Genomic DNA, 57,671 nt, shown 5'->3' with positions numbered 1-57,671 from the left:
CGATTGTTCCACCACCACATCTTCTCACGGTAGGTTCCGTGATGAGTTCCTTCAAACTCACCAAGTTGGATGGTATCGATGACCAAACACACGTAGCCATTGCGAGCGAACCATGCACCGTGGTGTTGGTAGTAAACCTTGTTTCCGTAACTGATGCCGTCTTCCACGACGCGTCCGTGACCACACACATACAGGACCGCAGGCAGGGGCTCATCTACTTTCGCCGGCCGATACAAATTCGCGGTCACATACAATCCTGGCATCGACTGGAAGTGCAGCTTTTCGACCACCACGTCGTCCTTGCGAACTTCGCCTGTCACGGTCGTGTGGAGTTCGCCCCGTTCTGGCATCGGGTTCAATCCCAACATGTCCAGCAGTTGCTGGCGGTACATCGCTCGCTTGCTCGTCCAGTCCTCCAAATCCTCGATGTCCGCGAGTGATCGTTCCGCCAACAAACGAGTTTGCTGCTCGAAGTATTCCGGCACCAATTGATCGCCATCGGTCGTGTCCGCCGGCGCGTCATTGGCCCGAGAGCACGTGGAGAGAACCAAAAGCACCACAAACAAAATCGGTGCAATGCCGGGCAGAGGAAGCGGGCGCATGAGTGAACCTCAATCGCGAAGACGGTGGGATGATGGGGCGGGGAAGCGTCCAGTCAATTTCGAAATCAACCGGACGCTCGGCTCCATTGTAGGTGGTTCAGGCCTGCCTGTGCTTCACCAGAACGATCCATCAACTCTTCTTTGATAAGACAACTCGATCGCAACCGATCACGCACGGCGATTATATTGATCAACTTGTTCATTCAGCGTCCACAGGTCGTACAGCCAACCCACGCCAAAAAGCCCACCGGTCAGGAGATAGATAACGCCGGTGATCCACTTTTCGAGATAGAAGCGGTGGATCCCAAAGAGCCCTAAAAATGTCAGCAGAATCCAGGCCATCGTGTAGTCGACTGGGCCGGACGTGAATCGTCTCTGGGCACGTCGATCCATTCCCGGAATCAGGAATAAATCAATCAGCCATCCAATTCCTGCTAGCCCAAGGGTGAAGAACCAGATCGTTCCGGTGATTTGCTTCCCGTAGTAGAAACGGTGTGCTCCGAAGAAACCAAAGATCCAGACGATGTACCCGATCACGATGGAATGCGTTTCGGGCGACGGCACGTCCCCTTGCGCCGGTGGCGCAGAGGGCTGGGGATGGTTTTGAGTCGTTGACATGGCACTTCGCTGCAATCGGATGTTCGCATCGCGAAAAATTTGCGATGACTGAGGCACTTACCCCGTCGGGCACGATTGATGAGTGCATGTGGCGCGCCATTTTACGAGACACACCAAGACCACTGTTTCTTCCGCGATTCAGCGGATGCTCAAGCGTTCTAGGATTCCAACGAGCGACCTTGCCCGGACCGCTCCGCTTTGGCTTCTGCCCGGCTACGTTGTTGCATGTAGAGCTTGATCGGGACTTCGCCGAACGGCAGGTGATCTCGCATCCAACCAATCAGGTATCGCTGGTAGTCGTGGGTCAGAGCTTTGGGATCGCTGCACATCACCACAACCGTTGGTGGCTCGGTCGATACCTGCGTCGCGTAAAAGATCTTTGGCCGACGGCCTTGGTACATCGCAGGTGGATGCTGCTCGATCGCGGCTCGTAGGATGCGGTTCAGTTCGCCCGTCGACACTCGGCTTTGGGCTTGTTTGTAAAGCATCGCCGCGTGGTTCATCACCGCTTTGACGTTGCGTCCGGTTTGCCCGGTGATGAACGCGATCGGTGCGTAGGACAACGTGGTGAATTGGTGACGCAGGTATTTCACCCAGCGTTCGGTTGGAACCTCTTTGTCGACCTTGTCCCATTTGTTGACCACAAAGATCACGGGCTTGTGATGCTCCATGATGTAGCCGACGAGTTGTTTGTCGACCTTGCTGGTCTTTTCCAAGGCGTCAAAGAACATCAGCACGACGTCGGCACGCCGGACGCTACGTTGGGCTCGGTGCGTCCCGTAAAAATCCAAGTCCGTTCGAATCGATTTGCGTTTTCTCAGCCCCGGCGTATCGATCGCCAGGAAAGTCTGCCCGTCGATTTCGAATCGCACGTCCACGCTGTCTCGCGTAGTACCGGCCACTTCGCTGACGATCATCCGATCGGATTCCGCGAGAGTGTTGACGAACGTGCTCTTGCCGACGTTTCGACGCCCAACAATCGCGATTTTCATCGAAGATTCGGGCGCAACCAAATCCTCGTCCTTCTCCGGCAGTCGATCCACAATGACCTGGATCAAGTCATCTCGGTGTCGGTTTTGCGTGGTGCTGACCGTGATCAGGTGACCTCGTCCGAGGCGTCGGAATTCGTCCGCGTGAATGTCCTGGTGCTCTTGGTCAGCCTTATTGGCAACCAGAATCACGGGCCGTTCCACTCCCCGCAGGCGTTCGACGACTTCTTCATCAAGTGGCATCAAACCGGTCTGAACGTCGACGACCAACAAAATCACGTCGGCCGACGCGATGGCCATATCGATTTGCCGGCGCACGTCGTTGGTCAGGTCATCAGCGTCTTCGACCCCCATTCCGCCGGTGTCGACAAGCTCAAAAAACTGGTCATCCGACTCGATCAGGGTGGTCATGCGATCGCGAGTCACACCTTCGAAGTTATCGACGATGGCGAGCCGACGGCGAGCGAGCCAGTTGAACAGGCTGCTCTTGCCGACATTGGGGCGGCCGACGATGGCGACTTGAGGGACAGGCATGACAAAAATCGAACAGAGGGTAAAAGGATCGACGAATCGGTGGTAACCTGCCAATGGTAAGCTGCGTCGAGCATTTCAAGAATCCCTTCCTTGCTCGAACTTCCCCGCAATGACCGTTTTTTTGACGCGAAAACGCCTCCCCAGTTGCCCATGACCTCCCCAGAAAACGACCTCGACCCCGGCGAAACTCACGAAGCCGCGGGAGAACTGCTGGCTCACTTGCAGCGGGTCGGCGTTCGGTTCATCCCCCAACCAAAGGCGGAATCGGTCGAATCATGGAATTCACGCTGGATCCAGGACGCTGCCCCAGCTGACTCTCAACCCGCCGTCGCGGCGACCAGTCCGCAATCACCTCCTCAACCATCCGCCGCTGGTTCTTCGATCGGACCAGAGGTCAAAACGCCACCGCGAGCGCCGGATACCCGACTGCAACCGGTCGAATCATTTTCTGCCAGCGACGATCCGTACCCGGGAACCAGCTTGCCGATTGCGGAACGCGAAAATCAGTTGGCTAATTTGGCGTCGGTTGTCGCTGGATGCACCAAATGCACCTTGCTGGCCAAGTGCCGGACCCAGACCGTTTTTGGCGAAGGCAATCCCGCCGCGAGATTTGCGTTCTTCGGCGAAGCTCCGGGAGCCGACGAGGATCGATTGGGGCGACCATTCATCGGGCGTGCCGGGCAATTGCTCGACAAAATGGTTCAAGCCTGCAAGCTTCAGCGGGAAGACATCTACCTGCTCAACACGGTCAAATGCCGACCGCCTGAAAACCGAAACCCCGATCCCACCGAATTGGCGAATTGCCGCGAATACTTTGAGCAACAGCTTCAGATCCTGCGTCCCGAATACATCGTGTGTCTCGGTGCGGTCAGTGCTCATTCATTGCTGAAGACCAAACTCTCCATCGGTCGTCTTCGGCAACGTTTTCACCAGTACCACGAAAGCAAAGTGTTGGTGATCTATCACCCGGCGTACTTGCTGAGAAATCCTGACGCGAAGAAGGCGGCCTGGGCCGATCTTCAGATGCTGATGCGAGACGCGGGGTTGGCCTGATTCCGCTGCTGAACAGAACCAGTAGCATGAATTCGGCTTCGTTTCGATGCTATCAGGCTGGTGATTTGGTCGTGTACCGAATGACAACAATTAGTCGATGGGCGTTCGCCTCGCTTATCGCTTGGTTGACCGCCGCTAACGCCGTGCGACTCGTGAAATCAACAGCCCGAGATCAACCAACGGCGACGGCATCGTCTTCTGGTGTCGCTTCCATCCAGCTATCGTCTTCTTCCTCTTCAGCTTCGCTGGGCACGTTGGCTCGTAGTTCCAACAATTCCTCGCGGATAGTGTTGAACTGCATCGCCATCGTTGACCAGTGATCATCGTTTCGGAAGGTTATATTTCGACCTTCTTTACCGTCGATCAAGTTCTGCATTTCGCGACGCATACTGAAAATCGGCCCGGCAAATCGGTTGCTGACTTTCAACACGTCGTAAATCATCAAAGGTCCCAATACCAACAGGCCGGGGACCCAGTACATCGCCTCATCCGTCAATGAAAAAAACAGATCCGCGGTATTCACACCGGGATGGATCATCGACTGAGTAAAGAATTGAATGACAACGAAATAAGTTACGCATGCGGTTCCGTAGAGCATTGCGCGCAGGATCAATGCTACTTGGACGTCTTGGTCGATCAACAATTGTTGACGCAACGGACGTGTGGGTCGCTTGGCTTTCACGGGGCAATCCAATTCAGTTAGCGATGGCGTCGGACGAGTTGTTCAAACTGTTGCTCGTCTCAGTGACCAAAATGCTGATACCCACCGACGCGGTCACAATGATCAGTGACAGCATCACGGCGTATTCAACAGCGGTCGGGCCATCTTCTTCGAGCAAAAATCGCTGGATCGATCGCAAGAAGGGTCTTTGGGACATGGAAGTGACTTCATACGGTTGCAATTCTGGGCGGCAGGATCACGCTCCTACTCTGTCAAAAACCTAGCCCGGCATTGCCCAGTGAGCCGGGCATATTGAATGGGTTTGCCTCCGAAGTGGAAATTCATGCCGATCGTTCGGTTTGTGACATTTGCGCCGGTTTAACTAGAGCGAAGAGTGAAAACTGAGCCCCTCGCGCGAGTCATTCATGGGTTTGGACAGTTCGCCAATTGAAAGCTGCCGCGAGAATCACCTCCCTAACCAAATTAAGGCTGCGACGTGGACAAACGGCGTTTCGTGGCGAAGTATCCTGTGAAGCTTCAGTTTGATCCCAGTTTGGTACCTCGCCGCCCTAGGTCTATGAAAGATGCGATTTCGATCGATCCTGCTTTCACGCGTTTTGGCTCCTGCGTTCAGTCTTCGTTTCTCCACTGCAATGGTTTGTTTGGCCGTCGCAATGGCGGGATTGCTGACCGCGGTCGCACCGAGCACCGCGTCCGCACAACCGTTGCCCAACCCAAAACACAGCGACCCAACGGACAAATTTCATCCTCTGGAACCATGGCTGCCGACGCCGAACGTGTACCGAACCGCTTCGGGTGCTCCAGGAGCTCAGTACTGGCAACAACGGGCCGACTACAAAATTGACATCTCACTGAACGATGAGAACCAATCGCTCAGCGGCACCTGCGAGATCACCTATCACAACCAATCTCCTGACACGCTGGACTACCTTTGGGTCCAACTCGATCAAAACCGATTCAAGAACGATTCGGTTGCCATCACCAGCAAGTCAGCTCCCGGGATCGGCTCGCAAGCAACCTTTAAATTCGTCGAAACCATGTTGGCTCAACAAGCCTTCGATGGCGGCTACAAAATCAGCTCGGTAACCGATGGAAAAGGTGGCGAGATCGATCACTTGATCGTCGACACGATGATGCGAGTGGACTTGGCCAAACCATTGCCGCCCGGCAAGTCAACCCAATTGGCGATCGAGTACAGCTACAACATCGTCGACGCGAAGGTGATTCGAGCTCGTGGCGGTTACGAGTTCTTTGAAGACGACAAGAACTACATCTACGAAATCGCTCAGTGGTTCCCACGGATGGCTGCCTACACCGACTACACCGGTTGGCAACATCATCAGTTCCTCGGTTCAGGCGAATTCACACTGGAACTGGGTGACTACGACGTAAGCATCGAAGTCCCCGCGGACATGGTGGTTGCTTCGACGGGAACGCTTAAAAACACCGACGAGGTTCTCAAACCGGAATGGAAGACGCGTTTGGCGAAGATGAAGAAGGGTGAAGATCTTGAATTCATCGTCACGCCAGAAGAAGCCAAAGAGAACGAGAAATCCAAATCCAAAGAACGTGCGACATGGAACTTCACGGCAAAGAACGTTCGTGACTTTGCGTTCGCTGCCAGTCGCAAATTCATCTGGGATGCGATGCCCGTCACAGTTGGCGACAAGACCGTCCTGGCGATGTCTTACTATCCCAACGAAGCCGAACCGTTGTGGAGCCAGTACAGCAGCGAATCCATCGCTCACACGCTGGAAGTCTACGGCCGGTACTCGTTCGAATACCCCTACGAAGTCGCGATCAGCGTTAACGGCCCGGTCTACGGGATGGAATACCCGATGATTTGCTTCAATGGCCCCCGTCCCGAGGACGACGGAACGTACAGCAAAGCGACCAAGTACGGTTTGATCAGCGTCATCATTCACGAAGTCGGCCACAACTTCTTCCCGATGATCGTCAACAGTGACGAACGACAATGGACGTGGATGGACGAGGGTCTCAACACGTTCCTGCAGTACCTGACCGAACAAGAGTGGGAAGACAATTATCCTTCCCGCCGTGGTCCGCCGGAAAAGATTGTTCCCTACATGCGGGGCAGCAATCAACGTCCGATCATGACCAGCAGCGATGAAATCCTGCAGTTCGGAGCCAACGCATACGGAAAACCCGCGACGGCTCTGAACATCCTTCGTGAAACCGTCTTGGGACGAGAACGATTCGACTATGCGTTCTCGCAGTACGCGAATCGTTGGAAATTCAAACGCCCAACGCCGAGCGACTTCTTCCGCACCATGGAGGACGCCTCCGGCACCGATCTGGATTGGTTCTGGCGAGGTTGGTTCTACAGCACCGATCACGTTGACGTCTCGATCGAAGGAATCGAACTGTACTTGATCGACAGCGGCGATCCAGACGAAGCCGCCGAGCGAAAACGCAAGCAGGAAGACGCTCGCGAAGATTCAATCTCTGACGAACGCAACCGCGCTTTGCCACTTCGCCGCCGCATCGAATGGCGCCCCGGCCTGAAGGATTTCTACAACGCGCCGGACTACGACGAAGACAAAGTCGAAGAAAACGACCGCAAGAACTACCAAAAGTTCTTGGACAAACTCGATGACGAACAACGTGCCATGCTTCGCCGGACCACGCGGTTCTACGTGGTGCACTTGGCAAACAAAGGTGGATTGGTGATGCCGGTTCCTTTGCGAATCCACTATGCCGACAACACCTCCGAGGACATCCAATTGCCAGCCGAAATTTGGCGGGTGAACAGCAAGGAAGTGAAGCGGTTGTTCCTGAGCGAAAAAGAAATCGTTCGCTTAGAAATCGATCCAAAGCGAGAAATCGCGGACACCGATGGCGGCAACAACCATTGGCCACCGAAGTTGGAACCAAGCCGCTTCAAGCTTTATCAATCAGGCAAATCCAGCAATCCAATGCGAAAAGCAGCCGAAAAAGAAAAGGCCGCCCAAAAGAAGAAAGAAGAGGAAGAAAAAAAGAAAGCCGCTTCCAAGGACAAAGCCTCTGACGAAGCTTCCAAAAAGTCTGGCGAAGACAAGAAGCCAAAGGACGAAGGCGAAAGAGCGAAGCCGGCTGATACCAAGAAGAAGGTTGAAGCCGGCAAGCCTAAGCCGAAGAAAGCAGCCAACGAAGGCAAGAAAGAAAGCGACGACGACAGCAAATCATCGGAGGCCACCGACGAATGATTGCGTTTGTCACTTCTTGCTGGCTGGTTCTCAGTGGGATGCTACTGCATCCCACTCAGGAAACACTCTGTGAACTGCAGTGGAATCCTGAGTCCGAACGAATCGAAATCGCGTTTCGCTTGTCGCTCGCCGATGAAGAACGCTTGATAAAGGAAGCCAATGCAACGCTTTCGAAATCAGGCAAACGTGAGTCCGAGCCAGCAACCGGCGAGAAGTCGAGCGTTGATCTGAAGCCGCAAGAACTAGCGTTTGGGAGACACATGACGTTTGCAAATGACGACGCGTGCATTCCTGCTCCGAAGCTCGAAAACGCCGCGAAATACCATTGGGTTGGACGCCGAGAAGAAGGCATCCACGTCTGGTGGTTCGCGGAGTACGAGGTTTCAAAACCAAAGGATGGTGAGGTCAAACCGCCCAGCCACGTGCGTTGCGACTTGTTCGTCGACACCGCTCGCAAAACGGTGCATCCTGGTGGCCATGGTCCTCACGACGCGTTTCAAAACACGTTTGTGATCTTAGGCCATCCGGTTCCAGTTTCCGCGGTCATCACGCCGCGGGAACCGGTCGCTGAATTGAAGTGGCCTGACTGACCATCCGGGCCGACGCGAATCCGCCGGCCCAACATGAAAATCGCGAGGTGGCCTCAGGCCGCCATGCGAGCATTCTGAGTCGACACACTGGAAGTCTTTCGAGCGTTGGCGACTTCCTGTGCCAACACTTCTTCCGCGAGCGATTGATAGTCAATCGCTCCATTGCTCTCGCCGGAATAATCGAAGATCGATTGTCCGAAGCTGGGAGCTTCTGCCAAACGAATGTTGCGGCGAATCCGAGTGTCAAAGAACTTGGCACCGGAAAAGAATTCGCGGCCGTCTTTGGATGCGGCAAAGAACTCATCAATGTCGGTGCTGACTTCCGCGGCCAAACGTGTGTTCGCATCGTACATGCACAACACAACTCCGCTGAGGCGAAGCTTGTTGTTCATGCGGCGCGAAACGACTTCGATCGTTCGCAGCAATTTGGACAAACCGTGCAGCGCCAAGAAGTGTGGTTGCAATGGCAAGAACACTTCTTCGACCGCGACCAACGCGTTGAGCGTGAGCACACCCAAGCTTGGCGGGCAATCCAAAACCAAGTAATCGAATTCTTCTTCATCGTCGGCGAGCTTGTCGCTGAGAATCATTTCACGGCCGACTTCACCGGCCAATTCCATTTCAGCGGCAGCCAAGTCCAAGTTGGACGGCACGACGAAGAGGTTTTCACCGACTTGTTGACGAGCTTCCGTCAGCGAAACATCGCTGCAAAGAACTTCGTACATCGAAGGAACGCTTCCGTCGATGGCGGTGATCCCAAGGTGCAACGACGCGTGGGCTTGGGGATCCAAATCCATCACACAGACGCGACGACCGGATCGAGCGAGAGCGGCGGCCAAATTGACGCTGCTGGTCGTTTTGCCCACACCACCTTTTTGGTTGATGACAGCGATTGATCGCATGATGGCAATGCTCCTGAGTTACAAATGGTTAGTGTCGTGCGTGTGGATGGATCCGATCCAAATCTGACAACCAATCAAGCGGTGCGAAGATCGCTACGCAGTTCTTGGTATGCCAGAAGGACTTCATACAAATCTGAGTCGATTCGCACCACATCATCTGCGAAATCCATCAGCCAAGTTCGGTTGCTTTGGGCGGCGTCAATCAACAATCGAGCCACTTGCGAAAGCGGAAGAGAAACGGTTTTGGACGTTCCTAATCCAGCCATTCGGTCCAGTTCCATTTCGCGGCGAGCTTGTTTCAGGTCGGTGGAATCCGTTTTAGATTGGTGACGAGCGGTAAGGGATGTCACAGAGAGTCATTCCATTGACGAGAGTTTCGGTTGGCATGGCCGCGAAGATTGGCAACCCGATGGTCAGGATGTAACAAGCCGAGCGGGTTCGACGCCAGGGCGTCGCGTGAAAGAACTATCGACTGTGCCGATTAGGTAACTTGAGAAAATTTTGCGGGCAAAACGATGAGCTTGAACCCGATCTCAAAAACTCTTGGAAATACCTTCGATTTCAGTCACTAAATTGCTCTGCCGACTGCTCGAACAGTCCAACTAGATCGCTTCGCCAATTCATTTTCCTAGTTGAATGAAGCAGTCGTTAGCGATCATGATGGTGGCTGCCCCCTGAATCCCCCCACGATGGACTTCTGCGATGCCCGCCCAGCCTCAGCCGCCTTCAGAAACGCAGCCATCCGAAACGTCACCGCAGAAAACACTGAGCGAAGCGGACGGATCCAGTCCCATCGCTGGCAACCAATCGAACCAGACCCTTCGTCAATCAATCATGGGTTGGTGTTTCAAGCCAATGCCCGTGATGACATTGGCCGCCGAAGCCAAAAAAATCGGCTACGTCGCATTGGAAGGCGTCGGAGCCGAACACTACCCGGCGATCAAAGAAATGGGACTGGAAATCTCCCTGGTCGGCAGTCATGGCTTTCAGAAAGGCCCGCTCGATCGAGCTAACCACAAAGCCGTCGAAGAATCGCTTCGTAAAGGAATCGATCTGGCGGTGAAATTTGGTGCGCCGTCGGTCATCACGTTCACTGGCATGCGAACGGCCGGAATCACCGAAGAAGCCGCGTTCCAAAATTGCGTGGAATGCTGGAAGCGGGTGATTCCCTACGCTGAGCAACACAATGTCCAAATAGTGCTGGAACATCTCAACAGCGTGGACGATTCCCATCCGATGAAAGGCCACCCTGGATACTGGGGCGATGACATCCACCGGTGCGTGGATTTGATCCGAGCGGTCGATTCACCGGTGATGAAACTGCTTTTCGACATCTACCACGTCCAAATCATGCACGGAGACGTGATACGTCATCTACGCCGCTATCACGAATTTGTGGGGCATTATCACACCGCCGGCAATCCGGGCCGCGGAGAGCTGGATTTTAACCAAGAAATCAACTATCCACCTATCATCAGGGCGATTCGCGAGACCGGTTATACTGGCTACCTCGCCCAAGAATTCATCCCCACTCACCCGGACTCGATCGCCTCTCTCAGCCAAGCCTTCACGTTGTGTAACACCTGATTCTTGGACTCCCGCCGCCGAACGTTCCATGTGATCTTCGGCAAGCATTTTCGCACATGTCCGAAAACACTCCCCCCAACGACCGACCGATCGATGCTTCGATCGACGACGCGATTCCGGATTCGGATCGCGACGCGGCGGAGGGTGACGCATTGACCCGCCCGGGTTTGCCAACGGCGGAATCGGACGATTCAGACGACCACGGGGACGATCGAGCAAGCGATTCGATCTTTGACCAAATCCGTCATTGCCATCCGAATCCGATCGCAGCGACCGATCTTCTAGACGACCTGCATTTCGCGACACTGGGTTTGCGGACGTTTGAAAGTCGGTTGCACATCATCCGTACCGCGACCAAACGCAGCGCCGGTGCTCTCGCGTCGGTCCAAGTCAGCAAACCATCGACGGTCAACGAGTGCCATCTAGCTCGAGTCATCACATCGGCCTACCGAGTGATGGATCCGCGTTATCGAATTGACCGACACCAGCAAGTTCAACTTGGCCGCATCCTTCCGTTCGAAATGGAGAGCGTGTCGCACACATCGTTTTCACAAGAAACGATCTTTGCTTCGACCGACCAAGCATCGCCGATTCAAAACAACGTGTTGATTCCTGGTCTGCCTCCCGCGGCAGGCAACCGGTTGGCTGACGTGGCGATTGAGGCCAGCGATGCACAAACCGTCGCGATCACGGCAGATGAAACATCGCACTGGGTTCAGCCATCCGTCGAGCGTTCGTTGCTGGAAGACTTGCCCCCCCGCAACGAAAACGAATTGGTCCTCGAAGAGATGCGTTCTCATCGTGGCAGATGGAAACGATGGATGTCGGAAGTCCGGACCTTGGTGGGGCTCTCGATTCTTTGCCTGTCCGCCACGTTCTACTTGGCGTACTGGTTAGGGGCTCGGAAAGCCAATCAATCGACACTGGCCACGCAGTACTCAGAACAAACCGGTGCCGTTCCAGTCGAACTTCCGACGACGCCGATGGACGAACCAACCGCTGACGAATCGAACAACGACGACGTGCCGGACGAGATCCCCGATGATGCCGAACCACCGGAGCAAATGATCGCGGTTGCTCCCGCAGTTGAAAGCACTGAGACTCAACCACAACCAGACGCCGCAACGGAGATGGACGAAACCACTCGCGATGACGCGGTTGAATCGATGACGCCCAGCGGTCCTGCGGTTGCTGAACTTGCATCCGAGATGGCTGATGACTCGGATGATGCAGCAGAGCCGGTTGAGGACACACCGGATGTTGCCGAGATGGCAATGGCGGAAACGTCCGACGCCAACAACAAAGATGACATTCCGGACGACGACGGTACTCCCGCGACACCGACACCCGAACCCAAGAAGGCACGATTCACGGAAATCGAGATCAGCGAAGCGACCCAGGAATTGTGGGACGAGACCGAACGGGCGACACGCCGGTTTCGATTGACCGAGGCGGCTGGCTTGATTGATCAGTGGGAATTGATTGCTGAACTCGCGGGCAACGGCTCTCTCGAACACCTCGCGGCGATGCACTTGAGCCTGCGTGCCAGCTGGCTGGTCGAGCCCTTCGAAACAACGCATCTGCGTGCTCAAGATTTGGTCGCCCACACCGCGATCGCAACGACACCGTCGACCGAAACGGTCCCAAAAACACCCCAGGAACCTTGGTCCGATTCGGTTGTGCGTCGGCTCGTCGAAAGTTGGCGGGATTGTCGACAAACCATATCCACCACCGATCACCTCAATCATTTGCTACTTCAAGCGAACACGTTGCTGGATCAATTGATCCTGAACAACGAAAACCAGTGGTGCGCTTCGTTTGGTTTTGACGTTGAGAAGCTGGTGCCATTCGCAACCGACGAGCAATTGCAAAACGAACTGGGCGATTTGCTGGCGTCGATCAAAACGATGCCAACCGAATTGGAACTGGAACGCATGAGACAATCCGAAACGTCAGCCGGCGTTTTGGGACGAACACTTTGCTTGCAGCTACGACGTTGGGAAGACGGTGTCCCATTGATGTGCAAAGCATCGGATTCTCGATTGGCATCGCTGGCGAAAGCCGAGATGCAGTGGCGGGAAGATTCGGATGACCTATCTGACAACGAGGCCGCGGAAGCTCGAGGAAAACTCGGTGTGAGATGGTCTAAAATCGCGAGTCGATACGGTGGTCGCGACGCCGCTTCGATTCGTTTGCACGCCTTGGAATTGCTGGACGGCTTGGAATCGTTTGCGAACGATCGATCGGAAATCAGCGAGTTACTGCCGAGTTATGTGACGGCCAGCCTATCGGAAGCCGCTGCCACTCAAAGCCTGTCCGCGCCGGTTCGACTGTCTCGATTGCGATAGCCGCTCAGCCGCCTTGAAATTCTTCGACGGAGACCGCCATGACCGACGGCATCGAATCACTCTTGCCGCCCGCCGTCGCGATCATCCTGGCCCTGATCACCCGCCGAGTCCTGCTTCCTCTCGCGATTGGAATTTTCGTCAGCACTTGGTTGTTAGCCTCCAACGAAGACGGTGGCGCAGCTTACACTCTCATCCAATCATCGAAGCAGTTCTTTGCCACGATCGATCAATCGATTCGCGATTGGGACCACCTCCATGTCCTAGCCTTCACGTTGCTTCTGGGCGGAATGGTCGGCGTTTTGGAATCAGCGGGAAGCATGGCACGGATGATCTCGGGATGGACTCGCCGTGTGTCAACACGCCGAGGCGGTCAAACATTGATCGGCTTCACAGGACTGTTGATCTTCTTTGACGATTACGCCAACACGCTGCTGGTTGGTGGCACCATGCGGACCACGGCGGAACGCTACGGCATATCGAGAGCCAAACTTGCTTATTTAGTTGACTCAACCGCCGCTCCGGTTGCTGGCCTCACCCTCGTGAGCACCTGGGTCGCGACAGAACTGAGTTACTTGCAGACTGGGCTGACCGACGCGGGGATCGAAGCGACGAACATGACGTTCTCGGTGTTCTTGCATAGCCTTCCCTATCGCTTCTATCCGCTGTTGGCGTTGTGGTTTGTCTTTGTCATCGCCCGATCAGGGAAAGATTTTGGTCCGATGTGGGAGGAAGAAAACGCCGCCTCACGCAAGCCAATTCATCCTTCCCGTTGGACATCATCGACGTCCTGGCGAGACACGGTCGCAGCGGTCATGCCAATCGTGATCTGCTTGATCGTGATCAGCGGAGTGCTCATCTGGACCGGTTTGCAAACTCCTGTCGAAGGCGGGATGTCGACCTGGCAAACCTTCGGTCATGTCATCGGAAACGGCAACTCCTACTTGGCTCTTGTTGCCGGAGGTGCCGCGGGCCTGGTTGTCGCCGGGGCACTGGCAATGCTACTAAGCAAAGTGTCGTGGGAATTGGTCGCGATGGGAACCGTGGAAGGCATGTTCCAAATGCTGCCGGCGATGGCGGTGCTTTGGTTGGCATGGGGACTCTCCTCGCTCACCGGTGCGGACCAACTGAACACTGGCGGCTATCTCGCATCCATCCTGGACACACGCCTTCCCGTGGAATGGCTTCCCACGTGCGTGTTCCTGCTTGCGGCGTTCATTGCCTTTTCCACCGGAACCAGTTGGGGCACGATGGCGATACTGACTCCTCTGTCTGTCGCGTTGTCAATCAATCTGCAACAAGCCGCGCTGGCAGCATCCGACACTGCGGTGTTGGACGGTTTGCAATCGACCACAACGGCTTCACTCGCGATGTCACCGATTTGCCTTGCCACGTTCAGCAGCGTGCTTGCCGGAGCCATCTTCGGCGACCACTGTTCGCCGCTGTCCGACACAACGGTGTTGTCCAGCCGTGCCTGTGACTGCGATCACGTGTTGCACGTGCGAACGCAAATGCCCTACGCGTTGGTGGTTGGCGTCACGTGTATTCTTTTTGGGACACTGCCGGCATCCTGGGGCATTTCGCCTTGGATCAGTCTGCTGGTCGCCGCGACGGTGCTCTGGTTGGTCGTTCGCGTGCTCGGCAAACCTCCCCAAACCGCAGCACCCTAGCCGAGTTTGCTGGTTCTGCCAGATATCCCGATCCTAATTCAGCACGACGCCTCACTCGTCGGCGTTCGGTTGAGCCTGTCCTGTGGATTGCCGATGAAAGATGAGTGGAGTGCTAACTCATACAGTGCTTCCTCTCATTTGCATGGCAGGTTTCTCAGCGAAGTGAATAGTTCGTCGACCATGAGTATTGCTGACGATCGCGGATTGACGAAAGCGGCAATCTTGCTGATGAGCCTTCCCACGAAGGTCGCGGCAAAGGTCCTCGGTCAACTTCCGCCGCGATTGATCGAAACGATCAGCATCAAAATCGCGCAGATCGACTCGGTCGGTGGTGACGAACAAGAAGTCGTGATCGCTGAGTTCCTGACCAGCAAAGCGAGCTCGATCTACGCCAGCCCAGGTGGCCTGGAACGAGCCAAGGAACTGATCAAAGAGGCGTTGGGGCGAGACGCCGGAGAACTGATCGGCAATCTGCAACAAACCATCGAGGCGATGCCGTTCGGCTTTGTCAAAAAGGTCGACACGCAAACACTGCTTCAATTCATCGGCGAAGAACACCCACAAACCATTGCATTGTTGCTGTCTCACGTCCCGTCGTCCTATGCGGCGGAAGTGCTCGCGGGGCTGGATCCCGTGAAACAGCTAGAAGTCATCCGGCGCATCGCATCGATTGGCCGCACCAGCCCAGCAGCGGTTTCTGAACTGGAACGTGGATTGGAACTTCGCCTCAGCAACATGGTCAACCAACAACACAGCAACACGGGTGGGGTCGAAAGTGTCGCTGAGATCCTCAACGTGGTCGAACGCGCGATCGAACGGACCATCATGGAATCTCTGGGCCGCGAAGATCCAGAGTTGTCCGAAGACATTCGACGACTGATGTTCGTCTTCGAAGACATTTCCAAACTGGGCGACCGCGACATCCAAGCATTGCTGAAGAATGTCGAAACGGCTCAGTGGGCGATGGCACTGAAGGGTGCCAGCGAAGCTTTGCAGCAAAAAGTGCTGCGAAACATGAGTTCGCGGGCCGCCGAAAACCTGCAGGAAGAAATGGGCTATCTGGGCAGCGTTCGAATCAGCGAGGTCGAAGCCGTCCAACAAAAGATCGTCGATATCGTCCGGCATCTCGAAGACACCGGCGAAATTTCACGTCCAACCGGCGAAGCCGAAGAAGAGTACGTCACCTAATCATTCTCGCTCAGCCCTGCCTGAAAGCTCGCTCAAAACCGAGTTTTCCTTCGCGCCAACCCATTTTGCCTTGATACAAAACGGTTGCTTTCCCTTGGGATACTGCGCCCCGTCAGAAAAAACGGGTTCACCTCACCAAAACGGCTGAAGCATTTGACCGGTGCGGTCCGATACTCCTTGTACCATGGATTGGGAGGGTGGAACGATCGGTGCCATATCGTTCCAGCAATGATAGGGCCATGGTGAGGCAGGGAGGGCTTCACCATGGCCCTTCCCTTTGCCCCATCAAGTTTCACGCGATTCGTTTCACAACATAGCAGCGTTGCAAACTCGCCTCGAACAACGACCTACAGTCGACGAATTCGAATGTTGCGATACGAAACTTCGTCGTTGTGATCTTGCAAACAGATATGTCCGTTGGTCGGTTCACCGAAACCTTCCCATTTGCCGAACTTTGATTTAGCAACTCGCTCGTTCCAGTCGTCGCTGCCTTTAACGAACTCGCAGTAGAGAACTCCGTTGACCGCGATCTCGCATTTCTCAGGGGTGATCAGCACTCGCAACTGATTCCACTCACCAACCGGTTTCGTGGCATCCGTGTCCGAGGAATACAACTGGTACAACCATCCGCACTTTTGTGGATCGTGGCCACCCTTGTGGTCTTGGATCTGGATTTCAGGTCCGGTGTAGTAAGGCGGCTTCTTTGTCTCGACGACATGAAACATCACGCCGCTGTTGGCCGCAGGAGTGACCTTGAAATCGAGCTCCAATTCGAAGGCGTCAAACTTTTCTTTCGTGATCAAGTTTTCGCCGCGGGCGGCGTCGCCCTGATCCTTGCGTGAAATGCAGGTCAAAGCATCGCCTTCAATCTTCCAACCGGTCGTCACCGAGTCGCGGTTGTATTCACGCCAAGCATCCAAGTTGCTGCCATCAAAAAGTGTTTCCCACTTTCCGGTCTTGGCGGCGTCCTCCGCCATTGCGGCGGGTGAATGGGCAAGAAGTGTCGAAACACACAGTGTGACAGCAGCAAAGAAATACGTTTTCATCAGCAATTCGCAGGTGGGAAAGTGGGGTGGGGACATAGGCGGGAATATCCGCCGAGCTGCCAAACAGAACAGCTGGCGAAGATTTTACTCGCTGACAGCGTCCGATGTGGGTTTCGATTCAGAGTCTGAGGCGGACACACGAAAGAACTGCACTTCGACCGGAGTTTGTTCCGCTTAGGAATCCGATTCATCGCCGTCGTCGACTGCTGGAACATCTAAACGCGTCAGACCCACCGTCAACGTTTGTGCGCCTCCACCTTCGAAATACTCGATGCGGATCGGATGCAAACCGGCCCCGGCACGCACCAATCGGCTGACTGTCATGGGCGGATGGTTGCCGTCGTGGTCCAAAAACAATTTGTCATGCAGGAAAACTCGACTTCCATCGTCGGATGTGATTTGGAATCGATACAAACCCTCCTCCGGCACGCGGAACATCGCGTCGATCCTCAACGCAAAATCGTCGCGCTGATCAGCCTGGATCTCCTCTAAGTTCAGCGAATCCACTTGCCCTGATCTTGCAACTTCCATCTCTTCAAACTCGGGCAACTTTTTGAACTTGCCCAGGTACATTCGATAGTCCAGACCAGGTTCGTGCTCGTCCAGCTCGATGCCTTGCAGCCGAGGCACCGCAACGGTCTGCAGCGAAACCGGAATCGCTGTTCCGCGTCTGCTCGCCAGCAACTCAACCTCTTCCGATTCTCTAAGCACTTGATCCAACACCAGCGTGTATTGAGCCGCATTGCGAACACGGCTACCTGCCACCATCTCAATCACATCACCGGCAAGTCCCCCCGCTGTTGCAGCTGGTGAACCTTCTTCGACTGTGGCGACAACGGCTGCTTCGGCATGCGGATTGAGTGAGATGCCAACCCTTCGATCGTGGCGCAGTTCCGGTTCAACAATTCGAACAAGCAATTTGCGAACACGATCGATTGGAATCGCAAAACCAGCATTTTGCTCTTCCGGGTTCACGCGAGAAACGATCCCGATGATCTTGCCTTCCATATTCACCAACGGGCCGCCCGAATTGCCGCGATTGCTCGCCGCATCGAACCGCAAATAGTCGTCGCGTGCGAGCAAGTTGTAGTTCGTCGCAATCAATGCGTTGGGCATGTCCAAGTAAGTCTTTTTGGAACTGACAATTCCGGACGTGATTGTGATGCCGTGTCCACCAGGGTTGCCCGCCACGACAACCGCCTCGCCATTGTGCACATCGTTGCTCCGTCCCAGCGGAACGGTTGGCAAGCGTCCCTTCACGTGCAATAGGCGAACGATAGCCATGTCCTTTTCGGGCATTCTGCCAACGACCTCAAATTTGCCTGCAACTTTGCCCAGAACCACGTAGCCGCTGTTGCTCGACAACACATGATCGTTGGTCAACACATACCCGGACGATTCAATGATCGTCCCACTGCCCGAATTGAATCCGCCGGTCCCCTCATCCCTTAGAAACAAACCGACTACCGCGGGCTCCACCTTTGCAATGACGTCCACCAGCGGTGACCAGCGAGGAGACCTTGGGTCGAGCCTCTTCGGTTCATCCGCCGAAACCAATGGCGAAAACGTTTGCCAAGTCAAAAATGCACAGAGAACGATCCAAAAAAGTCGCATGAGTTTTCGCGGCGCAGGTCGGTGGAGATTAAAAGCCAACAACCTACCTATATCTCCACTGACTCGCGATCCACCAACACGGATTCCGACTCACTACCGAGTCATGAAAATGAAACGGTAAAATCCCTGAATCGCCGACACAGAAATTTTTAGGTGGATGTTGTCGTCTCAACCACGGGCAAACTGGGTGCCGTCACTGCAACGGGCACCTCTGTGTATTTCAGACCAGCCGGGGACTGGCACTCAGACGGTTCGGTGCTGGATTGGTCCGAACGCATCGCCTTTCCATAGGTCGAAACAAACTTCGAAGGATCATCAATCATCTCGCTTGTCATGCGGTGGTGATGGTAGTGCATCGCACACTTCAGCACGTAGAAGAAATAGATCTCCGGAGTCTTGAACCGCCCGCGGACCGCCGCCAAGATTTGACGCCGGTACGTCCGACGCAACTCGGCATCCGGAACCTTCCACATCAACCGGATGAACATGGCGACGAAACCAACCGTGAAGATGGTGCGTTGTTTGCGACGCTGCCACCGATGCTTTTTGAAATAGTCTGTGTTCAAGGCACGAAACTGAAATCGATCGTTAACAAACAATTGATCCAAGCGATCGAAGTAGACATCAGGTTCGTATGCATTTCGCATTGTTTCTAGGTACCCGCGAAGCAACTCGTCTCGTGTCATGCCTTTTGGAATAACGTTCGTGCCATAGTGATGCTCATCCGCCAGATCCAAACGCCCCTCTTCCAACAACCGAGCATACAGCGGCGTCTTTGGAATCGCGTGCAGCAGACCCACCATCGCATGGGCGATTCGCGAATCCTTCAAGAACTTTTGCTGCGTCGCGAAGATCGCCGACGTGTCGTTGTCAAAACCGACAATCAATCCGCACCAGACTTCCATTCCGAAGTCTTGAATGCGATGAACTTTTTCCAGCATCGTGCCACCGCGACTGCGGACGTTTTGATACTTCTTGGTCTCTTTGAGTGATTCCTCATCAGGACTTTCCAGTCCGATGAACACGGACTGGATATTGGCTTCCGCCATCAATTCCATCAGCTCATCGTCTTCGCACAAATCCAAGGAAGCCTCGGTGCTGAACACGATCGGATATCCGTGCCGCTGTTGCCACGCCGCGACTTCGCGAAGAACGGGTTTGATCGCCTTTTTGTTGCCGATGAGATTGTCGTCCACAATAAAAACGATGTGCATTCCTTGAGCGAGCAAGCTGTCCAGTTCGGCGGTCACCTGTGACGACTGTTTGATGCGAGGGCGACGACCAAAGGTGACGATGATGTCACAAAACTCGCATTGAAACGGGCATCCGCGAGAAATCTGCAAGCTACCAACGAGGTAGTGTTTGCTCTTCAGAAGATCGTGACGCGGCGTGGGGACGGTCGCCATGTCCGTCTTGTCGACCTGTTCATACCGCTGGCTGTGATCACCTTCTTGCCATTCCGCTAAGAAACGCGGCCACGTGACTTCGGCCTCACCTATAAAGACGACGTCCACACGATCGCCGAAGTAGTCCTCTTCGACCGTCACCCATGGGCCACCGATGACAACGAAGCAACCTCGATCTTTCAACTCAGTGACGATCGAATCCATCCGGAAACGCTGAACGCTCATCCCCGTCATCGCGACGATATCGAACGTTTGAAGTTCGTCAAAATCCAGCGACTCGACATTCTCGTCGAACAAAACGACCTCGTGCTCCGGCGGTGTCAGAGCGGCCAGCAACGGGAGGCTGGCGACAGGCATGTTGGCCTTTTTGCCAAACAAAGGCTGCGAATACTCCAGCCCCCAATACGAAACTTCAAAGGCGGGGTTGATGATCGCGATCCGTGACATAGTCGCACCTGTGAGTTTTGCGTGAGTTGCCAACCGAACACCAGCATACCGCAGAACCCACCATCAGGGGGTGCGGATCACTTTCTTGCGAAAATGCTGGTGCGGGGGACTCACTCGCGCCCCGTACGTCGTTGGAATCAACCTGACACAGAATGCCCGCTCACCGAGCATTCCTCGCTCCCCAGCCGCGACCATGTATCAGCACGATTGGATCTTCGATTTGGCCGACCGACTGTCCGATGGTCCCGACGGCGGTCCCATCACGAGGCGGATTGTTGGCGTCGGTGCGGCGGCGGTGGTTGGCATTTATGGACTGCGATGCTGTCTCGTCCAGCGAGCGACGACGATCAACCTTGCCCACCGGGGGCAAATGTCGCCCGAGTTTTGGAAGGAATACAACGGCACGCCCGCGATCACGTTTGGAATGCTGCTGATCTGCGTCGGACTGTTCATTCACTTCCGATGGTACTGGGGCAATCACAAACGATTGCAGTACTACTACGAGATTCCGACTGCGATCTCGATCGTTTGCTTCGTCATTGCGATCGCCGTGCATCTGTGGACGGTTTGGCGGTGGACTTAAGTTTGGTCCGTGTCGCGCGAGATCGGTCTCGGGGCTTCCGCCCCGAGCTACGGACGGCGGCCCCGTCCGGGGCGGTGATTGTGCATCTGCTTCGCGTACGCCTGGACGGCGTTGTTCGCCAAGGCGTTGTAAAGGCCTGACAAAACGCGAGGGCAGATGCGATTGATGATGGATACAAAAAAAGCGACCCTCAATGATTGAAGGTCGCTTTTGCGGAGTCTTGTTTGGTCCTGGCTTGGCTTAGACGGCGGCCATGGATGTGCCCATCGTTTGGCCTGGGGCTGGTAGGTTGCTGGAACCTTCCAAGAAGATGTCGATTGCACGAGCGGCGCCGCGGCCTTCGTTGATCGCCCACACGACCAGGCTTTGTCCACGGCGGCAGTCACCTGCGGCGAAGACGCCGTCGATGTTGGTTGCGTACTTGCCGTGTTCAGCTTGGAAGTTGCTGCGAGCGTCAGTCTCGAGACCCAACGATTCTGCAACGGTTTGCTCGGGGCCCAAGAAGCCCATCGCCAACAAGATCAGTTGGGCAGGCCATTCTTTTTCGCTGCCTTCGACTTCGGCCATTTGCCAGCCGCCTTCATCGTTCTTCGTCCATTCGACGTTGACGGTCTTGATGCCTTTCAGCTTGCCTTCGTCGTCGACCAGATACTCTTTGCTGAGGATCTGATATTCGCGAGGGTCTTTTCCGAACTTCGCTTCGGCTTCTTCGTGGCCGTAATCGACACGGAAGATACGCGGCCATTCCGGCCATGGGTTGTCGTCGGCACGTTCGGCAGGTGGCTGAGGCAACAACTCAAAGTTGACCATGCTGCGGCAACCGTGACGGAGGCTGGTTCCGATGCAGTCGGTCCCGGTGTCACCACCGCCGATGACGATCACGTCCTTGCCTTCGGCGCTGATAAAGTCGGCCCCCAGGTTATCACCGTGAACACGTTGCTGCGTGTTGGACGTGAGGAAGTCCATCGCGAAATGAACGCCTTTGGCTTCGCGACCGGGGATCGGCAGGTCGCGTGGCTTGGTCGCACCACAGGCCAACAACACAGCATCGAACTCGCTCTGCAAATCCTTCGGCGAGATGTCTTTGCCGACATTCACTCCGGTTTTGAAGGTCACGCCTTCTTCCGTCATTTTGTCGACGCGACGCTGAACCGCTTTCTTCGACAACTTCATGTTGGGAATGCCGTACTGCAACAAACCACCGATCCGATCTGCGCGTTCGTAAACGGTGACCAAGTGGCCGGCTTTGTTGAGTTGATCAGCGGCGGTCAAACCAGCCGGTCCACTGCCGATGACAGCGACTTTCTTTCCAGTGCGTTGCTCCGGCGGTTCAGCAACGATCCAACCTTCTTCCCAAGCACGATCCACGATCGCGTTTTCGATGTTCTTGATCGTCACAGGCGGGTTGGTGATTCCCAACACGCACGAGCCTTCACATGGTGCCGGGCAAACGCGACCGGTGAACTCAGGGAAGTTGTTGGTCTTGTGCAGACGCTCGATCGCTTCTTTCCAACGATTGTTGTAGACCAGGTCGTTCCACTCGGGAATCAAGTTGTCGATCGGGCATCCGGTCGCAGACTGACAAAAAGGAACACCGCAATCCATGCAGCGAGCGCCCTGACGTTGCAGGTGCTCAGTCTTCGGTTCGGTATAGATCTCGTCGTAGTCATTGATCCGGATGACTGGCAATCGCCAAGCAACTTTTTCGCGATCGAATTCCTTGAATCCAGTGGGCTTGCCCATGGCAGAGTCCTCAAAATTGGGTGATGTGTACGGTTGATATGGGGTGGGTATTCGCGGCGATGGCCACGCGTGCCGGGCGAAGCGATTCGCTTCGCCCGATCGTTTTCAATCGCTTTGCAAAGCAAGCGATGGGTGCCGTCATTTTCAGACGCTGACCGCGTCTTTCTCGGCAGCCATTTCAGCCAGCACGCGTTTGTAGTCCGTTGGCATGACTTTGACGCACTGCGACACGAACGTGTCAAAGTCCGCCAAGGCTTCCGCAGCCAACGCACTCTTGGTGTACTCGTGGTGCTTCTCGATCATGCCTTTGACATCCGCGAGTTCCGCTTCGCCTTCGATCTTTTCCAACTCGACGGTGGCCAAGTTGCAGTGAAGGTTGAAGTCGCCCTTGCGATCCCAGATGTAAGCGATCCCGCCCGACATCCCTGCCGCGAAGTTGCGTCCGGTTTCACCGAGACACACCACGCGTCCGCCAGTCATGTATTCACAACCGTGGTCCCCGACGCCTTCAACGACGGTGCGAGCACCACTGTTTCGGACACAGAAACGCTCTGCCGCCCGGCCACTGAAGTAGGCTTCGCCGCTGGTCGCACCGTACAGACAAACGTTGCCGACGATGATTTCGTTGGCAGCATCGAATGTGCTTTCGCGAGGCGGGTAGACCATGATGCGTCCGCCAGACAAACCTTTGCCGACGTAATCGTTCGCGTCGCCTTCCAGTTCAATCGTGACACCGTGAGCGAGGAACGCACCGAGGCTTTGGCCCGCGGACCCCGTCAGATCAATGTGGATGGTGTCGTCGGGCAAGCCGGCTTGTCCGTGTCGTTTGGCGATCTCGTGCGACAAGATCGTTCCGACGGTCCGGTTGATGTTGATGATCGGCGACGTGATGCGAACCGATTCGCCGTTTTCGATCGCTGGCATCGCTTCGGCGACCAACTTGGTCATGTCGAGTGATTTTTCCAGACCGTGATCTTGGCCACGCGTGCAGATCACTTCGACCTTGTCGTGAGGACGCTGCGCGGGACTGAGGACGGAGGTCAAATCCAACCCATCGCTCTTCCAGTGTTTGATCGCGTCGTCGGTCGACAACACATCGCTGCGACCAACCATTTCGTCGATCGTGCGGAAACCAAGTCGCGCCATGATGCGGCGAGCTTCCTCGGCGACCATGAACAAGTAGTTCACCACGTGCTCTGGTTTGCCTGAGAACATCTTGCGGAGTTCAGGGTCCTGAGTCGCGATGCCGACCGGGCAAGTATTCAAGTGACACTTCCGCATCATGATGCAGCCGAGCGTGATCAACGGTGCGGTTGAGAAGCCAAACTCTTCGGCTCCGAGCAACGCAGCGATGACGACGTCGCGTCCGGTTTTCAAACCGCCATCGGTTTGCAGTACCACGCGGCTGCGGAGATCGTTGAGCACCAAGACTTGGTGCGTTTCAGCGATCCCGAGTTCCCACGGCAATCCGGCGTGCTTGATGCTGGTCAACGGCGATGCCCCCGTTCCACCGGTGTCACCGGAGATCAGGATGTGGTCGGCGTGAGCCTTGGCAACACCCGATGCAATCACACCGACGCCCACTTCGCTGACCAACTTCACGCTCACACGTGCCGATGGGTTGCTGTTCTTCAAATCATGGATCAGCTGAGCCAAATCCTCGATCGAGTAAATGTCGTGGTGAGGCGGAGGACTGATCAGTCCCACACCCGGTGTGCTGTAACGAATACTGGCGATGTAGTTGTCGACTTTCTTGCCGGGCAACTCGCCGCCTTCGCCGGGCTTGGCACCTTGCGAGACCTTGATTTGCAGTTCATCCGCGTTGGTCAAGTATTCAATTGTGACGCCAAAACGCCCCGATGCGATTTGCTTGATTGCGGATCGCTTGGTGTCGCCATTGGGCAGTGGTTGGAAGCGTTTTGGATCTTCGCCACCCTCACCGGTGTTGCTTTTGCCGCCCAAACGATTCATTGCAACAGCGAGCGTTTCGTGCGATTCGGCGCTGATGCTGCCGAGGCTCATCGCCCCTGTGCAGAATCGTTTGACAATGTCTTTGGCCGATTGAACTTCGTCCAAAGGCAACGCGGGTCCGCCAACGCCTTCCTTGAAGTCCAGCAATCCACGCAGTGTGCAACGCGTTCGGTTGTCCTCGTTGATTTCGTGCGAGAACTTCCAGTACGCATCTTCGTTGTTGTTGCGAGCCGCGATTTGCAGCGAGCTGATCGCTTGGGGACTCCAAGCGTGCTTTTCACCTTCAGCACGCCAGTGGAATTCACCTAGGTTCGGTAATTGAGTCAGACGATCGGATTCTTTGTCGGGGAAACCAAGTTTGTGACGACGCAGTGTTTCTTCCGCGATGACATCGAACGTCACCCCTTGGATGCGGCTGGCAGTGCCAACGAAGCAACGGTTAATGACTTCATCGCGGAGGCCCAACGCTTCGAAGATCTGAGCACCCTTGTAGCTTTGCAGGGTACTGATGCCCATCTTGGCCATGACCTTCAGCATGCCTTTGGCGACACCCTTTCGGTACGCGGCAACGATCTTGTCGTCGTCCAATGTGGGCGACATCAAGCCGTCGCGGTGGGCTTGCCACAACGCTTCGAATGCGAGGTACGGGTTGATCGCATCGGCACCGTAACCAATCAGCAAGCAGTGATGATGCACTTCGCGAGCTTCACCGGTTTCGACGGCAATCCCGACACGAGTCCGCTTGGCTTTAGCGACCAAGTGATGGTGAACCGCACCGGTGGCCAACAGCATGCTGACGGGCACACGGTCGTGCGAAACATCGCGATCGCTCAAGACGATGATTTGCAAACCTTCATCGACGGCCGCTTCGGCTTCAACACAAATCCGATCCAAAGTCTTCGTCAGACCAGCCTTGCCTTCGGAACGATCGAAGGTCGTGTCGATTACGCGGCTGTGCCAACGCTCGTGGTCGACATGCTTGAGAGCGGCGACTTCTTCGTTGGTCAAAATCGGATGATCGATCAACAACCGGTGACAGTGCTCTGGAGTCGCGGCGAGCAAGTTTTGCTCGGGACCGATGTAGCACTCCAGCGACATGATGACTTCTTCGCGAATCGAGTCGATCGCGGGGTTGGTCACCTGTGCAAACAGTTGCTTGAAATAGTCATAGATCATCCGTGGCTTGTCGGACAAACAAGCGAGCGCCGAGTCATTGCCCATCGAGCCGACTGGGTCACGCAGTTGCTCGACCAACGGACGCAGCATGAAGTTCATCGTTTCGGCGGTGTAACCAAACGCTTGCATACGTGGCAGCAAGGTGTCGCCGTCGAACCCGTGACCTTCGGCTTCGGGGTGCAAGTCGGCCAAGCGAATGCGTTGTTGCTTGAGCCATTTGCCATAAGGCTTTTTGCGAGCGAAGTCGGCTTTGAGTTCTTCGTCAGGGATCAAACGTCCCGCTTCGAAGTCGATCAAGAACATCTTGCCCGGCTGCAAACGACCTTTTTCGCGAACGATCGATGGGTCGACAGGCAATACACCGACTTCGCTGGCCATGATCACGCGATCGTCGTGGGTGATGTAGTAACGACTTGGACGCAGCCCGTTGCGGTCGAGCGTCGCACCGATGCACTTTCCGTCGGTGAAAGCAATGGAAGCCGGGCCGTCCCAAGGTTCCATCAAGCAACTGAAGTACTCGTAGAAAGCACGCTTTTCTTCTGGCATCGTTTCGTGCTTTTGCCAAGCTTCAGGAACCATCATCATGATGGCTTCTTGCAGCGTGCGGCCGTTCATCAGCAAGAACTCAAGCACGTTGTCGAACGTTCCCGAGTCGCTCAAGTGAGGCTCGACAACGGGGAACAACTTCTTCAGTTCGTCACCGTAGATTTCGCTGGCGGCCGTGCCTTCACGAGCACGCATCCAGTTCGCGTTGCCGCGAAGCGTGTTGATTTCGCCGTTGTGGCTCATGAAACGAAGCGGCTGAGCACGGTCCCAACTTGGGAACGTGTTGGTCGAGAAACGACTGTGGACCATCGCCAAGTGCGTCTCGAAATCTTCGTCACGAAGATCGGGGAAGTAAGGCATCACTTGGGCCGGCGTGAGCATGCCCTTGTAGATGATGACCTTGGTCGACAACGAACAGACGTAGAACATCAAGGCTTGCTTGATCTTCGTACCGCCGCGCAGTTCGTGACTGGCTTGCTTGCGGATCAAGTAAAGCTGACGCTCGAACTCCAGATTGCTCAGACCGTCTGCCGCACCGACGAACAACTGTTCGATGACAGGTTCGCTCTGACGAGCCGTTGGGCCAACGTCGGCGGCGTCCGTTTCTTGTGGCACATCGCGCCAGCCGATCAATTTCTGACCGGTTTCTTCGATCAAACGAGCGATCGTGTCTTTGCAGATCTTTCGTTCGGCTTCGTCGGTTGGCAAGAAGATCAAACCAGCCGAGAACTTGCCTTCTTCGGGCAATTCGACACCGAGATCTGCTTTGGCGACCTTTTGCAAAAACTTGTGAGGCAAGCCACACATGATTCCTGAACCGTCGCCGGTGTTGGGCTCGCAGCCACAGGCACCACGGTGGTCCATGTTTTGCAAAATCGTATCGGCATCGATCACGATTTGATGACTGGGTGCCCCTTTGATATGGGCAACAAATCCAACGCCACACGCATCCTTTTCGTGCTCAGGGTTGTACAGTCCTTGGGCCGGCGGCAGGTGAAATAAAGGTTGCTTGGTCATAACTGAAACAACTTGGGGATGAGGGAATGTGTGGACTATGAAGGGGCGTTTGAGTCTGAGTCGCGGATCATGCGACGACCGAGACCGCCCGGTCTTTGGTTTGATTTTTCTTTCGATCTGCTTTCGCAGCTTCTGATTTGGTTCTCAGTTCAGGTTCCATCTCCCGCCCCAGAAGAAGTGATCCCAATTCAATTGCCGCGCGACTGAGCTTGCTGCTGCGGCGAAAGATGATCCCAAGTGGTCGGACCATCTGAATTTCGGGACAAGCGACCACGCGTAAGGTCCCGTTGGCCGTTTCGCGTCGGACCGCCGCCTCGGGAACAATTCCCAAACCTCGGTTCGCTTGAATGGCACGCACCATCGAATCCGCGTTGTCGAACTCCATCTGAGTCACAACCGAGATTCCGGCTCGTTTTAAACACTGATCGATGGCCTGACGCAGCACCAACCCTCGCTCAAAACCAACCATCTCCATGCCACTGAGTTCCGACGCGGAGACTTCTGTTCGCTTAGCGAAGGGGTGGTCGTCGGAACACACCAAACGCATCGGCTCGGATTGCCAAGGAATGGTGCCCAAAGCTTTTGTGCTGCGAGGGAAACTCACCAGACCGAATTCGACGCCACCATCGAGCACCATTTGCACGACGCGTTGGCTGCTTCCGAACTCGGTTCGAACTTTGACATCAGGATGCTGAGTCTCGAAGACCTTGGTGGCTTCGGGCATGTAGCTCAGACCGACCGAATAGATCGCGCCAACGGTGACGCTGCCCGTCAATCGCTCGCCTCGGAACCGGACGCGCTGCTCCAGTTCGTTGTATTGGCGGATCACGTCGCGGACGCCGCACAGGTAAATCTCGCCCGCTTCAGTCAAACCCAATGGTCGACTCGAGCGATCAATCAGACACGCCCCAACGGATTCTTCCAATCCACTGATGGCTTGACTGACCGCGCTCTGGGTCAATCCGCAATCAACCGCGGCCTTGGAAAAGCTACGGTGATCTGCGACACGACAGAACAATTCAAGCGTACGAAACTGCAACGACAACCTGCTGTATTAAATTTCCTTATGATGCGTCCGGCCACCCTTAGCCGGATTGATGACGGAGAATAGCCACGGATGCAAATTTGGTCAAGCGTTCAGCCGCTCGGCCCCGATGCGATAGGTCAACGAAAAAGCCCGGCAGCTGTTTTGGACCGCAATTGCCGGGCTTTTCTGAATTTTTCGGGCTGCAACCAAAACCGATCAAGGGCAGCTCGAAATCCGCCAAGTTGGGCGGATGGAACCTCATTGACCAGTCTGGAACGTCATCAACCGGACTACTTATCGGCCCAATAATCGATAACGACCACTTTTTCGAGGTGAGGCTTCAGCACCTCGACGAACGCCTTGTGTGCTGGGTGCGGCAGGTACGTCTCGCGATCCTTCTCATTGTTGAAGGTCACCAGGAAACAATGAGTCAGCCCGTCATTGAGACCCTCGGGCGAATTGTTGGTGCCGAATTCGAAGTCCGCAATCTCAGGAATTTCGTTGGGCAAATTGCGAAACGCGTCGACGACCTTTTGGACGTCTGCGTCCGAACTGGCCTCTTTAAAACCAAACATCACGACGTGGCGGAGCGTTTTCTTGGACACTTCTTCCTCAGCTCCTGTGGCTGACAACTGCATGACCGCGGCGGCGACAAAACAAATTCCTAAACCTAACAACAAACGCATGACTCTCTCTCGATGGTAGCGGTAACGGACGAAAGCCCCATTGTCGCGTGTTCGATGACTGTCAGCTAGTCGTGCAAGCCCTCGCGGGCTCGCTTGATCGTGCTTCCACTGCTGGGTTGCAAATTTTTACTTGTTCACCTCTGGCGACATGCGTACAACGACCCCGGCACATGCATGGAAGCATTGACATCACATCCCACGTTTTTCTTGTGGATCCGTCATGCTTCTCACTCATTTCTCTCGACGCTGCAACTCGGAACGCTCGGCGTTCACTCTCGTCGAACTGTTGGTGGTGATCGCCATCATCGGCGTCTTGGTCGCGTTGCTTCTACCGGCGGTTCAGTCCGCTCGCGAAGCCGCTCGACGAATGAGTTGCGGCAACAACATGAAGCAGATCGGATTGGGGCTGCACAACTATCACTCCGCCTTCAATCAGTTGCCGATTCACGGAGTTGGCCCCACCGATGAAAACGACAACACCGCCGGTCGTGGAAGTGCGAACGATGGCACCGGGTTCACGCGAATGGAGCTGACCTATCTGGTTGGCTTGCTGCCGTATGTCGAACAACAATCCATTTGGTCGATGGTCAGCAACCCGTTGATCGAAGCGGATGGTGACATCTGGCCCGCGTTTGGACCACGACCTTGGACGATCCAATACCCGCCCTGGGCAACCGAGATCCCAACCTATCGTTGCCCAAGCGATCCAGGATTTGGATTGCCGGGACTCGGCCGCACGAACTACGCAGCCTGCACCGGCGACGGATTTTATGAAGCCGAACATGGGGTGACGGTTTGGAACTCGAGTGCAAACCGCTGGGAATACAACGAACGCTTGGCGATGCAACGCGCTCAATGTGGACTTCGCGGTGCCTTTGTGCCTCGCAAGTCGATGCGTTTCCGTGACTTCACCGACGGACTCAGCAACACCATCGCGGTCGGTGAAATCGCGACAGGCTTGGACGATCGCGACAACCGCACGATCGGATTCACCAATGCGAAAGGTGGCTTCTTTCAAATCGCCAACAATCCGAAACGTTGCTTTGACCTCGGGTTCATCGATCCCGAACGTCCCAATTTCTGGACCGAAGACGCTCGCGTTTATGCACCAGTGTCACAGCGAGGGATGCGTTGGGCGGACTTCCACACGCTCCAGTCGCAATTCAACACCATTCTCGGCCCGAACTCAGAAGTCTGCCTGGTTGGGCACTCGGACACCTACGGCATTGCACCACCCAGCAGCTATCATATGGGCGGAGTTCATGTCGTCATGTCCGATGGCGCGGTGAAGTTCATCACCGACTCAATCGAAGCCGGCAATTCGCGTGTCCCGTGCGTGTATTGCAAGGCGTTGTCCGGGCAAACCGACAGCCCAACGGCTGCCGGATCGGAAAGCCCCTATGGACTGTGGGGTGCACTGGGAACACGCGCCGCTCGCGAAGTCATCAACGGCGAGTTCTAACGGGCTAAGACCGCCTGAAAAACAGACGCTGAATCGGTAATGGACGAGGCCACGAGTCCCGGACTCCAGAACTCGTTGCCCCGTCCATCACTTCAGTTGCGAACGCGTCGCATGTAGGTGATAAATTTGCGATCGAGCTGTTCCAGGGTCATGTCCATCGAGCTTTCGAAATCTTCGATTCGTTCTCGAGGCGTTCTTTCGTCGAGAGGCTTGGACTCGCTGAGCTTCTGCAGATACGACACAAACTCTTTCCGTTGTGTCTTTAACAAAAAGTACGTCAACGCCCAAGATTCACCGTAAGCGTCTTCCGCCGTCGAAACGGAACGGAATCGCGAATCATCCGACAAAAGTGTCGCCAGCGAATCATCGGGGCGCGAAGAAAGATAACGTCGAAAGCGGCCCAGGTTGACCGCGTTGACTCGCCCGATCCCTCGCCAACCACGCGGGTTGCTGAAGTCGGGCGATTCGAAAAACATCGCCAACCCTTCGCTAACCCACATCGGATTGTCAGCGAACCGAGTCTGCAACCCGCAGTTGTAGGCCAGTTGGTGCGTCGCCTCATGAATGATCGTGGCAATGTTTCGTTCCAAGTTTGGCACTCGGAACGTTGTCATTCGATTGCTCTCCAAGTGGTAGTAGCCAATGACGCTCTTCGCCGTGTCACCAATTTCTTGGCTCGCGTACTTCAAGAACTCGTTGTGGTTGGCGAGCACCAGCGCGACCAAGGGATAACGTGGCTCTTCGAGATCAACGTGCTGGTTTTTCCAGTACGTGAAAAAACCGCGATGCAGCTGTTCAAACAAAACGCCGCAGTCTCTCGCGTAGGCTTCGTTGCCTTGATGAAGCAGCAAGTAATTTGCAGTCCGGTAAACCTGGAAACCCTTTGGCAGCTCGTCCAACATCCGACGAGCCATGGTCTCTTGATCGATCGGCGGACCCGCGGGCTGCTTCGTTCGTTGAACGATCATGTCCGGCTGGATCGTCCATAGTCGCCCAGCATCGCAACGAGCCAAAACCCCGCCGTCGGCAGCCTCGACCAAAATTTCAGCATCGATGGTCTGCTCTTGTTCGGCCGAATCATCCGCACCACCGTTGAAAGTGATGATATCCGCGTGCGCGCTAGAATCGGCGGAGCCAATCCAGAATGTCAGCACGGCGAATAGGATCAATACGGTGCGTCTTGTCACAACAAACAAATCCAATGAGAACGATGACCGAAGCGGACCCACATGCCGAGACATCGCAGGCGAATCCACAAAAAAATGGCGACGGGTTGCTCACCCGTCACCATTGTAGACCATCCAAATCATGTCAATGATTCCGCCTCGCCTCATTCGATCGTGAGACGCAGGCCGCCAGCCGCCGGGCCCGTCAATCCTGGTTCAAAACCAAGCCCGGTCGACCGTGACTACTTTCGGAAGTAGTCGGCAAAGTCATCTGCTTCGGTTGGCTGCGTCGCCGCTTTGCGAACCGGACGTGGGATTCGACGCAAGCCTTCTGGCTCTTCGCCGTCGTACGAAGTCTGGCGAACCTTCACTCGACGCTTGCTAACGCTGGCCGAATCGTCCTCGAACGGATTTCGCATCTCGTCGAATAGCGATCCCGCTCGTCCGTTTGAATTGCGACCTGGAGCCGCCTCAGCAGGGACCGGTTTTGGAACCGCGGGCAAGCCAGGATTCGTTTTGCGAATCGTTGTCTTCGGGCTATCAGTGAGCGGTTGCGGTGCGGGGGTTGGAATTCCTTGCATGCTTGGTTTTCGCTGAGCGTAAGGCGTCACTTCGTTCACGGTCGGGCTCGACATGTGTGGCATCCCGCGGGACTCCATCACGACGGGAGCTTCGATCACGTGATGATGGCCGTAGGAATGGACTTCGTGACCATGCACTGCCCCGGCTGACGGTTCACAGTGACTGCAGGTTTGACACCCTGATTCGCATCCGCGATGACAACGTTTTCCGTGCACCAAGAAGGCACCGACTTCGAAAACGCGTTCCACGCCACAAGCAGCAAGGTCCAACGTTTGATAGATCGGATTGCACTTCTGAACTTTGTGTCGTCCGAGGAATCCGCCGCTATCCGGTTTGCTGCAACTGGAGCATCCTGCGGACTCGCAATCACAGGTCGCATCGAATCCGCAGCTGGGATCGTTAGCGAAAAACGGGGTGACGCCGCGAAGAGGCTCCGCCCCGCACTCCGGTTCCACACTGCACGAGCACTCGGTTTCGCAACCGCAGGAAGCACTCAGATGTGCACGCAAAGCGGGGAACGCCAGGGGAGCTTCGCATCCGCAGGCGGGTTCGAGCCCGCATGTTGGCTCACTGCCGCAGGAGGGCGAATCCAAACCACAGGCTGGTTCGCCGCAACTGCAAGACTGCGCCGCGACGTCGCTAACAGCAACGCACGCCATGGCAGCAACCATTGCCCACGCGGCCAACAAGCGAACCGCCGTGATTCGCCGTCCCGGCTGCAAACGGGATGTGACACACAAATCAGACGCACGTCGATTCTTCGTAAAGGTCCAAGACATCAGCTACTTTCTCCGTCGAACTTTGGATGACTGACATCGCTTATCGACGAGGAATGATCGTTAGGACTAAAACTATCCGAACGACAGGCAAAAGCACCTCAAACCGCGCACCTTACCAACGCGTTAAAGTTTCACTTCACCGGACCGGGAAACTCAATAGCGAGGAACCGACGAATCGATTTGCTGGGACCATTGATCGATTCCACCAGCCAAGTTCTGAACCTTCTCAAATCCCTGCGATTGCAAGAACTGAGTCACCTGCATGCTGCGTCCACCGTGGTGACACTGAACAACAATGTGATCTTCGCGATGCTCGTCGAGTTCTGACAAACGTTGCTGAATCTCGCTCATCGGCAACAGTTTCGAACCCTCGATACGAGCCGTTTCATACTCGGCAGTTTCGCGCACATCCAACAAAACGAACTCGTCGCCGCGGGTTCGCATCGCGTCCAAATCAGCAACCGTGATTTCAAGTGGCAAGGCAGAATCGTTTGACATGGATCATGGTCTCAAGGAACAGAAATGGATTCGCTGGCATGGCAACTTGCTGCCAAACCGGTGGCCCATATTGTGCACGCCATCGCTTCGACGCGAATGGGTGGCAACGAAGTTCAATCACGGAACGCGGCGCTCGACGCATCCGCCGGCATCCGCCAATCACCGCGAGGCGACAAGCTGACCGATCCGATCTTCGGGCCATCCGGGACACAATTGCGTTTGAATTGATTTTGGAAGAATCGCCGAACAAACGTTTTGGCCGTCGTCTCGATCACCTCGGCGGAATGCGGCAAATCAAAGTCCGTCTGCCCCGCCAAAAAACACATTTTCGCAACGTCACAGCCACCGCGAACGAAGTGATAGAGAAAGAAATCATGCAGTTCGTACGGACCGATCGAGGCCTCAGTGTTCTGCCGAATCTCACCATCTTCGGTGGGCGGCAAAAGCTCGGGCGAAATCGGCGTGTCGGCGATCCGATGCAACGTCTCGTGCAAGGTCGAACGATACCGATGGTCGGCGGCGTACTGCACCAAGTAACGAACCAACGTCTTTGGAACCGAAGCGTTCACGTTGTACATGGACATGTGATCGCCGTTGTAAGTGCTCCATCCCAAAGCCTGCTCGGAAAGGTCCCCCGTTCCAAGCACAAACCCGCGACTCATCAGCAGCATCGTTCGCAGACGTGCCTGGACGTTCTCGAATTTCAAGTCGGTCGCGTTGGCATCGACTTTCTGAAGTCGCGATTGCAGGTCGTCAATTTCGGTCGATGCATCGATCTCCAACCCCAAAGGCGAATGCCCAATATCCAGAAACGTTCGCAATGCGAGCGGGCGGATATCGATGCTTTCCGACGTCACCCCCAGCCCTTCGACCAATTGGGTCGCGCTGTCATTGGTGTGCTGGGTCGTGCCGAATCCAGGCATGATGATCGCATCGATCACCTTTCGATCTCGCTTCAGTTGATCCACCGCCGAAACGGCAACCAGCAACGCCAATGTGCTATCGAGCCCACCGGAGATTCCAATCGTCAACGGTAGATCCGCGGGCAATTGCTGCAACCGTTTGACCAACCCAGCGGTTTGAATCGCCAAAATTTCTCCACACCGTTCCTCTCGTTTGGACAAATCGTCCGGCACAAAAGGATGCGGATCCACTCGCCGGAGCAGCCGATTCGCATCTGCCTGGTCGTGCTCCTTATCACCTCGCTCATTAAGCTTTTCGCTTTGCGGCGACGCCACTGACGGTCCCTGCTTCCTACCCGAACCAGCCAAGGCAACATCCACCGTTCGATAGGGTCGAGGCAACGAAGATTGAAAATCATCGAACGAGCCAACCACGCGTCGATCGTGATCAAGCCGTTGCAAATCGACGTCCCGAATCAACTGTGTCTGAACTGGCAAGTCTTCGTCATCGGTATCGCCAATCCGTCGAGACTCCCCGATCAAAGCACCGTTTTCGGCGATCAAACAATGTCCACCAAAGACCAAGTCACTCGTTGATTCACCACCACCCGCCGAAGAGTAGGCGTAGGCCGAGAGCAATCGCCCCGATTGACTGACAACCAAATCTCGACGCCACTGAGCCTTGCCAATCAATTCGTTACTGGCCGACAAATTGGCGATCACGTTTGCACCAGCGAGTGCCGCATAACTACTTGGTGGAACTGGCACCCAAAGGTCTTCGCAGATTTCCACCCCAAGCGTCGCCGCATCGTCTTGAAACAGCAAATCAGTGCCAAAGGGAATGTCATTTCCATCAATCCGAACGGTCTCGGGATCGTTGGCCGAAGCCGCCTGGAAATGCCTCGCCTCATAAAATTCGCGATAGTTGGGCAAGAACGTTTTGGGTACCAATCCGCGAATAAACCCACCGCGAACCAAGGCGGCAACATTCATGACGCTGGTTCCCACACGCAGCGGCAAACCCACGACGATCGCGGCGTCGCAAGAATAGGAATGCGTCGCGATCGCCCGAAGTGCATCCAGACTCGCGTCCAACAGCGTTTGTGTCGCGAACAGATCGCCGCACGTGTAAGCGGACAGCCCAAGTTCCGGGAACAGTATCAAGTCAGGATTGGATTGCTGAACGACAGCGTCCATCGTGGCGATGGTCTCCGCCGCATTTGCCGCGGGATCGGCCACAACGACTTTCGGCGATACCGCCGCGATTCGGTAAAAACCATGCTGCCGCCGCTGCTTTGGGATCGTCATTTCGTTCGATGAAGTCAAAGCGGGTTAGTCTCGTATTCCGGGGACGTGGCAACAACGAAAAGCATGAACATCTGACAGACATATGCTCTTCGGGGCGATTCGGCAGTATCGGAGACGCCCCTCATCCGAGGCCCGAACAACCGGCCATCTGCATCGGGCTCGTGCAAAATGGTGCTGTCGGTTCAGTATAACAAGCCGTGAATCAGGATTTCCGCGATCGGAACCACTGGACGCAGCCTTTCATCAACATCGCGAATCGCTCGACGGGGACTCGACGAATATGCCCGTGTCGATCGACTTGCAGGACCGTCTCAGATTCCAGGTCCATCGCGGAGAGAAACCCGCCGCCAAAACAATACGTGTCCATGCAAACCAGGTGCGTGTGCCGCAAAACTTCACCGGTCGGCTGGGGCGTATGCCCGACGAAAACGCGTTTCCCGCTGTGATGCGGTGCGGGCAGACTCGCTGGCAAATGGGTCCAGTAGGTCAACTCATCGCTCTGTGACTCGACGTCGCAACTCGGGTCGTACATCGCGTGCACGAAAATCTCTTGTTCCGTCTCATAACTGGGAAGCAGCGACTCGAAAAACGCTAGGTGATCCTTGGGAATCTTTTGGGCAGAACCACCGTAGCTGGTCACCGTTGCCTTGCCGCCGCTGCGAAGCCACATCGCATCGTCCAAACCTCGCGAAACCACGCTTTGCAGCATCCATTCATGGTTACCGCGTAGGGGAATCACTTTGCACTTCGACTGCAACCGGATCAACTGATCGATGACATCGCGCGAATCGGGACCTCGGTCGATGTAGTCGCCCAGAAAAATCAGCTCATCATCGGCGGTCGGCGCGAGCTCCTGGATCATGGACCGGAGTGCTTTGGCGCAACCGTGGACGTCGCCGATCACATACCGAGCCATTCAATTCACACCCGGGTCGAAACCCTGTTGCTCAGAAGGGAAAGGAACGTCCGGCGTCAAATCTTTCATGATCGCTTGACCACAACGACGCACCAATTTTTCCCACACTTCTTCGCAAGGACCAAAGATCGATTCCGTGTCGGCGGGAGTGACCAGCCAACCACCGTCTTCCAATTCGCTCTCCAATTGCATTGGTCCCCATCCGGAATAGCCAACGACGTAACGCAACTTGGCGTCGTCTCGTCGAGCCAGCAAACGCAAGTGGTCTTCATCCGAGGTCACCCAAGCGGGAACGTCGGCCCATTGGATCGACATCGAACCCCACGGTTCGGCTGGATGATCGTGCAGTTGGGTCTTGGATCCTGCGGGATCATTTTCAGCCCCCTCGCCGACGTCCGTCCCACAGGGATCGCCGATACCCGCGATGTTGTGAAGAGCCAAAACGGGTCCGTTGACTGGACCGCCTAGATAAATTTGGTCGGGGTGAATCTGCAGAGACTCGTTTGTTTTGTCCAGATCGCTGGGATCACTCCCAGGTGCCGAATCAGCCTGGGAAGCCAGCAATGAACTCATGTCCGGACCGCTGGACGCCTGCCACGACGGATCGCTCATCGCGATGACATCACCAAAACGCTGAGGTCCGGCGCGGTTGATCACCACGCCAAAAGCACCTTCGTCGGTGTGCCGAATGATGAGCACGACGGACCGGAAAAAATTGCCGTCATGCAAATACGGCGAAGCGATCAGGAAACAACCGGTGCAATTCTGGGACGTTTTCATCTCAAGCCCGGATCAAGGACCGGCAACTGCGTGGATAAGGAACGGTTGAATAAAAGAAGTTGCATGTGCCTTCGGCCGGAACGGCCCACTGGGTGCTTCGCACAAAAGGTACCTGAGTCTTCTACTCCCGCTGATTGCTAATTTCAGGACTGGTCTCGGTACTGATCCCGCCAAAGACATCCGCCCCAAGACAGCCCGACGCCAAAACCAACCAGGACATTGGTTGCATCTCGAACCAGCTCGTCACGTTGTCGCATCCGGTCGATCAGAATGGGCAACGTGCAAGATACCGTATTCCCAACATCCGCCAAATCGACCGGAAGTCTCTCTGGCGAGATGTCCATTCGCTTGCGAAGTTGGTCCAACATTTTCCAGGTGGCCTGATGGAACAAGTAGTGGCCGATTTCGTCGTCCGACAAGCCGTTTTCCGCCAGAATCTCGTCCACCAACCTTGGGATCGCTTCGACCGTGAAGTTGATCAGGCTGGGGCCATCCATATACAGACGACTCTTCCAACGCTTTCGGTGCCGGGGCGGAATCGCGTCTTCGGCTGGTCGGCTTCCGCCGTTGCCCACGATCAACATGTCCGCGCCACTGCCGTCGCTGCCGAACTGATATCCCCACAAAGAGGGCTGGTCGGCGGAGGTGATCAAAGCCGCCGCGGCGGCGTCCCCAAAAATGGTCCGCAGGCTGCGATCATTCTCATCGATGTATTTGCTGTACGTTTCCGCCGTCACCAGCAGCACTTTTTTGGCAACGCCGGTTCGGATCAATCCGTCGGCCATGGCGGTGCCGTACACAAACCCACTGCAGCCGAGATTGAAATCGATCGCGCCACACTGGGTTCGCAGGCCCAACCGATCCTGCAGCAGGCACGCAGTCGTCGGCAGCGGATAATCCGGCGTCTGGGTGCACAGCAGCACGAAATCAATCGACGACCGATCCAGATTTTCGCGTTCGAACAATTGCTCGCACGCCTGGACGGCCAGATCCGCCGCGGTCTCGTCGGGCTTGGCGATGTGCCGCTGGTGAATCCCCGTTTTCTCCGAGATCAAGTCGAGATCCCACGAGGGGAACTGTTCCTTCAGCGTCGCATTGTCTTCCACATGTTCCGGAAGATGCACCGAGATGGGACCAATCTGGGCGTGGGGCACGTTCGTCTCGGCGAAGAGGCTAAAGAAAACTGACGTGGGTCATTCGAATGAACGCGGAAGCGTACCAGCCATTCCGCATCAACGGCAACTCGCAAACGAGGATCCGCCCCAATGGGCATAAAAAAACCACGCCCGTGATGTCCGGGCGTGGTCTTGAAGAGCGGCTGATCGGATTCGAACCGACGACAATCACGTTGGCAACGTGATGCTCTGCCAACTGAGCTACAGCCGCGTTTCAGTTGTGTGGGGCACAGTATAGGAACCATCGGATTTGTCGCAAGTCGACTTGAAAGGTTTTTTAACCGCTTGTCGATCATCGCCGGAAAACACTACACTTTGCCGCTGCATGAAACGGCCCCTGAAGCAGGTGGCCCCCCGGTCGAAGCGTCCGATCACCCCGGCCTATTCGATTTCGCTTCCCGAAGTAATCGAGAGCCAGTTCCGGTTCGATCGATTCGTTTTTCTAACACAAGGTTCAAAATCAGGATGTCCACGTCTTTCGACACCGATTCAACGCCCGCCGAAGACGCGGCTGCTCCCGTCAAAGACCCGCTGCAGTTGAACATGGAGGTTTCAAAACCTCATGCCTGTTTGCGGGAGGTTGTTGTCACCATCCCTCGTGGCGAAGTGGATCGCTACATGAAGGACGCGTACGACGAACTCGTTCCGGAAGCTCAGGTTCCCGGGTTCCGTGCCGGCCGCGCGCCACGCAAGTTGGTTGAAAAACAATTCAAAGATCGCATCGAAGATCGAGTCAAAGGCTCGCTGTTGATGGACAGCTTGGCCAAAGTCACCGAAGACGCTGAGTTCTCAGCGATCGGTGAACCCGACTTCGATTACGAGTCGATCGAATTGCCTGAAAAAGGTGAATTCAAATATCAGTTCAGCATCGAAGTGCGACCTGAATTCGAAACTCCAGACTGGAAGAAGCTGGAACTGAAAAAACCCGTCGAAACGACTTCCGAAGAAGACGTCGACGCTGCTCTTCAACGTGTCCTCTCGCGTTACGCTTCCTTGGAAGCCAGCGACGCCCCAGCCGAACTCGGCGATCGCTTGTTGATCACCGCGAAATTCGTCGACGGCGACAAAACCATCTCCGAGATGGATGAAGAACGCGTCACGTTGGCCAATCGCCTCAGCCTCTCCGATGCAGTTTGCGAAAACTTCGGCGAACTGATGAAGGATTGCAAAGAAGGCGACGTTGTGACCGGCAAGGTCAAACTTGGTGAAGGTCACGCCAACGAAGAAATGCAAGGCAAAGAAATCGACGCCACCTTCACGGTCGTCGAAGTCTTGAAAGAGCAACTTCCTGAACTGACCTCCGAATTCCTCGACGAATTGGGTGAGTTCGAATCCGAAGATGAACTCCGCGAATTCGTTCGTGGTTCATTGGAACGACAAGCCAACTTCCGCACCGAACAAGCGATGCGTGGCAGCATCATCGAAAAACTGCTTGCTTCGGCAGATTTCGAATTGCCACCAACCTTGGTTCGTCGCCAAATGAAACGAGAACTCGACCGCAAGGTTCTCGAGTTCCGTCGCAGTGGCTTCGACGACGACATGATTCGTCGCTTCGTCAACGCCAGCAAGCAGAACATGCAACAAGGCACCGAGTCTTCGCTGCGTGAACACTTCATCCTTGAGCAAATCGCCGACGAAGAGAAAATCGACGCGGAACCTCAAGAATACGAAACTGAAATCCAGTTGATCGCTGAGCAAAGCGATTCGTCACCACGTCGCGTGCGTGCTCGTCTGGAAAAGACCGGTCAAATGGACGCTCTTCGCAACCAAATCGTCGAACGCAAGGTCATTGAACTGATCTCCGAAGCGGCAACGGTTACCGAAGAACCTGTCGAAAAAGAAGCCGAAGAAAAGAACGAAGAGTTCGCCATCGATCACGAAGTGCTGCCAACCAAGGATCACGACGCGATCCCAGCGGCCAAGTACGATGACAACACGCCGAAGGGCGCTGAAACGGAAGAAAAGCAGGAAAAAGACAAGGACTGATCCCAAGTCTCTTTTCCAATCGCATCAACGCCTGGTCGCCATCCGCGACCAGGCGTTTTTTCATGCGCTACTGGCAAATACAAACGACCTCAGTTCGCCGGAGATCCGATCGCCCTTCTCCATGCGGTGACCTTGCGCAAGTCCATCTGCCCGGTCCGATCGCGCTGGTCACAGACATCCCCACGAACGCCCCAGCAATTCGGACGCACGCCGGCAGTCCCGAGCGAACGCATCTCTCGCAACCGCAATGATCCCGCCAGAGCGATCCAAACGCTGTGCTCACTCGCCACGCAAAGAAGTGATCTCAGCCGATCAATCGTCATATGATCCGTTAGCGTTCGCCCGTCTTTTCCGAACGTATCGATCAACAATCGATGACGCCCTGTTTCGATCACGGCGTTGAGCACTCCTTCGGCGGACATCGCCCCAGCGGCAATGTGATCCGCGTACGCGACCGGCACCAATTCGACTGGTTGTGGCAGTCGGATCGACTCCCAAAGCCCAGTCAGTTTCGGTGCGGTTGAGCAACCGCTCGGACCGACTTTTGCAAAAGAGAACTCGGGTGGAACGTGCGAGGACAACTCAGGCCCCGTTTCGGACTCACCCAGCGCCGCTGACAAACGGACAGTGCGATCCGCTGGTGCTTCACCGACAAATTCACTGACGGCTGACTTCCACACACTTGGATCGCATGCGGCCAAAGCTCCACGCGAAGGCTCTTTGAAATCGAGAATATTGACGCCCCCGGAGGCGGCCACCCGGGCCTCCCCCAGATCCCGAACACTGACTAGCAATTCAGCGGCGTCCCCGCTTGCCCTCCGCAAAGAAGAAGGACGAGTTTCGCTTGTTGCGAGCACCAATCGTTGGCGGGGGGAAGTCGACTCCACTTCGGTTCCTTCGGGGCAATCTGATCCGAGCTACCACTACATCCGATCGACCCGAAGCGGCGGGCAAGCTACAGTCTTCGTCTAAGCAATGAGCAAGAAACAAGTGTCAGGTACCTTTTGTGCGAAGCACGCAGCAGGCCGCTCCGGAAAAAGATGTCCGACACTTGTTTCTCAAATGTTCCTAAACACCGTTTCGGGAACGCAACTTACGTGAAATCAATGTCGCCCAACAAGACACCGGATTTGCCGCGGTGAATTACGACTCCATCGAGACGCCTTCGCAGTTCGCTGAATTTTGCGATGCCATTGCGGACGAACCCGTGATCGGTTTTGACACAGAATTCGTTTCTGAGGACTGCTACCGCCCCGAATTGTGCCTGGTCCAGGTCGCTGCGGGCAAACATTTGGCGGTGATCGATCCTTACACCGTTGGCGACACAAAGCCATTCTGGGACATCCTGACGGACGACCAGATCGAACCCGGCAGCCGAGTCGTGATCGCTCATGCGGCTCGCGAAGAAATTCGATTCGCGTACCGTTATTCGGGCCGACCGATCGCCGGACTGTTCGACACTCAGTTGGCCGCCGGATTTGTCGGGATCGAATATCCTGCCTCGCTGGCGACACTGGTTCAAAAATTGGTGGGGCAAACCCTTCCCAAAGGCGAAACGCGAACCAATTGGCGACATCGGCCGCTGACCAAGGACCAGCTGACTTACGCATTGCACGACGTGACAACGCTTGCGGAAATGCACTCCAAGCTGATTGCGGATGTCAAAGGTCTCGACCGCGTTTCGTGGCTGAACGAAGAAACCGATCGTCTGCAAAAGAAAGTCATCGACGCTGAAGAAAGTGAGAACTGGCAGCGTGTCAGCGGCAGCTCCGGTTTGAAACCCCGTCAGCTTGAGATCATCCGACACCTTTGGCGTTGGCGCGAAGAAATCGCTCGCACGAAGAACCGGCTGCCTCGTCGGGTGATGCGAGATGACTTGATGGTGGAACTCGCGAAAAAGGGTTCCCCCGACACCAAGAAGATCCGCAACATTCGTGGCATGGAACGTCGTGGGTACAACGATCAGTACGACGAAATCGGGGCCGCCATCGCGGCTGCTTTGGATGTCCCCGACGAACACTTGCCGCGACGAACGCGTGGACGCTCACGAAGTGCTTCGCCAATGCTGAGCCAGTTCCTCTCGACCTCGATCGCTTGCATCAGCCGCCAGCAAAAACTGGCACCCGCGATTGTTGGCAACTCCGATGACGTCAAAGAACTCTTGTCCTACGAATTGGATCCTCGTCGCGGGACACCCACACCATCGCTGCTAAAGGGATGGCGTGGTGACATCGTAGGCACCGCATTCCGAAAGATCCTTCGCGGCGAACTAGCGATTCGCGTCGCGGACACCACCGAGCAACAACCGCTCGAATTCGTTGAGTGCGAAGGCTCTAACCAGCCTGACGAGTGAACTTCGGTACGACGCGTACCGAAATGGTGGACTTCGGTCCCTACTCGTGCTTGTGATGCTGCGGGTCGCGGTCGTGGTGACGTTGGTTGATGTGCACGTGTAGTTGAGGATGGTTTTGAAACAACCAATCCCAACCCGACTCTGTAATCGCGGCGTCGTCCAAATACAAAGATTCCAAGTGCGGAAGCTGGACGATCACCTTCAGACCTTCATCTGAAAGCGGCACACCAATCAGGTGCAACCCTCGCAACGATTTCACTTCCAGCAACGCGCGACCGATATCGTTCCCCAACAAGGTCGATCCGACTCGAAGCTGACGCAGCTTTGGCAGTGCCGAGAGCGAACGAATTCCTTTCTCGGTCAACCTGCTGTGCGGCAGGTTCAAAAACCAAATTGATTTTCGCTCGAGCAACGGCTTCAAACCTTCGTCGGTGATCGGCGAAAGCCGCAATCGCAAGTGCCGGAGCTCCGGAATTTTCGCGATCGTGGCGATGCCTTCGTCTGTGATCACGCCTTCATCAATCAACACCGTGTCCAGCTTGGGAAGTTCCGACACCTGAGGTTCGCCGGACTCCTCTTCCGAGGAAGAAAGCGAGCTGCCGGGCGGAAGCGGAGCCGAGTCCGAGGAAGACTCATCCGTCGCCTCATCGTCATCCGAGGCTTGTTCATCGGCGAGCAAATTCAGCCGCCGCTGTTCAGCTGCTTTTTCCAGTTCTTCCAACGGAATCAACAGCAGCTTTTCATTGTCGATTTCATAGGTGGTCGTGTGCAGCTGAGTCGATGCACCGCTAAGAACCTGCTCGATTTGCTGGGCGTAGAGCTCTTCCGGCTCGGGTGGCTTTTCCGGCGGCTTGACCGGTTCGATTGGCCGAGTGGCCCACCACGCCAGCCCAACGATTGCAACGACAGCGATACTCACGCCGAGCTTGGTGGGCGTGCAGAGTGCGATCAGCCGTTTTTTGAGGCTAACTCGCACGGGCGGTTGTTCTTCGTCGTCCGGCTCGACGACATCGCCCAATTCATCTTCATCGCTATCCGGCTGGGATTCAGCGTTGGCTTCGCCCGGGTCCGCGGCAAAGGCGGACCCTTCTTCCGGAGAATCTTTTTCTTCCTCTCGGTCGTCGTCTGGCAGTTCGTTCGATGACATGAGGAAGATTTGTATCCTGGCACCGGAGCGTCGATGAACGACGCTCCGGTGCGCAGCTAAGTTTCGTCGAGAAGCAGAACGCCGAGACGATTGACCCAGTAACCGTCGCAGCGAGTACAAATGCTTCCGCCCGAGTGATCGGACGAAGAAATCATTCCCGCAAACGATTCCTTGTCAACGAAACTTATGTCTGGATGGTAAAGCTCATCTTTTGGATGGGCGAAGGTGGGACGGCGGTGGGAATGTCCTTGCCGTTGGAAGTGGGGTACCACCGACGACAAATGAGTGTCAACGCCGAATTGTCGTTTGATTTAAAAAATTCACACCACACGCTGTTTCACGAGACGTTTCCTCGGACGCATTTCCATCATTCGCTCCGGAAATCACGACCAACGGGCCACCCGCGTGCTGAACCGATGCGATCATCGGTATCCCACACCACTGGCGCAAATCATCCGCATTTGTTTGCGTGGAATCGTCCCCAGAGTCATCCATTCGATTCAGAATCAATCCGGTGATCGGCATCCCAGCGGCTTCTGCCGCTCGCGAGGTCGAGATCACATGATGCAAGACTCCCAGTCGGTCCGGTGCCACTAAGAGCAACTCAAACGAATGACCGTCCTGATCGCTCCACCGCTTCATCTCGATCGCCAAATCAACGTTCAGCCAATCGTCGCTGATGGGACTGAACAAGCCGCCGGCGCCCTCAATCATGACGACGTCGAATTCGCCGTCGCACCAAACCGCCAAACCATCTCGCAATCGCCGCGTATCAACCTGAGCTCCTTCTTTCGCGGCCGAACGCGGCGGCGACACGGCAGCGATGAAACGCTGCGGGCAAACCGCATCGATGTTTTTGGGGCGTCCTGCCGCTTGCCATAGCGTTGTCGCATCGACACTATACCGCTGGCCATCGGCGCGCAACTCGCAACCGCTGGCCACCGGTTTGTAAACCCCGACGCGTTGCCCGCATTCCCGCAACCGCTCAACCGTTTTCGCGGTGCAGTACGTTTTGCCAACCTCGGTATCGGTTCCCGTAACGAAATAGAGACTTGCCATGAGTTCTTCGGTCAAATTGTCGTTGATTCAAATGCGTGATGCGGGGTCGAAAGACAAGTCGATCGATGCATCGATTAGATGGATTGAAAAGGCTGCCGCCGAAGGTGCCCAGGTCATCTGCTTGCAAGAACTGTTTGCCACATGCTACCCGTGCCAAAGCGAAGACCACGACAACTTTGATTTGGCTGAATCAATTCCAGGTCCGACGACCGAAGCCCTGCAACCGGTGGCGGAACGATTGGGCGTGGTGATCGTTGCCCCATTGTTCGAACGCAGAGCACCAGGCGTTTATCACAACAGTGCCGTCGTCATCGACGCGGATGGAAGCATCGCGGGCGTGTATCGAAAAATGCACATTCCTGACGACCCGTTGTACTACGAGAAGTTCTATTTCATACCCGGCGACTTGGGATTCAAAGTCATTCCGACCCGCTTCGCCAAATTGGGCGTGGGAATTTGCTGGGATCAGTGGTTTCCAGAAGCGGCTCGCCTTTTTGCCCTCGCGGGCGCCGAAATATTGCTCTACCCAACCGCGATTGGCTGGATCGATGAAGAGAAAGAGGAGTTCGGCGAAGGCCAGCGTGATGCGTGGATGACAGCGATGCGGGCCCACGCGATTGCCAACGGAATCTATTTGGGAGCCCCCAACCGAGTCGGAATTGAAGGCCGCGTCGAGTTTTGGGGATCATCCTTCATCGCTTCCCCGCGGGGAGAGATTCTTTCGCAAGGCGATTGCTCAAGCGATCAAATCGTTTCCGCCGATTGCCAGTTTGCGGACATCGATGTCGTTCGCACACACTGGCCATTCCTGCGTGACCGCCGCATCGATGCGTACGGCGATCTCATGAAACGCTGGATCGACTGAGCGACCAAGATATCTCGAATGTCGACGTTGCCGCCGACCAGACCAAGTCACTTTGGCAACGCATGTCGAGTGGTAATGTCTTGCACCGCTGCGTGAATTTTTCCGTTGCTGGCCAACACGCTGGTTGTTTCCAATGGCAGCGTGTCGCCGGTTGCGGTGGTGATCTTTCCACCGGCTTCGGTGATGAAGAGTGCACCAGCGGCAAAGTCCCACGGCGACAGTTTGTATTCGAAGAATGCATCGAACCCGCCACAGCCAACTTGGCATAGATCCAGTGACGCGGTGCCGAACCGTCGGATACCGTGAATATCATTTTCGAAGCATTCTGCGATCGCCCCCAATGTGGCTCGCATCATGTCGCCACGGTCGTAATAGAAACCGCAACCGATCATGGACTGATTGAGCGAACTTGATTCGCTCACGCGAACTTGGTTTCCATTTTCAAAGGCACCTTGCCCATGAACCGCGGTAAACAAATCTTCGCGAATTGGGTTGTAGACCGCACCGACGATTGGAACGCCTGATTCGTAATACGCGATCGAAACCGCGAAGTGCGGTAAGTGATGTGCAAAGTTGTTGGTGCCATCGAGCGGGTCGATCACCCACAAATGTTTGGCATTGGCATCGCCGCCTTTGAGATCTTCTTCGCCCAACAATTCATGATCGGGGAAGGACTCTCGGATGATCGCAGCAACCGCCTGTTCACTTTCCAAATCAGCGTCGCTGACCAGGTCGTAGGTTTTACCACCATCGGTGGATTTGTCCCGCATGGTCACGCCATTCTCGAAGTAACGACGCAAAATTTCGCCGCCGGTCCTAGCAGCTTTGACCGCGGTTTCGAGTAGATCAGACCGCCTCAGATTGTTATCGGGCATTTTTTCGAATCTTTGAGCGAATGAGGAAGGCGGCAGTTTGTTATCGTGAAGGAGTCATCCCATGACTCTCCATTCGATTTGCCCAACGAGGAAGTTCGTCGTGAAAATCTTTTCGACCGCTCGTGTGTTTGTTTGCTGTTTTGTGATTGGTACCGGTGGGATTGCCAAGGGGGACGATCGGACGACATCACCGTCCGTCGAGGCCAAGAAAATCACTGCCGCAAAGACCAGTCCGGAAGCAGACGAAACGGCGGCCCCCGACGCCGAACCCGCTGAAGAAGAGAAAGCAAAAGTGCTTTCCATTGGTTCGTTGGCTCCTTCCCTCGACATTGAACACTGGGTTGGTGACTCGCCTTCGCCAATGTCAAAATTCGAACCAGGCAAGGTCTACGTGGTTGAATTTTGGGCGACTTGGTGCGGACCGTGCCTCTACAGCATGCCTCACCTGGCCGAATTGCAAAACAAATACGAAGACGAAGGTGTTCGTGTGGTGAGCATCAGCAATGAAGCTTTAGAAACCGTCACCAGTTTTCTTGAACGCCCAGTCAGTCCGAAGATCCTCGGCCTTCCAGAACCCAAAGAAGTAGGTGACGAAGTCTGATGAAGAAGCGTCGACTGACGAAGAAGTGAAAGAAGAAGCCAAACCGATCACCTTCGGCGAATTGACCTCGGCTTACAGCCTGACCACCGATCCGGACGAATCGGTCTACGAAGACTACATGAGGGCCGCCGCTCAGAACGGCATCCCCACCGCGTTCATCGTCGGCAAAGACGGATACGTGGAATGGATTGGACACCCAATGTCGATGGACGAACCTTTGGAAGCGGTGGTCAACGACGAATGGGATCGAGGCCCGGCCAAAGAGGAATTCGAACGCAAGCAAAAAGTTGATCTGGCGCTGCGTGAAATCCTTCTGGCGTATCGCACGAAACATCACGAAACCACGTTGCGACTGCTGCAAGAACACGCTGACCTGTTTCAAGGCACCCGGTACGAAACGGCACTCAAGTCGATTTGGTTCCCAACGGCACTTGCAACCCAACAAAACGAGATCGCATTGGAATTGATCGAAGAGAAGATCGAATCCAATCCGGACGATGTTGTCGCCATCAATCGCTGGGCATGGGAAGTCTACGAAGCCATCGAGTCAGGATGGGACAACAGCGACGAGATTCTGATGACCACGACGAATGCTCTGGAGTCCGCCTTGGCTTCGGAAGAAAACGAGTCAGACGAAGCGTTGTGGCCGGCTTATGACACGGTTGCTCATTTGAAAGCATTGGCGAAAGACAAAGACGCCGCAATCGAGTGGCAACGTCGCGCAATCGAAACAGCGCCAGATGGCGAGAAAGACAACCTCAAAGCGTACCTGCGAGAACTGACCGGCGAAGCTTCTGACGCTGACGACGAATTGAACGCGGCGGATGAAGAGACCAATGAAGACTGAGCGTGTCATTGTTTGACCGCCAGAAGATCGTTCTGCTTACAACCTTCCTGCTGATGGTTTTGTCGCTTCGCAATGCGCTCTATCCAGCAGAGCAGTGGCTGCAGCACACTCCGACGGTGTTGATGCTTTTGGGTTTGCTGTGGTCGACCGGCAACGCCCGATTGTCGCCAATCGCGTTCAGTTGTGCGATCTCGTTCATCGCCCTGCACATCATCGGTGCCCGCTGGATCTATTCCAACGTGCCCTATGACGCTTGGTGGGAATCTCTGACCGGGTCTTCTCTTTCGAAGCAATTCGATTGGCAACGCAACCACTATGATCGGCTGGTCCATTTTGCGTCGGGATGCTTTGGCGTCCCGGTTGCATTTGATTGGCTGAAGCAAACCTGGGATGCATCGCATCCCAAAGTTTCACTGCCCAAACGCTGGGGTTGGTTTTTGTCGCTGTGCGTTGTGATGGCCGTGGGAGCCGCCTACGAAGTCTTGGAATGGCAGATCGCGATGCTGTTCTCGCCTGATCAAGCGGAGGCCTACAACGGCCAACAGGGCGACCTTTGGGACGCTCAAAAGGATCTATGCCTAGCCGGAATCGGTGGACTGGCGGCCATCGGAATCCACTGGATCTGGTCGGAAATGCGCCGCGACTGAATCTGTCATCTTGACGGAACCGGTCGCGGGGCGTCGTAATGGGACAATGCAACGAGACATTGACAGCCAGCGACTTCACGACGACCTCCGCGGATTGGTATCCGGCGACGTATTGTGCGACGCAGTGTCGACGCAACTGTACGCATCCGACGCCAGCATCTACCAAATTCGGCCGCTTGCTGTCGTGCGTCCCCGCTCGGTCGCCGACGTCTCCGCAACGGTTCAGTACGCTTGCGAAAACGACTTGCCGATTCATCCACGCGGCAGCGGTAGCGGCGTCTCCGGAGAATCGGTCGGTCCCGGAATCGTCGTCGACATGTCCGCTCACATGAAGCGGATCTCTCCGTCGGACGATGGGATGCAGGTGACCGTTCAAAGTGGTGCGACGCTGTCGAGCGTCAATCGATTCCTCAAAGGGCATCGGCGATGGTTCGGTCCTGATCCTGCCACGCGATCGATCACCACGATGGGCGGCGTAATCGCAACCAATGCCTCGGGCAGTCACTACCTGCGCAGCGGCTCCGCTCGCGACACCGTTTTGTCATTGCGGATGATCGCCGCGGATGGACGGTTGGTTGAACTTTCGCAGCACACCCCGGTTCCGGCGAGCGACGATGAAACGCTGACCGAGGGTGGGATTCATGATCCGATTCGAGACCCAAACGCGTCACTGCTGGATCGATCCGGTGAAGCGGGATTCGTCAATCGAGTCTCCCGTGGTTTGGTCGAGATCCGCAACCGATTCAACTACCACATCGACTCAACAGCATTCGCATCGCCCGCCAGCGGTGGATATCGACTCGACGATCTTTACGATTCCAACAACAGAGTCGACCTGGCGAAATTCTTCAGTGGCTCTCAAGGCACCTTGGGTCTGATGGTGGATGCCACGGTTCGCACCGAAGCGATCCCGGCGCACCGCGGCGTGGTGTTGTTCTTCTTCCACCGACTCGATTCGGCAACGCGTGCCGCCGTGTCGGCGCTCGAGCACGGCCCAATTGCCTGCGATGTGATGGACCGCCGCCTCCTTCAAATCGCACGAGAAGGCGAAAAGCGTTTTGCGGACTTGGTGCCTCGCGAAGCTGAAGCAGCGATGCTCGTTGAGATCCAAGGGGAATCACTTGGGGACCTTTATGATCGACTCGCGATTTTGCGACAATCGATTTCCAGCGGTCACGATGCCGCGTTCCAATCCGAAGACACCATTCGGGATGAAATTCGCGATCTTTATTGGACGTTGTTTCGACGAGTGATTCCGCGGCAATATCGAGTGCGTGGCACGCAGATGCCTTTGCCGTTTGTCGAAGACATTCATTCGCCGCCTGACCAATTGCCCGAAATGGTGGTCGCCGTTCAGAACGTTCTCAAGCGACATCAAACCACCGCGACCATTTTTGCCCACGCCGGTCACGGTCAATTGCATGTTCGTCCAATGCTGGATTTGCAGAAGGAAGACGACCGTCGAAAGATCCGTCCACTCAGCGAAGAAATTGCCAGCGTCGTGTGGGACCGCGGCGGCCAAATCGGGGTGGAACACGCCGCCGGGCTCAGCCGTTCTTACTTGATGCCAAAACAATCGGGCGAACTTTGGCAAGCGATGGGGCAAGTCAAACGATTGTTCGACCCTTATCACCGTTTCAATCCCGGCAAGCTATTTGGTGCCGTGCTGCAAAAGCCGGATGAGAATCTGAGACCGCTGGATCAAACGATCGAGATCGTCGCTTCCGGTCGCAGCGTGATCCCGTCGTCGCTGCCGATGACAACGGAAAACACAACCAGCGAGCCCGACGCTTCTCAGCCCGCCAAGGCGGCAAAAGGGATCGCACCAGATGAGCCCAAAACGGAGCCAGCTCAGAATGCGGCTTCGTCGGAACACCAATCGTCGGACGATCAACAGCCGACCAAATGGGTCGCTTCCATGATGCCGCACCAACCAGCGCCTCAGTTGGAAGTGTTGCAACATTGGCCGGGCGGAGCCCCAATCACGACGACCACGCGTGCCTGCAACGGATGTGCTCGCTGCCGCGCCGACGCGTCGGATGAACGGCAGTGTCCGATGTTCCGCATCACTTCCGTCGAAGAAGCATCTCCGCGGGCGAAGGCCAACTTGTTGAGAGGAGTCCTAAGCGGACAACTGCCTGTTTCGGAACTCACTGGAGAAAGAGCCAAAGCTGTCGCCGACCTGTGTTTCAATTGTCACTCGTGTCGCGTGGAGTGCCCCGCTTCGGTCAACATTCCCAAAGTCGTCGGCGAAATCAAAGCTCAGTACGTCGCCACCAACGGTTTGACTTTGTCGGATTGGTTGATCGGCCGAATCGACATGTTGGCCGCACTCGGATCACGTGTTGCTTGGCTTTCGAATTGGATGCTTCGACGACGATCGCTTCGATGGTTTGCCGAACGAGCCCTCGGCTTGTCCGCTTCTCGTGAAATTCCGTTGTTGGCCAGTGAATCGTTTGTCCGATACGCGGTACGGCGACGATGGCACCGAGCCTCCCCGGCCGGCGGATTGAAAGTCGTCTACTTCGTCGACCATTTCGCGAATTATCACGATCCGGAAATTGGTCGTGCTTTGGCCGAAATCCTTCAGCACAATCGCATTGGGTTCTATGTTCCGACTGGACAAAGTTTGAGCGGAATGGGACGCATCACCGCGGGCGACCTGAAGGGCGCACGCAGAGTCGCCAAGCGTAACGTTCGCTTGTTGGCCGATGCGGTCAGGCAAGGTTACACGGTCCTGGCAACCGAACCGGCTGCTGCCTTGTGTTTGAAACACGAATACCCAAACCTGCTCGACACAGAAGACGCTCACCTGGTCGCCGAACACAGTTTCGAAGCTTGCCACTACCTATGGTCATTGCACCAAGAAAAGCGTCTGACGTTGGAGTTCGAACCCGTTCGACATCGAATGTTGTATCACCAACCGTGCCACAGTCGGGTTCTGCACAGTGACACCGCGGCAGCCAACTTGATGCGTTTGATTCCGGAACTGGAAGTGGACGTTGTCGCGAAAGGTTGCAGCGGAATGGCGGGGACGTGGGGGCTGCAGCGGAAGAACTACCGGAACAGTTTGCGGATTGGATGGCCGATGGTCTCGACCGTTCGCAAAGCCACCACCAGCGCTCCGACGACCGAATGCAGTGCGTGCAAATTGCAAATGGAGCACGGCGGTGATTACGAAGCCATTCACCCGCTGAAGCTGTTGGCGCATTCCTATGGTCGATTGCCAGCGTTGAACTTGCGGGGCAAAACTTCAACCCCAGGCAGCGTCCAATTATGAACGAGCCGCGAACGATCGAAGTGTTGCTGTTCGCCGGTGCCAGCGAGGCCGCCGACGGCGCAGATCGCGTGATCGTCCGATCGCACGATCACATCACTGCCAGCGAGTTGATGAAACAGCTCGCCGACCAGCATGCGGCTTTGGCCCCATTGGCTCGAAGATCACGCTTGGCCATCGATCAGCGATATGTGTCGGCCGATCACGTGATTCCGTCAGGTGCGGAAGTCGCTTTGATTCCGCCGGTCAGTGGCGGTTGATCGTGCCTGCCCAATCCACCACCGACGAAGATTTCGATTCTGTTCACGTCTGTTTGACGGACGAACCGTTGGAACCCATGATTGCCGCGACGTCCTCCGAAGAACCTTGGCTAGCACACCCCGACGCGGGTGCGATGCTTTGGTTCCATGGAGTGACTCGCCGCAAAACGGTTCAGGGCGATCGCGTGACCGTCACGAAAGAACTTTCGTACACGGCCCATCGCGAAATGGCGGTCAAGCAACTCAAAGAGCTTGCTCACAACGCCGTGCAGGAATTCACCTTGCACCGGGTCGTGATTTTGCACCGCCTGGGCGTTGTCCCGATTGGACAAGCCAGCGTGATCGTTGGATGCAGCAGTTCTCACCGAGTCGCCTCGCTCGATGCGGTTGCCACCATCATGGATCGCTTGAAAAAAGACGTTCCGATTTGGAAACAGGAACGATTTGAATCAGGCGACCGCCAATGGATCCATCCGTCACCCACGACGGACGATCCAACGACTCATTGATGTTCCTAGAAAACACCCAACCGGGCATCTTCGGGAAACATCGCTTCTGATGGCGTTCAGTCGCGAGGTGGACGAACGTCTTTCGTGGCTCCTGCACCTGTTTGCGACGCGCGGCGATTTTCTCGCTGAATCGCGTCGTAAACTTCCTGGCGGTGCACTGGAATCGCTTGTGGAGCTTCAATCCCCAGACGCACTTTGTCGCCTCGGATATCAACGATGGTTACGACCACATCGTCACCAATCATGATGCTTTCGTCGCGGTGTCGGGAAAGGACGAGCATGGTGTCCTCGGCTTAAGTTGTCGGAGTGGGAGAGCTTTCGAATCAATTCGTCAGGAATTTCAATGTGTTCACGGCGGCAGTCCATTGCCGAGAGTTGTTGCATTCCATCGCAAAGTTTCGGACGAGGTTCACCTGATGAAACAACACCCGTTGTTTCGCCTCGCGTACACCACTCATCGACCCACCGCATGGAATAGTTCACGCATCGGTCAGAAGGTCGGCACGTGCCGGTCGTGCCGATTCGACTTGGTACCCCGTTTGCAACGCCCACCGGTCCCCAACACCGGATCCGGACACGGATTCACTGGTGCAGGTTCACTTCACGCGTTCTCCGAGCTCTCCAGACGGCCTGGGCGACCCGGGCGGACTCATTTGCCGCTTGGTCATCGCTGTACTGCATGACAACGAAAAATGGCGAGCACAGTGAGTGCTCGCCATTCGCGTTTATATTGTGATGCGTCGAGTCGGCTCAGGCGGCTCGAACCTGCGACGTCGGCAGTGGCTTGGCTGATTCAGCCGCCACGGTCGGCAATGCCTGTCGCATAGGACGATCGTCGTTTGTGATGACCTGGCAACCCAAGCGGCGATCCAAGTTCAACATCAAAGGAGCACGCAGGTTGGTCGTCAGTTTCCCGACATGTCCGGCGACGGTGGTCATCACATAGACTTCCGAGCCGGACGTCAGGTGCAAGCTCGACAAATCACGGCGACCAATGTGAACGCGGTAATCAGGGAAGAACGCCCGCGGGCTGATCACGGCCAATGCCCGATCACCACGGGCGGCACTTTGCAGCCACGCAACTGATGCATTGTCAGGATCGGGAATGAGCGCCCACTGATGAAGCGATTCCATTCCGATCAAACCCTGCGGGAACAAAAACAACTGATCGGCGTTGAGTTCCAACGTGCCGAAGCGATGACTGTCGATCCGCATGACTTGATTCCACTCGTCGAATTTTTTGGTATCCGGGACCGGTCCTGTCCCAAACGGTTCCATCGGGTTCTCCGTCGATAGTTTCATCGACCACCTGACGATGCCAGTTCACTGAACAATCGAAAAAAAGCGGAAATTCGCTCCATCCGTCACAACCGGAATTTCCTGACATCAACGCCCCGACCGCTCTCCTACGGAGCCAGTCGCCTACAGGTAGTTCAGAACGGTGATGCCCGACGTTTGCCCAACGAATCGCATGGAAGCTTCCAACGCGACCTGACGAGCCTGCAGTTCGCTGATCACGACCGCCAAATCGGCGTCCATTGCGTCAGACAATTGCGATTGCAGCAGAACGTTTTCGTTCTCCACCGCGGTGCGTGAGTCCTGAAGAGCCGAATGCCAAACCCCAACCCGGCCCCTCGTTCGCGTGCTGTCGTCGAGATCTACGTCTAAGCGAGCCTGAAGGCGGCCGATCTCCGAGATATCGCCGTCGCGAACTGCTTGCTCGAGCCGCAATAGCGTGTCGATCGCGCCGCCGGCATCACGAGGCTGATAATCACGACCGTTTAGGACAGCAAAACTCCCGTCCAATTCGCCTTCGGCGGCCGTGGCATCCTCGGGGATCCATCCCAAATAGGTTCCCGCATCACTCAACCCCGGTTGGGTGACTCGAATCGGATCGGCCCCCGGAGGCGCCGTCAGTCGCAAACCGTTCCCAACGTCATTCAACGTGATTTGAACGCGAAGTGTATCTTGATTGTCTGGATGATTGCGAACCAAATTGATGACGTCGCCCACCGTCGCAACATCTTCCAGCTCCAGCTCCAACTCGACACCATCCGGTCGAGTAATCACCAAATCCGGACCGGCAGGATTGAAGTTCAATCCTCGTCCGCGAGCCAAATCGCTGATCAAAGTGTCTTCGGTTGCGGTCCGAATGCCCAACTCCGACGCCGCCGTCCCACCGTTCTCGCCAATGCTGTAATCAACTCCCGAACGCAGCGCGTGCAGCTCGATCCTGCCTTGCGTTTCGTTCAGCACCGCTCTGACTTCGGCATCGCTTCGGTTGATTGCGATGACGACGTCGCCAATCGTTTCAGCATCCGAAAAATCGATGTTGAAACGTTCTGTTCCACGATCGATGACCAATCCGTCGGACAAATCCAGGCCCGCGCCGTTGTTGAGGTCTGCCAATGGAGTCCCCGCGGTCACTTGAGGTGAAAGTCGGTCACCCACCAATGGCGGAGCGCGAAAACCTTCGGGGTTGGAGATCAACAAATCCGATGCCAGACGACTGCCGGGGGCGTCTTTGATTGCCAGAGTTCCCGGCAAACCGTCCGCGTACTGAACCGTGATCGAATCCGCGCCTAATGTCACCGACAACGATCGACCGTCCAAATCCGCCGAACGCATAATGTCGGCGACGTCGCCAATGGTCGCTGCCTGACGAAGATCGAGTTCCACGAAATTGTCGCCGTCCGAAACGGTCAACACGCCGGCCTGCACGCCTTCGCCCTGTTTCATGTCAATCAAACGCGTCTCCGCGTTGAGAGCCGCCCCCAATGAGCTCCCTTCGATAAAGGGTTCCCCGAGTCCAATCGCGGACGCGGCCGTGACGGTGAATTCAGTGCGAGCACCGTCGCCAAGTTTCGTTTGGCCAATCGCCTGGTTGCCATTGAAACGAACGGTGCCGCTAATGTGTTCCAACGCCGACTCGGTTTGCAGAACGCCCCCGAGCAGTTGGTGGTCGGTGAACATGCCGTTCCCGGCACTCACAATTTGTTCCATTTGCTGGCGAATCGACATCGCCAACGCTTCGCGTTGATCGTCCGACAAAACGCTTTGCGCAGCCTCAACGGCGACACCACGCGCTTCGATGATGGCGGTGTCGACTTTGCTGAGCGTCACGTCCGCGGATTGGTAAAATGCCTCGGCGGCACTCGCGTTGCGAACCAACTGATCGGTGCGTGAAACTCCTCGCTGCAGTCCAATCGCTCGCGATGCCGCTGCCGGATCATCGCTGATACTCAACACGCGACGACCAGTGCTAAGCTGGTCGTACTGACGTTGGATCGCCAATTGGTCGCTGTTGAGCTGGAACATCAACCGCTGGTTCTGCAGCGGCGTGCTCGTACGATTGGTTGCGACGGGAAGTAGTGACATGTTTCAACGATGCGATATGGTTCGAAAACACCGTCCGAAAGCACGAGGAAAGTATTTTCGGTATCGTTGTAATCGGCACGATCGACATCTCGACTGTAGATCAATCCATTCGCGATTGTCGCCGGGAGTGCCAAAGAGCCGGCATCGATGACAACGGACCGAGAAAGAACATGATTTTCATCAGCACTATGCAGTTGACTCGGACCCTGGATCGGGGGGAGTTCTACTGTCCCACCTGCGAATCCATCCAGGGTTACCGTCAGCGTTCCAAACGCACGTTTTTGACGCTGTATTTCATCCCGGTCATTCCAATCAGTGCCCCCGAACCGTTCATTCAGTGTGACAACTGCAAATCGCCTTGGGATCTCAGCGTTCTGCACATCGACCAACGCACGCACGAACAAGTTCGCGAAAATCAGTTTCGCAACGAAGCGATTCGGTCCTGCGTTTTGATGACGCTGGAAGATGAAGAAATCTCCGAGGCCGAGATCCAGTCCTTGCTTCGCATCAGCCGAGTGATCCTGGAAAATCCAATTTCGCGTGAAGAACTGGGGCGGCTGAGCTCGGTCGCGATGCACTCTGGCATCGAAACCCAAAACTACGTCATGACGGTTTCCAAACGCTGGAACATGCAACAGCGTTTTCTGGCTTTACAGGCGATGTTCTTGGCGGCCTCGTCATGCGAAGAAGAAGTCTCCGATGCCAAAATCCGACAGCTCGGTCGGCTCAAGGATTTACTTGAGCTGACCGAAACCGAGTTCGAAACGGTCATCGAAGACTCGCTAATGTTCGCGGGCGTTTGACCGCGATCACTGGCAATCCGATCGCACACGACGCATTGTTTGGAAAAAACGAACGAACCCTGCCAACAGCACGACCGCGCCGATACCGATCGCGCCATAACCGGCAATCAATAATTCGCGAGACTCGCCAAAGAACTTGATTAGAGTTCCCCCGGTTCCCACCATCATCAATGACGTTCGCAGATACGCTAGCAACGTCCGCTCGTTGGCAAGATCCGTCCGGATCACCGCCAAGTCGTTTCGTTTGCGGGCGAGCTGATCGCCAGTC

General features: G+C 55.6%; 48 protein-coding genes and 1 tRNA gene (1 of these 49 running past the window's edge). 19 read left to right on the top strand and 30 right to left on the bottom strand.

Annotated elements, in window-relative coordinates:
* The 3 genes from RE6C_RS25415 to der form a co-directional block, all read right to left on the bottom strand.
* Positions 1 to 602: the 5' end (the start) of an alpha/beta hydrolase family protein gene (locus RE6C_RS25415; RefSeq protein WP_008661262.1), read on the bottom strand. The gene continues 1,498 nt to the left of window position 1, outside the view; the window shows 602 of its 2,100 coding nt (coding positions 1-602); its start codon is at positions 600 to 602; the stop codon falls past the left edge of the window.
* Positions 603 to 770: 168 nt separating this feature from the next.
* Positions 771 to 1,277, bottom strand: a complete 507-nt coding sequence (locus RE6C_RS25410) for an NINE protein (protein WP_008661260.1) — start codon at positions 1,275 to 1,277, stop codon at positions 771 to 773.
* A 101-nt stretch (positions 1,278 to 1,378) separates the two neighbouring features.
* Positions 1,379 to 2,743 carry a ribosome biogenesis GTPase Der gene (gene der, locus RE6C_RS25405; RefSeq protein WP_008661259.1) on the bottom strand — a complete coding sequence of 455 codons (1,365 nt, stop codon included), beginning with the start codon at positions 2,741 to 2,743 and terminating at the stop codon, positions 1,379 to 1,381.
* A 90-nt stretch (positions 2,744 to 2,833) separates the two neighbouring features.
* On the opposite strand from der, the gene RE6C_RS25400 reads away from it, so the two are divergent.
* A complete protein-coding gene (locus RE6C_RS25400; RefSeq protein ID WP_008661258.1) occupies positions 2,834 to 3,796 on the top strand; it encodes a uracil-DNA glycosylase in 963 nt (320 codons plus the stop codon).
* 172 nt (positions 3,797 to 3,968) lie between these two features.
* On the opposite strand, the gene RE6C_RS25395 is transcribed toward RE6C_RS25400, so the two are convergent.
* Positions 3,969 to 4,478, bottom strand: coding sequence for a hypothetical protein (locus tag RE6C_RS25395; protein WP_008661256.1), 510 nt, complete (start codon positions 4,476 to 4,478; stop codon positions 3,969 to 3,971).
* A 13-nt stretch (positions 4,479 to 4,491) separates the two neighbouring features.
* Entirely contained in the window at positions 4,492 to 4,674 is a 183-nt protein-coding gene (locus RE6C_RS25390) for a Flp family type IVb pilin (RefSeq protein WP_037250441.1), read from the bottom strand.
* A 367-nt stretch (positions 4,675 to 5,041) separates the two neighbouring features.
* Between RE6C_RS25390 and RE6C_RS25385 the strand changes: the two genes are divergently transcribed.
* Positions 5,042 to 7,684, top strand: a complete 2,643-nt coding sequence (locus RE6C_RS25385) for a M1 family metallopeptidase (RefSeq protein ID WP_008661252.1) — start codon at positions 5,042 to 5,044, stop codon at positions 7,682 to 7,684.
* On the top strand, positions 7,681 to 8,274 hold the full coding sequence (locus RE6C_RS25380; protein WP_008661250.1) for a DUF6702 family protein: 594 nt from the start codon (positions 7,681 to 7,683) through the stop codon (positions 8,272 to 8,274). The genes RE6C_RS25385 and RE6C_RS25380 overlap by 4 nt, the downstream gene beginning before the upstream one ends.
* A 53-nt stretch (positions 8,275 to 8,327) precedes the next feature.
* Here the strand turns inward: RE6C_RS25380 and RE6C_RS25375 are convergent, their stop codons facing one another.
* Together RE6C_RS25375 and RE6C_RS25370 are read right to left on the bottom strand one after the other, a co-directional pair.
* Complete coding sequence (locus RE6C_RS25375) at positions 8,328 to 9,176, bottom strand: ParA family protein (protein WP_008661249.1); 849 nt, start codon at positions 9,174 to 9,176, stop codon at positions 8,328 to 8,330.
* Between the two features lie 74 nt (positions 9,177 to 9,250).
* Complete coding sequence (locus tag RE6C_RS25370) at positions 9,251 to 9,526, bottom strand: hypothetical protein (RefSeq protein WP_007330042.1); 276 nt, start codon at positions 9,524 to 9,526, stop codon at positions 9,251 to 9,253.
* 352 nt (positions 9,527 to 9,878) lie between these two features.
* Between RE6C_RS25370 and RE6C_RS25365 the strand changes: the two genes are divergently transcribed.
* The 4 genes from RE6C_RS25365 to fliG all read left to right on the top strand — a co-directional run bounded on the left by RE6C_RS25365 (position 9,879) and on the right by fliG (position 15,966).
* Positions 9,879 to 10,763 (top strand): TIM barrel protein, encoded by an 885-nt coding sequence (locus tag RE6C_RS25365; RefSeq protein WP_008661247.1) that lies wholly within the window; start codon positions 9,879 to 9,881, stop codon positions 10,761 to 10,763.
* 56 nt (positions 10,764 to 10,819) lie between these two features.
* Complete coding sequence (locus RE6C_RS25360) at positions 10,820 to 13,111, top strand: hypothetical protein (protein WP_008661245.1); 2,292 nt, start codon at positions 10,820 to 10,822, stop codon at positions 13,109 to 13,111.
* A gap of 38 nt (positions 13,112 to 13,149) precedes the next feature.
* The gene (locus tag RE6C_RS25355) at positions 13,150 to 14,778 is read left to right on the top strand and encodes a Na+/H+ antiporter NhaC family protein (protein ID WP_008661243.1); all 1,629 of its coding nucleotides are present in this window, start codon (positions 13,150 to 13,152) and stop codon (positions 14,776 to 14,778) included.
* Positions 14,779 to 14,958: 180 nt separating this feature from the next.
* The gene (fliG, locus tag RE6C_RS25350) at positions 14,959 to 15,966 is read left to right on the top strand and encodes a flagellar motor switch protein FliG (protein WP_039963408.1); all 1,008 of its coding nucleotides are present in this window, start codon (positions 14,959 to 14,961) and stop codon (positions 15,964 to 15,966) included.
* 347 nt (positions 15,967 to 16,313) lie between these two features.
* Here fliG and RE6C_RS25345 read toward each other — a convergent pair whose 3' ends face one another.
* The 3 genes from RE6C_RS25345 to RE6C_RS25335 form a co-directional block, all read right to left on the bottom strand.
* Positions 16,314 to 17,048, bottom strand: a complete 735-nt coding sequence (locus tag RE6C_RS25345) for a 3-keto-disaccharide hydrolase (protein ID WP_008661241.1) — start codon at positions 17,046 to 17,048, stop codon at positions 16,314 to 16,316.
* 138 nt (positions 17,049 to 17,186) lie between these two features.
* Positions 17,187 to 18,626, bottom strand: a complete 1,440-nt coding sequence (locus RE6C_RS25340) for a PA14 domain-containing protein (protein WP_008661237.1) — start codon at positions 18,624 to 18,626, stop codon at positions 17,187 to 17,189.
* 149 nt (positions 18,627 to 18,775) lie between these two features.
* The gene (locus RE6C_RS25335; protein ID WP_008661235.1) at positions 18,776 to 20,479 is read right to left on the bottom strand and encodes a B12-binding domain-containing radical SAM protein; all 1,704 of its coding nucleotides are present in this window, start codon (positions 20,477 to 20,479) and stop codon (positions 18,776 to 18,778) included.
* Positions 20,480 to 20,672: 193 nt separating this feature from the next.
* On the opposite strand from RE6C_RS25335, the gene RE6C_RS25330 reads away from it, so the two are divergent.
* Positions 20,673 to 21,062 carry a hypothetical protein gene (locus RE6C_RS25330; protein ID WP_008661233.1) on the top strand — a complete coding sequence of 130 codons (390 nt, stop codon included), beginning with the start codon at positions 20,673 to 20,675 and terminating at the stop codon, positions 21,060 to 21,062.
* 240 nt (positions 21,063 to 21,302) lie between these two features.
* Here the strand turns inward: RE6C_RS25330 and RE6C_RS25325 are convergent, their stop codons facing one another.
* From RE6C_RS25325 to RE6C_RS25305, 4 genes are all read right to left on the bottom strand, one after another.
* Positions 21,303 to 22,805, bottom strand: coding sequence for a glutamate synthase subunit beta (locus tag RE6C_RS25325; protein WP_008661229.1), 1,503 nt, complete (start codon positions 22,803 to 22,805; stop codon positions 21,303 to 21,305).
* 144 nt (positions 22,806 to 22,949) lie between these two features.
* Positions 22,950 to 27,515: a glutamate synthase large subunit gene (gene gltB, locus RE6C_RS25320; protein ID WP_008661227.1), complete on the bottom strand. Its 4,566-nt coding sequence runs from the start codon at positions 27,513 to 27,515 to the stop codon at positions 22,950 to 22,952.
* Between the two features lie 67 nt (positions 27,516 to 27,582).
* Complete coding sequence (locus tag RE6C_RS25315) at positions 27,583 to 28,554, bottom strand: LysR family transcriptional regulator (protein WP_037198259.1); 972 nt, start codon at positions 28,552 to 28,554, stop codon at positions 27,583 to 27,585.
* A 278-nt stretch (positions 28,555 to 28,832) separates the two neighbouring features.
* Positions 28,833 to 29,228 carry a Dabb family protein gene (locus RE6C_RS25305; RefSeq protein ID WP_008661223.1) on the bottom strand — a complete coding sequence of 132 codons (396 nt, stop codon included), beginning with the start codon at positions 29,226 to 29,228 and terminating at the stop codon, positions 28,833 to 28,835.
* A gap of 220 nt (positions 29,229 to 29,448) precedes the next feature.
* Here RE6C_RS25305 and RE6C_RS25300 point away from each other — a divergent pair, with 220 nt between their 5' ends.
* The gene (locus tag RE6C_RS25300) at positions 29,449 to 30,690 is read left to right on the top strand and encodes a DUF1559 domain-containing protein (RefSeq protein ID WP_008661221.1); all 1,242 of its coding nucleotides are present in this window, start codon (positions 29,449 to 29,451) and stop codon (positions 30,688 to 30,690) included.
* A gap of 92 nt (positions 30,691 to 30,782) precedes the next feature.
* On the opposite strand, the gene RE6C_RS25295 is transcribed toward RE6C_RS25300, so the two are convergent.
* The 8 genes from RE6C_RS25295 to RE6C_RS25260 form a co-directional block, all read right to left on the bottom strand.
* The gene (locus tag RE6C_RS25295) at positions 30,783 to 31,931 is read right to left on the bottom strand and encodes a DUF1570 domain-containing protein (protein ID WP_390175931.1); all 1,149 of its coding nucleotides are present in this window, start codon (positions 31,929 to 31,931) and stop codon (positions 30,783 to 30,785) included.
* Positions 31,932 to 32,098: 167 nt separating this feature from the next.
* A complete protein-coding gene (locus RE6C_RS25290) occupies positions 32,099 to 33,217 on the bottom strand; it encodes a crotonobetainyl-CoA--carnitine CoA-transferase (protein ID WP_236618521.1) in 1,119 nt (372 codons plus the stop codon).
* Between the two features lie 153 nt (positions 33,218 to 33,370).
* Positions 33,371 to 33,715 (bottom strand): rhodanese-like domain-containing protein, encoded by a 345-nt coding sequence (locus tag RE6C_RS25285; RefSeq protein ID WP_008661212.1) that lies wholly within the window; start codon positions 33,713 to 33,715, stop codon positions 33,371 to 33,373.
* A gap of 113 nt (positions 33,716 to 33,828) precedes the next feature.
* Positions 33,829 to 35,925 (bottom strand): NAD(+) synthase, encoded by a 2,097-nt coding sequence (locus RE6C_RS25280; protein ID WP_236618520.1) that lies wholly within the window; start codon positions 35,923 to 35,925, stop codon positions 33,829 to 33,831.
* A 202-nt stretch (positions 35,926 to 36,127) separates the two neighbouring features.
* The gene (locus tag RE6C_RS25275) at positions 36,128 to 36,841 is read right to left on the bottom strand and encodes a metallophosphoesterase family protein (protein ID WP_008661210.1); all 714 of its coding nucleotides are present in this window, start codon (positions 36,839 to 36,841) and stop codon (positions 36,128 to 36,130) included.
* On the bottom strand, positions 36,842 to 37,621 hold the full coding sequence (locus RE6C_RS25270) for a YqgE/AlgH family protein (RefSeq protein ID WP_008661208.1): 780 nt from the start codon (positions 37,619 to 37,621) through the stop codon (positions 36,842 to 36,844).
* Between the two features lie 143 nt (positions 37,622 to 37,764).
* Positions 37,765 to 38,775 carry a ketoacyl-ACP synthase III gene (locus RE6C_RS25265; RefSeq protein WP_008661207.1) on the bottom strand — a complete coding sequence of 337 codons (1,011 nt, stop codon included), beginning with the start codon at positions 38,773 to 38,775 and terminating at the stop codon, positions 37,765 to 37,767.
* 159 nt (positions 38,776 to 38,934) lie between these two features.
* Positions 38,935 to 39,007 (bottom strand) — tRNA-Gly (locus RE6C_RS25260).
* Positions 39,008 to 39,261: 254 nt separating this feature from the next.
* Between RE6C_RS25260 and tig the strand changes: the two genes are divergently transcribed.
* Positions 39,262 to 40,782 carry a trigger factor gene (gene tig / locus RE6C_RS25255; protein ID WP_008661204.1) on the top strand — a complete coding sequence of 507 codons (1,521 nt, stop codon included), beginning with the start codon at positions 39,262 to 39,264 and terminating at the stop codon, positions 40,780 to 40,782.
* 89 nt (positions 40,783 to 40,871) lie between these two features.
* Here tig and RE6C_RS25250 read toward each other — a convergent pair whose 3' ends face one another.
* Positions 40,872 to 41,639, bottom strand: a complete 768-nt coding sequence (locus RE6C_RS25250) for a (5-formylfuran-3-yl)methyl phosphate synthase (protein WP_261340134.1) — start codon at positions 41,637 to 41,639, stop codon at positions 40,872 to 40,874.
* A 281-nt stretch (positions 41,640 to 41,920) separates the two neighbouring features.
* Here RE6C_RS25250 and RE6C_RS25245 point away from each other — a divergent pair, with 281 nt between their 5' ends.
* Positions 41,921 to 43,135, top strand: coding sequence for a ribonuclease D (locus RE6C_RS25245; protein ID WP_008661199.1), 1,215 nt, complete (start codon positions 41,921 to 41,923; stop codon positions 43,133 to 43,135).
* A gap of 40 nt (positions 43,136 to 43,175) precedes the next feature.
* Here RE6C_RS25245 and RE6C_RS25240 read toward each other — a convergent pair whose 3' ends face one another.
* Together RE6C_RS25240 and bioD are read right to left on the bottom strand one after the other, a co-directional pair.
* Positions 43,176 to 44,282, bottom strand: a complete 1,107-nt coding sequence (locus tag RE6C_RS25240; protein ID WP_008661198.1) for a leucine-rich repeat domain-containing protein — start codon at positions 44,280 to 44,282, stop codon at positions 43,176 to 43,178.
* Between the two features lie 288 nt (positions 44,283 to 44,570).
* Positions 44,571 to 45,341 carry a dethiobiotin synthase gene (gene bioD, locus RE6C_RS25230; protein WP_008661194.1) on the bottom strand — a complete coding sequence of 257 codons (771 nt, stop codon included), beginning with the start codon at positions 45,339 to 45,341 and terminating at the stop codon, positions 44,571 to 44,573.
* Here bioD and RE6C_RS25225 point away from each other — a divergent pair.
* Entirely contained in the window at positions 45,340 to 46,206 is an 867-nt protein-coding gene (locus RE6C_RS25225) for a carbon-nitrogen hydrolase (RefSeq protein ID WP_008661196.1), read from the top strand. The two genes, bioD and RE6C_RS25225, sit on opposite strands and share 2 nt — an antisense overlap.
* A gap of 47 nt (positions 46,207 to 46,253) precedes the next feature.
* On the opposite strand, the gene RE6C_RS25220 is transcribed toward RE6C_RS25225, so the two are convergent.
* The gene (locus RE6C_RS25220) at positions 46,254 to 47,081 is read right to left on the bottom strand and encodes an inositol monophosphatase family protein (RefSeq protein WP_008661192.1); all 828 of its coding nucleotides are present in this window, start codon (positions 47,079 to 47,081) and stop codon (positions 46,254 to 46,256) included.
* Between the two features lie 100 nt (positions 47,082 to 47,181).
* On the opposite strand from RE6C_RS25220, the gene RE6C_RS33130 reads away from it, so the two are divergent.
* From RE6C_RS33130 to RE6C_RS25195, 6 genes are read left to right on the top strand one after another with little or no spacing between them, the layout of a single operon-like run.
* On the top strand, positions 47,182 to 47,682 hold the full coding sequence (locus RE6C_RS33130; RefSeq protein WP_008661189.1) for a TlpA disulfide reductase family protein: 501 nt from the start codon (positions 47,182 to 47,184) through the stop codon (positions 47,680 to 47,682).
* Positions 47,669 to 48,529: a hypothetical protein gene (locus RE6C_RS33125; RefSeq protein ID WP_008661188.1), complete on the top strand. Its 861-nt coding sequence runs from the start codon at positions 47,669 to 47,671 to the stop codon at positions 48,527 to 48,529. The genes RE6C_RS33130 and RE6C_RS33125 overlap by 14 nt, the downstream gene beginning before the upstream one ends.
* Positions 48,530 to 48,531: 2 nt before the next feature.
* Positions 48,532 to 49,176, top strand: coding sequence for a DUF2238 domain-containing protein (locus RE6C_RS25210; protein WP_008661187.1), 645 nt, complete (start codon positions 48,532 to 48,534; stop codon positions 49,174 to 49,176).
* Positions 49,177 to 49,222: 46 nt separating this feature from the next.
* The gene (locus RE6C_RS25205) at positions 49,223 to 52,456 is read left to right on the top strand and encodes an FAD-binding and (Fe-S)-binding domain-containing protein (RefSeq protein WP_008661186.1); all 3,234 of its coding nucleotides are present in this window, start codon (positions 49,223 to 49,225) and stop codon (positions 52,454 to 52,456) included.
* Entirely contained in the window at positions 52,453 to 52,713 is a 261-nt protein-coding gene (locus tag RE6C_RS25200; protein WP_008661184.1) for a MoaD/ThiS family protein, read from the top strand. Before RE6C_RS25205 ends, RE6C_RS25200 begins: the two co-directional genes overlap by 4 nt.
* 2 nt (positions 52,714 to 52,715) lie before the next feature.
* Positions 52,716 to 53,222, top strand: a complete 507-nt coding sequence (locus RE6C_RS25195) for a molybdopterin synthase catalytic subunit (RefSeq protein WP_008661183.1) — start codon at positions 52,716 to 52,718, stop codon at positions 53,220 to 53,222.
* 56 nt (positions 53,223 to 53,278) lie between these two features.
* On the opposite strand, the gene csrA is transcribed toward RE6C_RS25195, so the two are convergent.
* The 3 genes from csrA to RE6C_RS25180 all read right to left on the bottom strand — a co-directional run bounded on the left by csrA (position 53,279) and on the right by RE6C_RS25180 (position 56,600).
* Entirely contained in the window at positions 53,279 to 53,503 is a 225-nt protein-coding gene (gene csrA / locus RE6C_RS25190) for a carbon storage regulator CsrA (protein ID WP_007325270.1), read from the bottom strand.
* Between the two features lie 469 nt (positions 53,504 to 53,972).
* On the bottom strand, positions 53,973 to 54,437 hold the full coding sequence (gene fliW / locus RE6C_RS25185) for a flagellar assembly protein FliW (protein ID WP_037250468.1): 465 nt from the start codon (positions 54,435 to 54,437) through the stop codon (positions 53,973 to 53,975).
* A 207-nt stretch (positions 54,438 to 54,644) separates the two neighbouring features.
* Positions 54,645 to 56,600, bottom strand: a complete 1,956-nt coding sequence (locus RE6C_RS25180; protein ID WP_008661180.1) for a flagellin N-terminal helical domain-containing protein — start codon at positions 56,598 to 56,600, stop codon at positions 54,645 to 54,647.
* A 170-nt stretch (positions 56,601 to 56,770) separates the two neighbouring features.
* On the opposite strand from RE6C_RS25180, the gene RE6C_RS25175 reads away from it, so the two are divergent.
* Complete coding sequence (locus tag RE6C_RS25175; RefSeq protein WP_039963399.1) at positions 56,771 to 57,403, top strand: zinc ribbon domain-containing protein; 633 nt, start codon at positions 56,771 to 56,773, stop codon at positions 57,401 to 57,403.
* Between the two features lie 6 nt (positions 57,404 to 57,409).
* On the opposite strand, the gene RE6C_RS25170 is transcribed toward RE6C_RS25175, so the two are convergent.
* Positions 57,410 to 57,671, bottom strand: a 262-nt coding sequence (locus RE6C_RS25170; RefSeq protein WP_039963397.1) for a DUF202 domain-containing protein, incomplete at its 5' end; no start/stop codon positions are given.

The sequence above is a fragment of the Rhodopirellula europaea 6C genome, assembly GCF_000338295.1.
Classification (GTDB): domain Bacteria; phylum Planctomycetota; class Planctomycetia; order Pirellulales; family Pirellulaceae; genus Rhodopirellula; species Rhodopirellula europaea.
The sequence above is the reverse complement of the archived record's forward strand: the minus strand, read 5'-3'. Positions and strand labels throughout refer to the sequence as shown.

Bases quoted from the DNA above. Each gene is read 5' to 3' on its own strand.
- der (WP_008661259.1), bottom strand. From the start codon at position 2,743: ATGCCTGTCCCTCAAGTCGCCATCGTCGGCCGCCCCAATGTCGGCAAG.
- RE6C_RS25390 (WP_037250441.1), bottom strand. From the start codon at position 4,674: ATGTCCCAAAGACCCTTCTTGCGATCGATCCAGCGATTTTTGCTCGAA.
- RE6C_RS25385 (WP_008661252.1), top strand. From the start codon at position 5,042: ATGCGATTTCGATCGATCCTGCTTTCACGCGTTTTGGCTCCTGCGTTC.
- RE6C_RS25380 (WP_008661250.1), top strand. From the start codon at position 7,681: ATGATTGCGTTTGTCACTTCTTGCTGGCTGGTTCTCAGTGGGATGCTA.
- RE6C_RS25375 (WP_008661249.1), bottom strand. From the start codon at position 9,176: ATGCGATCAATCGCTGTCATCAACCAAAAAGGTGGTGTGGGCAAAACG.
- RE6C_RS25365 (WP_008661247.1), top strand. From the start codon at position 9,879: ATGCCCGCCCAGCCTCAGCCGCCTTCAGAAACGCAGCCATCCGAAACG.
- RE6C_RS25360 (WP_008661245.1), top strand. From the start codon at position 10,820: ATGTCCGAAAACACTCCCCCCAACGACCGACCGATCGATGCTTCGATC.
- RE6C_RS25355 (WP_008661243.1), top strand. From the start codon at position 13,150: ATGACCGACGGCATCGAATCACTCTTGCCGCCCGCCGTCGCGATCATC.
- fliG (WP_039963408.1), top strand. From the start codon at position 14,959: ATGAGTATTGCTGACGATCGCGGATTGACGAAAGCGGCAATCTTGCTG.
- RE6C_RS25345 (WP_008661241.1), bottom strand. From the start codon at position 17,048: ATGTCCCCACCCCACTTTCCCACCTGCGAATTGCTGATGAAAACGTAT.
- RE6C_RS25340 (WP_008661237.1), bottom strand. From the start codon at position 18,626: ATGCGACTTTTTTGGATCGTTCTCTGTGCATTTTTGACTTGGCAAACG.
- RE6C_RS25335 (WP_008661235.1), bottom strand. From the start codon at position 20,479: ATGTCACGGATCGCGATCATCAACCCCGCCTTTGAAGTTTCGTATTGG.
- RE6C_RS25330 (WP_008661233.1), top strand. From the start codon at position 20,673: ATGTATCAGCACGATTGGATCTTCGATTTGGCCGACCGACTGTCCGAT.
- RE6C_RS25325 (WP_008661229.1), bottom strand. From the start codon at position 22,805: ATGGGCAAGCCCACTGGATTCAAGGAATTCGATCGCGAAAAAGTTGCT.
- gltB (WP_008661227.1), bottom strand. From the start codon at position 27,515: ATGACCAAGCAACCTTTATTTCACCTGCCGCCGGCCCAAGGACTGTAC.
- RE6C_RS25305 (WP_008661223.1), bottom strand. From the start codon at position 29,228: ATGCGTTTGTTGTTAGGTTTAGGAATTTGTTTTGTCGCCGCCGCGGTC.
- RE6C_RS25300 (WP_008661221.1), top strand. From the start codon at position 29,449: ATGCTTCTCACTCATTTCTCTCGACGCTGCAACTCGGAACGCTCGGCG.
- RE6C_RS25295 (WP_390175931.1), bottom strand. From the start codon at position 31,931: ATGTCTCGGCATGTGGGTCCGCTTCGGTCATCGTTCTCATTGGATTTG.
- RE6C_RS25290 (WP_236618521.1), bottom strand. From the start codon at position 33,217: ATGTCTTGGACCTTTACGAAGAATCGACGTGCGTCTGATTTGTGTGTC.
- RE6C_RS25285 (WP_008661212.1), bottom strand. From the start codon at position 33,715: ATGTCAAACGATTCTGCCTTGCCACTTGAAATCACGGTTGCTGATTTG.
- RE6C_RS25280 (WP_236618520.1), bottom strand. From the start codon at position 35,925: ATGACGATCCCAAAGCAGCGGCGGCAGCATGGTTTTTACCGAATCGCG.
- RE6C_RS25275 (WP_008661210.1), bottom strand. From the start codon at position 36,841: ATGGCTCGGTATGTGATCGGCGACGTCCACGGTTGCGCCAAAGCACTC.
- RE6C_RS25270 (WP_008661208.1), bottom strand. From the start codon at position 37,621: ATGAAAACGTCCCAGAATTGCACCGGTTGTTTCCTGATCGCTTCGCCG.
- tig (WP_008661204.1), top strand. From the start codon at position 39,262: ATGTCCACGTCTTTCGACACCGATTCAACGCCCGCCGAAGACGCGGCT.
- RE6C_RS25240 (WP_008661198.1), bottom strand. From the start codon at position 44,282: ATGTCATCGAACGAACTGCCAGACGACGACCGAGAGGAAGAAAAAGAT.
- RE6C_RS25225 (WP_008661196.1), top strand. From the start codon at position 45,340: ATGAGTTCTTCGGTCAAATTGTCGTTGATTCAAATGCGTGATGCGGGG.
- bioD (WP_008661194.1), bottom strand. From the start codon at position 45,341: ATGGCAAGTCTCTATTTCGTTACGGGAACCGATACCGAGGTTGGCAAA.
- RE6C_RS25220 (WP_008661192.1), bottom strand. From the start codon at position 47,081: ATGCCCGATAACAATCTGAGGCGGTCTGATCTACTCGAAACCGCGGTC.
- RE6C_RS25205 (WP_008661186.1), top strand. From the start codon at position 49,223: ATGCAACGAGACATTGACAGCCAGCGACTTCACGACGACCTCCGCGGA.
- RE6C_RS25200 (WP_008661184.1), top strand. From the start codon at position 52,453: ATGAACGAGCCGCGAACGATCGAAGTGTTGCTGTTCGCCGGTGCCAGC.
- csrA (WP_007325270.1), bottom strand. From the start codon at position 53,503: ATGCTCGTCCTTTCCCGACACCGCGACGAAAGCATCATGATTGGTGAC.
- fliW (WP_037250468.1), bottom strand. From the start codon at position 54,437: ATGCGGATCGACAGTCATCGCTTCGGCACGTTGGAACTCAACGCCGAT.
- RE6C_RS25180 (WP_008661180.1), bottom strand. From the start codon at position 56,600: ATGTCACTACTTCCCGTCGCAACCAATCGTACGAGCACGCCGCTGCAG.
- RE6C_RS25175 (WP_039963399.1), top strand. From the start codon at position 56,771: ATGATTTTCATCAGCACTATGCAGTTGACTCGGACCCTGGATCGGGGG.